This window comes from Providencia heimbachae ATCC 35613 (assembly GCF_001655055.1).
Lineage (GTDB): Bacteria > Pseudomonadota > Gammaproteobacteria > Enterobacterales > Enterobacteriaceae > Providencia > Providencia heimbachae.
Genome location: NZ_LXEW01000015.1, coordinates 173,015 through 220,832 on the forward strand (window position 1 = coordinate 173,015; position 47,818 = coordinate 220,832).

General features: G+C 39.7%; 35 protein-coding genes (1 of these 35 only partly in view). 13 read left to right on the forward strand and 22 right to left on the reverse strand.

Annotated elements, in window-relative coordinates; all coding sequences use genetic code 11:
- From ldtD to cmoM, 6 genes are all read right to left on the reverse strand, one after another.
- A protein-coding gene (ldtD, locus tag M998_RS04685; RefSeq protein WP_068907809.1) for a L,D-transpeptidase LdtD crosses the window boundary here: on the reverse strand, positions 1-1,414 show its 5' portion. The gene continues 347 nt to the left of window position 1, outside the view; only the first 1,414 of its 1,761 coding nucleotides appear in the window; the start codon lies at positions 1,412-1,414; its stop codon lies beyond the left edge, outside the window.
- A 355-nt stretch (positions 1,415-1,769) separates the two neighbouring features.
- Positions 1,770-2,483: an acid phosphatase AphA gene (gene aphA, locus M998_RS04690; RefSeq protein WP_068442227.1), complete on the reverse strand. Its 714-nt coding sequence runs from the start codon at positions 2,481-2,483 to the stop codon at positions 1,770-1,772.
- Positions 2,484-2,734: 251 nt separating this feature from the next.
- Positions 2,735-7,177, reverse strand: a complete 4,443-nt coding sequence (gene mukB / locus M998_RS04695) for a chromosome partition protein MukB (RefSeq protein ID WP_068907811.1) — start codon at positions 7,175-7,177, stop codon at positions 2,735-2,737.
- Positions 7,174-7,902 (reverse strand): chromosome partition protein MukE, encoded by a 729-nt coding sequence (gene mukE / locus M998_RS04700; protein WP_068907813.1) that lies wholly within the window; start codon positions 7,900-7,902, stop codon positions 7,174-7,176. Before mukE ends, mukB begins: the two co-directional genes overlap by 4 nt.
- Entirely contained in the window at positions 7,883-9,208 is a 1,326-nt protein-coding gene (gene mukF / locus M998_RS04705) for a chromosome partition protein MukF (RefSeq protein ID WP_068442220.1), read from the reverse strand. The genes mukE and mukF overlap by 20 nt, the downstream gene beginning before the upstream one ends.
- Positions 9,205-9,993, reverse strand: a complete 789-nt coding sequence (cmoM, locus tag M998_RS04710; RefSeq protein ID WP_068907815.1) for a tRNA uridine 5-oxyacetic acid(34) methyltransferase CmoM — start codon at positions 9,991-9,993, stop codon at positions 9,205-9,207. The genes mukF and cmoM overlap by 4 nt, the downstream gene beginning before the upstream one ends.
- A gap of 342 nt (positions 9,994-10,335) precedes the next feature.
- Between cmoM and elyC the strand changes: the two genes are divergently transcribed.
- The gene (gene elyC / locus M998_RS04715; protein WP_068442214.1) at positions 10,336-11,163 is read left to right on the forward strand and encodes an envelope biogenesis factor ElyC; all 828 of its coding nucleotides are present in this window, start codon (positions 10,336-10,338) and stop codon (positions 11,161-11,163) included.
- A 60-nt stretch (positions 11,164-11,223) separates the two neighbouring features.
- Here elyC and kdsB read toward each other — a convergent pair whose 3' ends face one another.
- The 13 genes from kdsB to seqA all read right to left on the reverse strand — a co-directional run bounded on the left by kdsB (position 11,224) and on the right by seqA (position 26,755).
- On the reverse strand, positions 11,224-11,970 hold the full coding sequence (gene kdsB / locus M998_RS04720; protein ID WP_068907817.1) for a 3-deoxy-manno-octulosonate cytidylyltransferase: 747 nt from the start codon (positions 11,968-11,970) through the stop codon (positions 11,224-11,226).
- Between the two features lie 5 nt (positions 11,971-11,975).
- Positions 11,976-12,155 carry a Trm112 family protein gene (locus M998_RS04725; RefSeq protein WP_068442210.1) on the reverse strand — a complete coding sequence of 60 codons (180 nt, stop codon included), beginning with the start codon at positions 12,153-12,155 and terminating at the stop codon, positions 11,976-11,978.
- A gap of 143 nt (positions 12,156-12,298) precedes the next feature.
- Entirely contained in the window at positions 12,299-12,514 is a 216-nt protein-coding gene (locus M998_RS04730) for a cold-shock protein (RefSeq protein ID WP_068442207.1), read from the reverse strand.
- A gap of 527 nt (positions 12,515-13,041) precedes the next feature.
- On the reverse strand, positions 13,042-14,040 hold the full coding sequence (lpxK, locus tag M998_RS04735) for a tetraacyldisaccharide 4'-kinase (protein WP_068907820.1): 999 nt from the start codon (positions 14,038-14,040) through the stop codon (positions 13,042-13,044).
- Positions 14,037-15,782, reverse strand: a complete 1,746-nt coding sequence (gene msbA / locus M998_RS04740; RefSeq protein ID WP_068907822.1) for a lipid A ABC transporter ATP-binding protein/permease MsbA — start codon at positions 15,780-15,782, stop codon at positions 14,037-14,039. Before msbA ends, lpxK begins: the two co-directional genes overlap by 4 nt.
- A gap of 36 nt (positions 15,783-15,818) precedes the next feature.
- On the reverse strand, positions 15,819-18,167 hold the full coding sequence (locus M998_RS04745; protein ID WP_068907825.1) for a DNA internalization-related competence protein ComEC/Rec2: 2,349 nt from the start codon (positions 18,165-18,167) through the stop codon (positions 15,819-15,821).
- A gap of 333 nt (positions 18,168-18,500) precedes the next feature.
- The gene (ihfB, locus tag M998_RS04750) at positions 18,501-18,788 is read right to left on the reverse strand and encodes an integration host factor subunit beta (RefSeq protein WP_068442196.1); all 288 of its coding nucleotides are present in this window, start codon (positions 18,786-18,788) and stop codon (positions 18,501-18,503) included.
- A 54-nt stretch (positions 18,789-18,842) separates the two neighbouring features.
- Entirely contained in the window at positions 18,843-20,516 is a 1,674-nt protein-coding gene (gene rpsA / locus M998_RS04755) for a 30S ribosomal protein S1 (protein ID WP_068442194.1), read from the reverse strand.
- Positions 20,517-20,690: 174 nt separating this feature from the next.
- On the reverse strand, positions 20,691-21,374 hold the full coding sequence (gene cmk / locus M998_RS04760; protein WP_068442191.1) for a (d)CMP kinase: 684 nt from the start codon (positions 21,372-21,374) through the stop codon (positions 20,691-20,693).
- Between the two features lie 203 nt (positions 21,375-21,577).
- Complete coding sequence (gene aroA / locus M998_RS04765) at positions 21,578-22,852, reverse strand: 3-phosphoshikimate 1-carboxyvinyltransferase (RefSeq protein WP_068907827.1); 1,275 nt, start codon at positions 22,850-22,852, stop codon at positions 21,578-21,580.
- A gap of 132 nt (positions 22,853-22,984) precedes the next feature.
- On the reverse strand, positions 22,985-24,076 hold the full coding sequence (serC, locus tag M998_RS04770) for a 3-phosphoserine/phosphohydroxythreonine transaminase (RefSeq protein ID WP_068442184.1): 1,092 nt from the start codon (positions 24,074-24,076) through the stop codon (positions 22,985-22,987).
- Positions 24,077-24,467: 391 nt separating this feature from the next.
- Positions 24,468-26,102, reverse strand: a complete 1,635-nt coding sequence (pgm, locus tag M998_RS04775) for a phosphoglucomutase (alpha-D-glucose-1,6-bisphosphate-dependent) (RefSeq protein WP_068446425.1) — start codon at positions 26,100-26,102, stop codon at positions 24,468-24,470.
- Between the two features lie 107 nt (positions 26,103-26,209).
- A complete protein-coding gene (seqA, locus tag M998_RS04780; protein WP_068442181.1) occupies positions 26,210-26,755 on the reverse strand; it encodes a replication initiation negative regulator SeqA in 546 nt (181 codons plus the stop codon).
- A gap of 312 nt (positions 26,756-27,067) precedes the next feature.
- Between seqA and ybfF the strand changes: the two genes are divergently transcribed.
- From ybfF to fur, 7 genes are all read left to right on the forward strand, one after another.
- The gene (gene ybfF, locus M998_RS04785; protein ID WP_068907829.1) at positions 27,068-27,844 is read left to right on the forward strand and encodes an esterase; all 777 of its coding nucleotides are present in this window, start codon (positions 27,068-27,070) and stop codon (positions 27,842-27,844) included.
- A gap of 299 nt (positions 27,845-28,143) precedes the next feature.
- Entirely contained in the window at positions 28,144-30,231 is a 2,088-nt protein-coding gene (locus tag M998_RS04790) for a peptidase domain-containing ABC transporter (RefSeq protein ID WP_068907831.1), read from the forward strand.
- A 17-nt stretch (positions 30,232-30,248) separates the two neighbouring features.
- Positions 30,249-31,577 carry an HlyD family type I secretion periplasmic adaptor subunit gene (locus M998_RS04795; protein ID WP_068907851.1) on the forward strand — a complete coding sequence of 443 codons (1,329 nt, stop codon included), beginning with the start codon at positions 30,249-30,251 and terminating at the stop codon, positions 31,575-31,577.
- A gap of 3 nt (positions 31,578-31,580) precedes the next feature.
- Positions 31,581-33,680: a type I secretion system permease/ATPase gene (locus M998_RS04800; RefSeq protein WP_068907833.1), complete on the forward strand. Its 2,100-nt coding sequence runs from the start codon at positions 31,581-31,583 to the stop codon at positions 33,678-33,680.
- Positions 33,681-33,849: 169 nt separating this feature from the next.
- Complete coding sequence (ybfE, locus tag M998_RS04805) at positions 33,850-34,149, forward strand: LexA regulated protein (RefSeq protein WP_068446423.1); 300 nt, start codon at positions 33,850-33,852, stop codon at positions 34,147-34,149.
- 275 nt (positions 34,150-34,424) lie between these two features.
- Positions 34,425-34,952 (forward strand): flavodoxin FldA, encoded by a 528-nt coding sequence (gene fldA, locus M998_RS04810; RefSeq protein ID WP_068442167.1) that lies wholly within the window; start codon positions 34,425-34,427, stop codon positions 34,950-34,952.
- A 309-nt stretch (positions 34,953-35,261) separates the two neighbouring features.
- On the forward strand, positions 35,262-35,714 hold the full coding sequence (gene fur, locus M998_RS04815) for a ferric iron uptake transcriptional regulator (protein ID WP_068446421.1): 453 nt from the start codon (positions 35,262-35,264) through the stop codon (positions 35,712-35,714).
- A gap of 177 nt (positions 35,715-35,891) precedes the next feature.
- Here fur and chiP read toward each other — a convergent pair whose 3' ends face one another.
- Together chiP and M998_RS04825 are read right to left on the reverse strand one after the other, a co-directional pair.
- A complete protein-coding gene (gene chiP, locus M998_RS04820) occupies positions 35,892-37,289 on the reverse strand; it encodes a chitoporin ChiP (RefSeq protein WP_068907835.1) in 1,398 nt (465 codons plus the stop codon).
- 649 nt (positions 37,290-37,938) lie between these two features.
- On the reverse strand, positions 37,939-38,904 hold the full coding sequence (locus M998_RS04825) for an alpha/beta fold hydrolase (protein WP_068907837.1): 966 nt from the start codon (positions 38,902-38,904) through the stop codon (positions 37,939-37,941).
- 218 nt (positions 38,905-39,122) lie between these two features.
- Here M998_RS04825 and M998_RS04830 point away from each other — a divergent pair, with 218 nt between their 5' ends.
- Together M998_RS04830 and M998_RS04835 are read left to right on the forward strand one after the other, a co-directional pair.
- Positions 39,123-39,728 (forward strand): TetR/AcrR family transcriptional regulator, encoded by a 606-nt coding sequence (locus tag M998_RS04830; RefSeq protein WP_068442158.1) that lies wholly within the window; start codon positions 39,123-39,125, stop codon positions 39,726-39,728.
- A gap of 16 nt (positions 39,729-39,744) precedes the next feature.
- Positions 39,745-40,917, forward strand: coding sequence for an SGNH/GDSL hydrolase family protein (locus tag M998_RS04835; protein WP_068907853.1), 1,173 nt, complete (start codon positions 39,745-39,747; stop codon positions 40,915-40,917).
- Between the two features lie 104 nt (positions 40,918-41,021).
- Here M998_RS04835 and ansB read toward each other — a convergent pair whose 3' ends face one another.
- Positions 41,022-42,065, reverse strand: a complete 1,044-nt coding sequence (ansB, locus tag M998_RS04840; RefSeq protein WP_068907839.1) for an L-asparaginase 2 — start codon at positions 42,063-42,065, stop codon at positions 41,022-41,024.
- Between the two features lie 195 nt (positions 42,066-42,260).
- Here ansB and ycaO point away from each other — a divergent pair, with 195 nt between their 5' ends.
- From ycaO to pflB, 3 genes are all read left to right on the forward strand, one after another.
- On the forward strand, positions 42,261-44,015 hold the full coding sequence (ycaO, locus tag M998_RS04845; protein WP_068907841.1) for a 30S ribosomal protein S12 methylthiotransferase accessory factor YcaO: 1,755 nt from the start codon (positions 42,261-42,263) through the stop codon (positions 44,013-44,015).
- A 426-nt stretch (positions 44,016-44,441) separates the two neighbouring features.
- On the forward strand, positions 44,442-45,299 hold the full coding sequence (focA, locus tag M998_RS04850; RefSeq protein WP_068442149.1) for a formate transporter FocA: 858 nt from the start codon (positions 44,442-44,444) through the stop codon (positions 45,297-45,299).
- A gap of 68 nt (positions 45,300-45,367) precedes the next feature.
- Entirely contained in the window at positions 45,368-47,650 is a 2,283-nt protein-coding gene (gene pflB / locus M998_RS04855) for a formate C-acetyltransferase (protein ID WP_068442146.1), read from the forward strand.
- Positions 47,651-47,818 lie beyond the last annotated feature (168 nt).

Below are 47,818 nucleotides of genomic sequence, written 5' to 3' on the forward strand. Positions count from 1 at the left end.
GCATATTGAATTTATAACGTCCTAATGAATTCGTTGGCCCTGGCGCTTGTCTGACACGATAAGGAAAATTCGCAGGTGTGATATTTTCCCAATCAATTGAATAAGGGTCAATTTCAAATGAGTCCTGTCCCCAACCTGAATAAACCGTATAACCTTTACGGCTAAAATAGCTTGGATCTTGTTTGCCTTTCGGTGCGATATCCTTACGCGCCATACTTGTCGGCACACTCCAAGGCGGATTAATCACCACATTATTAAGCGCACTGCTCATTATCGGGGTTTTACGATCTGCACGACCCACAATCACTTTAGAGTCTAAAATGACTTCATCATTTAAATAAAAATTTAATGAGTAACCCGGAATATTCACTAAAATTCCGGTTCCACCACTGGCGGGGATAATGCGTAAGCGTTGAATATTCAATGCCATTAAACCGGCTTTTTGCTTAGGTTTCATGTTTAACCAAACTCGGGTACCTTTCCCCACAACACCATCTGCCTCTAAGCCATATTGCAATTGAAACTTTTTCACTGCATCGACTAACGCTTCATCATATAGACGAGATGCTGTCGTTGTAGTTTCAGCTGCTTGCTCTGTTGCTTGCTCAGCAACTTGGGCAATAGTTTCAGGGGATTCAACCGATAAGCTTTCGCCTTCTAGCAGCCCATCTCGTTGAAGGATCTGGCGTAGTACAATCACATCATCGCTTGATTGGCCCGGCTTTAACGTCTTAGTACCCACAATTTCCAGATCATCTTCTGGCATTGCCAATTGCTTAAGCATTTCTTTATGCATTGGTTGATACATTGGGTGATTAATTGCTTGTGATTTAATCCATTCACCTAGACTATTTTGTGAAACTGAATTTAACCAAGGCTGCATTTGCAGATCAGTTGGCGCAATCATTTTATAAGGGCGACTCGTATACAGCCAATATTGACCGCTCGCTTGAATAGAAGAGAGATATTGTAGATACCCCATCATTGCATCAGATAAAATGACATCTCGGCCTAGCTCACTCAGTTGGCTATTTTCCAGTAATAATAGCCATTCACTGAATTGCGGCTGTACACCAGAAAGTGCCAATTCCGCTAATTGCTGCTGAAATTGTCCAATTGCGGTTTCATCTTGCCACAGCAATTGCATCTGTCTGTCAGCATAAACTTTAGCAAGCTGCTTGGTAAATATCGGTTTCACATCCACAGGGAGCGATGCGGTTATTTTAGCCAAACTTTCGACTGGTGTAATCGTAGCGACTGCGTTTAATTCAACAATAGCGGGTTGCTGTAATTCCGTTGTATTTTGTTGCGTTGTTTGTTGCGTTGTTTCTTGCGCTGAAAATGCAGGAAACTGCAGAGCCATCAGCCCACATATTACGGAGACTTGCAGAGCTTTCACTCTTCTCTTTGCCATACATCCACCTTGAGTTACTACATGGATAACAATAGTTTTTATTATAGTTGCTATTTTATTGTATTTAATTGTAAAAACGAATGTTATAGGAATAGACTAATTTTGTCTTTAAAGAAGATAAAAAGTTATTGGATTGCTGATGATTAAAAAATAGCTATCTGAGAAATAGACTTATTTTCATTTTAAATAACTAAAATGCTATTTTAAATCGTCTTATACTGATGGGTTTGCTTATTTATATACTGGATAAATTTTTCTATACTTTGTTGATAAATTTAACTTAATCTATATTAAATAAATAAAAAAACAGTTAAAGAAAGAATGACTTCCTTTAACTGTTCAGTATTAATAGATTTTAATACTCTGAATTGATAACAACTTCTTCACCAAAACGACCTGCTTTTGGTAATGGTTGGTAAGATGAATTAGCTGCTCTTAAAACACGAATTCCACGAATATTTAATTCATTTGCTGCCGCAATATCTGCATCAGCATCACCATAATAGATAGTCAGTTTATGATCACGCATCCAACTCACTTTATTATTTTGTCCTGGCTCATCACCAGCAAAAATAACAGGATTCATTTTATCCGCAGGAATGGCTAAGCCTTCTTGAACATATTTAGTGACAGTTTCTGTTTTAGTCTGTGTGCGACCGGTAATAAAGTAAACCTTATCACCTCTATCTAAATGCATTTTAACTAAATCAATGCCCACTTTTTTCGGCATACTGAATTTATCCCACTCATTATTCATTTTTTCCCAGAATTGAGGATTTTTCAGATAGCTAAAATCTTTTGGCGAAAATTCAAGTTGTCCACGATAAAAACCAGGACTTGAAAATAAAACAGTATCATCAATATCAAACCCAACCACCGTTGGCGCTTTACCCTCTAAACTTTGTTTGATCTGTTCAATTGACACCCAGTGTACAGGTTGCTGTTGCGCTAATTCAACGACAGTCACACCTGGACTGACTGTTTCTGGCATCGGCATCTTGGCTTGAGATGTTGCTGTGAAGCTCAATGCGAGAGCAATGGCACTTAACGTTAGTGTTATTTTTTTCATACTTAGCCCTTGAGTTGTTTATCGCGGTTTTCTATCGAAACCAAGTGAAATTTGTGATCTTTAATCACAACAAGAGTGATGATATGAGTTTTAATTACATTAAAATGAGACTTATATCTCATTAATGCTCTCAGTTAGTGACTAACGTTATAATTATGTGAGCTAGGCAATTAATTCAGATTAAAAAATAAATAAAAAACCGACATCGTTGCCGAATGCCGGTTTTCAAATCACGAGCAAAATAGAATGTATTACTGGATCTGTGGTACTTGAGAAACAGGATCCTCTTGCCCAAATCCTTTTAGTCCAACAACATGCACATGTTCATTAGTGCCAAATACCTTACGTACCAATTTATAGGTCGTTCCCTTTTCCGGGCTGATATTCTCAGGTGCCGCGATAATTAATTGCATTTCCAGCCTGTCACAGAGCTCAAACAAGGTTGCAATCGATTTAGCATCCAGACGAGCAGCTTCATCTAAGAACAGCAAGCGACATGGAATAATGTCTTTTGCACGTAGCCGACGAGACTCTTCTTCCCAACTTTGTACCACCATAACAAGGATGGACATACCCGTACCAATCGCTTCACCGGTTGATAGCGCACCACTTTCCGCTTTCAGCCAACCATCTGAACCACGATTAACTTCAACATCCATCTCCAGATAGTTTCGATAATCAAGCAGCTCTTCACCAATAGTTTGAGGTAAACGCTGCCCCACATCCACTTGTGGATTCAAACGTTGATACAATTTTGCCATCGCTTCAGAGAAGGTCAAACGCTGACTGGTAAACAAGTCTTGATGCATTTCGCTTTCTTCAGATAGCACACTCAGTAACAGTGCATGGCTTTCACGAATATTCACATTCAGCCTAACACCTTTAACCTGACCAAATGAGACGGCTTGCAACCCTTGGTTAAGCATACGAATACGATTTTGCTCACGTTGGATGGTTTTGCGAATAATATTTGCCACACTTTTCGAACTGATTGCCAATTTTTGTTCACGAGCAGTCAACTCTTCCGTTAAACGCGCTAACTCAATTTCCATTTGTTCAATGGCATCGATTGGGTCATCGGTACGGATAATATCTTGGCGAATACGTTCACGCAGGTGTTGGTACACCGCAATAAAAAATTTAATCTTACGGTCAGGATGTTTGGGATCTTCCGATAAGCGTAGTACATCACGCAAATGTTCATTATCTGAAACCGCTAAACGTAGTGCCCCCAAGGCTTTATCCGACATAGAACGTAAACTATCACCATCAGTATAAGCAAGCTCTCGGCGGTGCAAGCGACGCTCAACACCGTTATCTTTCACTAAGCGCATAACCGCACACCAACCCGCTTTCGCCGAAACGACCTGCTCACGTAACTGGTAATAATCTTTTTCCAACTTACGCAGGCGTTTTTGCAAATTATCCATTTCAGCTTCACATAACGTTAGCTGTTTTTCTAATTGGTTGATGCGAGTACGGTTCGCCATCACAGATTGATGCAATTCATCACGACGGATACGAGCTCGTTCTTGAGCATCAGGATCTGCCTTAACACCAATTTCCTGCATTTCGGCTTGAAGCTCTTTTAACATCTCTTGCTTAGTATCAAATGAGCTACGAAGGGAGGCAAGGACTTGATTATATTGTGAAGCTTGTGACTGATGTTGACGTAATTGTTCACGCGAGCGAGCACGTTCTGCTTCTGCCTGCTCTAAGCGTTGGCGTAATTTTTCATTTAAATCAGAATTTTCACTGACCATGCCAGTGGAATCGCTGTAGCTAAAGTGTGCTCGACGCTGAACAATTTCAACCAATGCAAAGGCTTGTTGTTTGGCACTTTGCTGGCTATGTTTAGCTTGTTCGTAATCTTTACGTAGCTGGTCATGCTGCTCAGGATCGCTCAATAATACCGTAACTATCGGTTCAAGTTTTGCCAGTGCATTACCATGCTTATTCAGGAAGTGCGCAGCTTCTTCTGCTTCTGAGAGCTCTTCATTAATTTCTTCAACGCGATCCGCTAACGTTTCATCCATTAATAAACCCACTTGAGGCAATAAACGGTTAAGTGCTGATAAGCTTTCTTTACCTTGTGCAAACTGCTGGCGCTGTTGCCCAGTTTGCTCTTCAAATTGCGATAACGCGCGTTCAAGCTCAGTACGTCTTTGATTCAAAGTTCGAATTTCAGCTTCGGGATCACTTTCAAAAGCAACAGAAATATGTTGTCCGATAAAACGACTAAAAGCTTGGTGCGAACGCTGAATTTTTTGCACATCAAAAGAAAGGGTCGCATAACGTTCAGCTAATGCATCCCGCTCTAAAGTTAAAGACTCAAGATGACTTTCTCGGGCTGCACGACCAAATAATGGCAATTCTGGATAACGAGAATAACGCCACTGGCGTTCAGATGAGCGAATAAGTACTGCTTTTTCAAATTCTTGTGCATCGAATACACTGTCGTCAAAGGATGATGGATCCCCCTCGATAAAATAAATATCATCAGGGCAATCTTGTAAAGTTTCCAACTGAGTACGTACTGCGGATAAATCTTGGACAACAATACCATGACGAGCAGGACCGTATAATGCAGAGAAATAAGCCGCGTCTTCAATCGGAATATCATCATAAATTTCAGAAAGTAATACGCCGTTGAAACGTTCAGCCAATGCGAGCATACGGTTGTCTTCCGCACCACTTGGTTGGCTTAAACGTTCAATTTGTTTTTCTAGCTCACGCCTTTGCCCAGCAATTTCATCTCGTTCAACGGTGATTTCCCTTTCTTGTTCAAGCAGTTGCTGCATAAATTCAGTAACTGCCGTACTGGTTTCAAAGGTTTCATTCGATTGTTCGTTAAGCTGAGTTAAGGCCTCTTGCGCCATAATCCAAACCGGTGCTTTAGATGAAAGCTGTTGAATACGCTGGCGAATTTGATCTAATTCTTGACGCATCTGCATACGTCTTTCGCCGCTTTCATTAACACCAATATTCAGTTCTTCTTGTTGAGCTTCAAGCTCTGCCATTAAGGCATCTAGCTCATCCGGCTCATAACTCTGACCGTGACGCTTACAGAATTCACTAAGCAGTCTTTCAGCATTACGCTGGCTATCTAAACGTTGTTGTAATTCAGAAAGTTGCATACGTAAAGGCTGTACACGCTCTGCTAAATGCAGCTGTGATGACCAGTCTCGCAACAATGTACGTGCTTGCTGATAGGCTTCACTACGACTGACTTCACCCACCATCGTTTTAACGAGTTGATAAGCTTGTTCAAATTGGCTATGAGCTGCATCTGCTACACTCATTTTTTGCTCTAGCATCAACAAGGCTTCTGTCGCTTGTTGTTCCCGAGCTTCAAATGTTTCCAGCCATTCGTCTGCATTTTCAATTGATAATTCAGGTAGTTGGCATAGTTCGCGAGCCCGGTTAAGCGCATGTAATGCCTGTTGGTACTGAATAGCACGGGTCTGCTGAACATCTAATGCTTGTTGGTAATCTGCTAATTGGTTTTTCAGTTCATCGACTTCAATTTCAGCGGCTTCTGAACGCGCTTCAAATTCTTCTTGGCTTTCTGTCGCCTCTGCGACAACTTCACTTTGCTCTTCAAGGCGATAAGTTAATTCTTCGATATCGGCTTGATAGCGGTCGATTTTTTCCTGTTGGCGCAAAGCGGCTTGAACCAAGTTCAAATGATCGCTCGCGGCTTGATAATCTGCTTCTAAATCAGATGAAGAAACATTTTGTTCATTAAGTTCACGTGCCATTTCAACACTGCGAACTTGCTCAAGTTTAAGCTGTTTACGACTCGCCAGTAATTCATTACGGGCAGCCAAGGCCGCATCTAAATGAATTCGTCGCTCATTTGAGTGACGCATATAATCAGCCGAAACATAATCTGTTGCTTGGCTAATCAAATGTTTAAATAGATCGCGGTCTGACTGAGTAACGCGAATTGCTTCAAGTGTTAAGCGATTTTCACGCAATGCGGCTTCCATATCTTGGAATGCTTTACGTACTCCGCTATTTTCAGGCAATAAATAATCACGCAAAGAACGGGTAATCGCACTGGAAATCCCGCCATATAGGGAGGCTTCAATCAAACGATAATATTTACTGCGATCGCTAGCGGATCGTAAACGCTTTGGTAATACGCCAAGCTCAAATAAGACAGAATGGTAATCTGTAATCGAGTTAAATTGTTTAAACTGAATGCCTTCTTGCTCTTCTAAGCGCTCTTTTAATTCGTTTAAAGGAATGACTTTAGCCTGACGGCCATCAAGTACTTCCGTTAAAATATCAGTAGGCACCGTCGCAATTGGAACCCCTTGAACCATAAAGGGTTTAATATCGACTTTTTTATCGCGACCCGCAACTTGCTGTAAGCGTACCCCGACCATCACACGCTGGTGTTTAGAGTTCAAAACGTCCAAAATGGCATAACAAACACCGGGACGTAATTTTCCGTGTAAACCTTTGTCGCGGGAACCCGATGTCGCCCCAGCCTCCGTCGTATTACGAAAATGAAGCAAGGTCAGATCTGGGATCATCGCCGTAATAAAAGCGGCCATGGTGGTTGATTTACCCGCACCGTTACCTCCGGAAAGAGTGGTAACTAATTCATCAAGGTCAAAGGTACGTGCAAAAAAACCGTTCCAATTCACCAGCGTCAGTGAGCGAAATTTTCCGCGTTCAATCATTGTTGTTCATCCCCATCACTTTCTGCTGTTTCTTGGCCATCTTCAGCTTCATCTTCCTCGCCATCTTGCAACGATAATGCTCCTTCAAGGGAGATAGCTTCACCATCACGGATCATGCGTAGTTGAGCATCTTGTGGATTATCCCCACTGCGTACATCCGCGCCGAAACGAAATACAGATTCGAAAATCACAAATTTACTCGAATCATTTTGCAGAAAATGCACCATACCTAAACGACGTAAACGGTTCAGAGAGGTTCTTAATTTTTCCTGCAATTTTTGTTTATCTAAGTCAGAGCCTGTCGAACGTTGGTTAACAAATTTCAATAATTTACTTTCATCAGCCAGCGATAAAAGTTCTTCAAATAGCTCTTGAGAGGTAAAAATACCTTGATTACTGAGTCGCTCAGGGCTGAGATAGAGGTAACACAGGATTTTACCCACCATCATGTCTAGCTCAGACAGGACTGAGCGAGGAATTAAGGTCGTCGAACGAGGTCGCAAATAGAAAAAACCTTCTGGTGCACGGATCAATTCAACGTTATAACGTGAGTAAAATTGTTCCAAATCTTCCTGAAAATCCATTAAAAATGCGTGATTATCAAGGTCATCAATACTGATATGACGCCCTGAACGCAACTGGCTGTCGAGTTCTGGAAAAATAGGGTTAGCTAATGCTTGAGCCAGCTTTACTGGCATAAATTGTTCAATATTTGTCGATGACATGTGCCTGTACCTTGGCTCCGTGATCATTAATAGCTTGCCATTCTGCCGGTAATCCCGCCAGTTCAGCCTCTGCGATACCTAGTCTTACAGCCTGATCGATAATAATACGTGCGACATCAAAATGACGCTTCTGTGGATACTGTTTTAAATACGCTTGCAGGATACGACCCATATCTAATGGCTGCTGATCCGTTTTATAGAATGCGAGCTCAGATTCAATTAATTCAGCCAATCGGTCATTAACCTCACTAAACTCTTCAAACTCAAGCTCTGGTGGTAATTCACCCGTCACTTCTTCATCATGTAACGAAAGTTCTTCATCACGCATATCAAATAGCCTATCCGCATTGGCATAGGTCAATGCCCAAGGGCTATCGAGGTACTGCTGAACAGATAAACGTAAGCGTTGAGAAAATATGCGATTTTTATCCATATCAATCGCAGTACGGATAAATTTATGCACGTGGCGGTCATAACCAATCCACAAATCAATAGATTGCTGTCCCCAGCTGACAATTCGGTCTAATTTATTTTGTAAATCAAAAATTAATCTATCAACCATATCAGAGAATTGAGGCGCATTCATATTTGCTTCTTGGATGCGTAGCAAATTAGCTTGCAGTTTATCGCCTGCTGCTTCCAGCGTATCTTGCAATTCTCTCAATGTACCTGATGTTTCAGACAATAATTGCTCACAGTTAGCGATAGCCGCTTGCCAATCTTGATTCAACAACGCCGCAATATCTTCTTTAACTGAATTTTGCTGCTCATCCATAATACGCTGTGATAAGTCAATGCTATCGAAGATTTCAGCAACTGAATATTTTAATGGGGCAAAAACATGTCGATGCCAATAATATTCATCACCACCTTCTTCTGCTGATTCCGCAGCTCTTTGCAATTCCCCCGCAACAATCGATAACTGCATCGATAATCGTAATGTTGAAAACTCACGTTGGCGGATGTAGTAATCACTAATCCCAATGCCAAGCGGAGTTAAACGGTAAATTGCATTTCCTTCGATAAAATCACTAGCAAAGCGGTTAAATATCTTTTGGCGAACCATATCATTGATGGCGTTATTCGCTCTGACCGAAAGTGATTCTGTGGTTTGCTCAAAACCTTTACAGACTTCACGAAAGGCATCAATTAGCTCCCCTTCGCTCATTTCACCATTAATCCGTTCGCTGTTTAGTACTGCTACCGCCAGCAAGAATGCTAATCGCTCTGCGGGGAGTGAAATCGCAAAATCATTCTTTCGAGCCCAAGACACAAGTTCGGGGACGGTCTGGGATAACTCACTCATAAATCGTCCTTTTGTTTTTGTTTTCGTGCCATCACATGAACATAACGCCCCATGCTAATATAGGGTTCTTCACGGCAATATTGCTGTTCAAGCGCCAGCAATGCGGGGAAATCTTTTTGTTGTAACTGCCGGCTTTGTAGATAGTCATGAAACACTCTTACGCCACTTTTACCTAAGATATCCATTCCACAAGCCAACAGCCACTCATCAACCTGCTGCGGGAAGAGTGGATTTTGCGGCGACAACGAACGTTTTCGTCTACGTTGAATGTGAGGCGTTGCAAGATGGAAATTACCTAAAATTGCATTACGCATCACTAAGCCATTTGCATTATAGAACATGACAGAAAATATGCCTTCTGGTCTGATTATATCGACCAACTGTTCAATTGCATATTTTTGATCGCTAATCCATTCAAGCACAGCATGAAAGAGTACCAGATCAACCGGTTCATTTAAATGCTGGGCAATATCTTGTACTGCGCTGTTAACAAAGCGTATGTTTTCACTAATCCCTTGTTCTTGCGCAAGTTCACTGGCTCTTTCGAGCATTTCTTCAGATAAATCGCAAAGTATGACTTTATGCCCCATCGCTGCAAGTTTGCGCGAAAAATGGCCTTCACCGCCTCCAGCATCAAGTATGCGTAAAGTTTCACCTTTAAAATGGTTTTCTAATAAGTGATTCAGATCTTGCCAAACAACCGCTTCGCGAATCTTACCTTTTGTCGTTCCATAGATATTTTTTGCGAATTTATCGACAATATCATCAAAGTTGCGGTCTGCCATGTGCCATCCAGTTGCTTATAATTCATCAATATCGTACAACACCAAAATCAGTCAGTTCTTATCTTGAGCTTAATGAAAACCAGTTAATTCGAGCAGATGATCAACATAGTCTGTTGCTTTCATATTTCGTTTAATTGTGTTGGATTTGGGTGATGACGTAATCCCGAATTATAACAGATAATAGCTATATTTTTGCATAGTACTTTATTTTGCTGATTGAATTTCATTTTGGCATCATAGTGTGTGCGCTGAGCTGCAAAATAATTGTGAATTAGGTTCAATTGTATGACAGGATTAATTCAACACAATACGTTATCAATAACCTTCTAAATTAGGCTTACTATGTTATTCCTATTAAAAAAATATATTGGCTCGCTCTTGATGCCATTACCCTTGCTACTGATTATTGGGTTTATCGGCTTAATTTTACTGTGGTTTACTCGCTGGCAAAAAAGTGGGAAAACCTTAGTTACCGCCAGCTTAGTCATCATCATGTTATTAGGGCTACAACCCATCTCTGATACCTTGCTCGCCCCCGTTGAAGGGAAATATAACCAGCGTTATGAACTCATAACCCGTAATCCGCCAGAAAATATCCATTATATTGTTGTTCTCGGTGGTGGTTTTACCTACAACCCTGATTGGAGTCCAAGTGCTAATTTATTAAACAATAGTCTTCCTCGCGTTACCGAAGGGGTGCGCCTGTATCTAAAACATCCAGGTAGCAAGCTTATTTTCACCGGTGGAAAAGCCAACAGCAGCATAAGTAGCGCAGAGGTTGCGGCGCAAGTGGCTCAATCTTTAGGTGTTCCACCTGAAGATACTATCCCCTTGACTGAACCTAAAGACACACAGGAAGAAGCGTTTGAAGTTGAGAAGATTATTGGTAAAGAGCCTTTTTTACTCGTGACATCAGCAAACCATTTACCAAGAGCAATAACCATGTTTACCCGCAGAGGCATGCAGCCATTCCCTGCTCCGGCAAATCAACTGGTTATTACCAGCGGTATCAATCCATGGGAGAAATATATCCCATCATCTAATTACTTTGGTCATAGTGAACGAGCTTGGTATGAACTAATTGGCACCATTTGGTGGCATTTAAAACCGGATAATAGCCAATCTATCGAGCCAATTTTACTGACGCCTGAAAGTGTTACTGCAGAATAAAAACAAAAAAAGGTGTCACTCATCTTAAAGTGTACACCTTTTATTTTAGCGAGACTGTGATTATAAAATAAATTGTTTTCTCACTAACTCAAGATCTTGTGGAGTATCAACCCCTGCTCCCGGCGTTTTTTCAGCCACTGCGACATGGATTTTCTCACCATACCATAGCACTCTAAGTTGCTCGAGCATCTCGATTTTTTCTAGTGGGCTAGCTTCCCATTTAATATAGCGACGAATAAAACCTGCACGGTAAGCATAAATACCAATGTGACGTAAGAAACAGTCACTGATTTTATCCTGACTCACCGCAAAGTTATCTCTATCCCAAGGGATCGTGGCTCGAGAGAAATAGAGAGCATAACCTTCGTTATCCGTCACAACCTTAACCGCATTTGGGTTAAAAGCTTCAGCGGCATCATGGATTGGAACGGCCAAAGTCCCCATGTTAGCCTTACTTCCTTGAAGATTACCAGCAACTTGGCTAATAATTTCAGGTGGAATTAAAGGCTCATCTCCTTGCACATTCACAATGATTTCATCATCTGAAAAACCATAAGTATCGATGACTTCTGCCAATCTTTCTGTGCCTGATTGATGGTCTGGGTTTGTCATGCAAGCTTCACCACCTGCCTGAATAACCGCAGCAGCAACATCTGGGTGGTCAGTCGCGACAATGACTCGACTTGCCCCTGACTTTATCGCTTGTTCCATTACACGTACAACCATCGGTTTGCCATGAATATCGGCCAGTGGCTTACCGGGTAATCGTGTTGATGCATAACGAGCAGGAATGATAACCGTGAACATAATGGTTACTGTCCTTCATCTAATGAAACTTGACGCGCTTCAACTTCTAGCAGAACAGGAATACCATCTCGAATTGGATATGCGAGATGATCAAATTTGCAGATTAATTCGAGGTTGTCTTTGTTGTAACTTAATTTGCCGTGGCAGACAGGACAAGCAATGATTTCAAGTAAACGGTGATCCATGTTTTCTCCCAAATGGAATTAACTCACTTGGAGTCAGGATATCACATGCAGATATCACCGTTAACTTTAATCTTTCTAGATAAGGTCTCCTGCAGAAGATAAGAGGATAATGTGCAGGAGAAATAGTTCTGTTAACTATTTAATTAGTAAGCTATAACATCAGCGGCTGTTATGCCACATGAGCTGCGAGTCACAGAAAACTCGACATTTTGGCCTTCGAACAATGATTTAATTTTAGTACTAGCAATTGATTTACTTGTTACAAACACATCATCACCACCGTTGAATGGTGAAATAAAACCGTAACCTTCTTTTGCGTCAAACCATTTAACTCGACCCATATGTAATTGAAAATTCATATTAAAACTCCTTTTGTTCTAAGAACAATTTTTCTTTTTATCGTTTTATCATTACTCTTTGCTGTCTTCCCATTATGATTTGCCGATTTACCCATCACTCTTCAAGATACTAAGCCATTGTCTATACTCTGTTAATTGGGGTACTTACATTTTTATGTACCCAACTACATTTATTTATTCACGGCTTATCAACTACGTTTTTCTTGAATTATTTTTGGTATACAAACAGTCTAAGAGTAATTAAACCTTTACCAATATTGATGCACTTAATTGTTGTGCACCGTTTATGTACTACGATCCTATAGTGAATTTCAGACACCGAGTATCTACTGTGAAATTAACAGTGTATTTTGACATTATGATGACAAAACGAGTATTAATGTAGATATTGCGAGGATATGAAGACTAACTAAAGAACGGACCGTAAAATTTAAGCTAGTATAAAACCCAGTTACTAATGTATTGCATCCCTATACATAATAAGTGGATCTATATCACAATGGCGATATTATTATCACAGTGATACATTATAGGCAAGTTTTTTTATTATCTGAAATGATGTTTTTTATTTCGCTTAGGATAGTTTGAGAGCCATTTTTCTCTAATTCCACGTTTACCGGCAAGTACCACCAATTAGCTTGAGCAAAAGGTTGGCATTTAACGGCATCTTTTTCTGTCATTAACAAACATTCGTTTGATTTAGTTAATGAAGATAGCTGTTGTTGCTCATACGGTTGATGATCTGAGAAGGCATGCACACTTAACAAGGTTAAGCCTTTACTTTGTAAAGAAGCAAAAAAACGAGGTGGATGCCCAATCCCCGCCATTGCAACCACCGCGCTTAATTGTGTGACGGGGCGTGTTTCTCCGCTAAGAAGATTTATAGCCACATCACCTTCCAGTGACATGGCTATTTCATTATTGTGTGGCTGGCCGCCATTGGTAATCAACGCATTGACACTTTTCAGGCGACACGTTGTTTCACGCATCGGCCCAGCAGGTAACCACCAACCATTACCAAAACGGCGCTGACCGTCAATAACCACAATCTCATAGTCCCGTTGTAGCGCATAGTGCTGCAAGCCATCATCGGTAATAATGACATCTAATTGGTTTTTATCTAATAACGCTTTGATTGCTTCACTACGTTTTGGCGCAACGGCAACAGGAACCTTGGTTCTATGGTAAATCAACACAGGCTCATCACCGGCTAATTCTGTCGTGCTGTTTCCATCAAGAACTAATGGATAGTGATTGGATTTACCGCCATACCCTCGAGAAACAACGCCAACTCGGTAGCCTTCGCTGATTAATGATTCAACCAACCAAATTACGACGGGCGTTTTACCATTACCGCCTGCCGTTAAGTTACCTACAATAACGACAGGAACAGGTGCCTTCCAAGAACGAAATAGCCCGGTTTTATAGCCAATAAGCCTAACCGCCGTTATCAACCCATACAAAATAGACAACGGCAGTAGCAAAATATATAGCCATGATTTACCTGACCAAATTCGCTCAATCATTGCTTAAATTGGATCCTGTGTAATTGGGCATAGGCACCCTCTTTAGCCAGTAAGTCCACATGCGTTCCGCGCTCAATAATGTGCCCATCTTGAACAACCAAGATTTCATCCGCATTTTCGATAGTTGATAGTCGGTGAGCAATAACCAGTGATGTTCTATTCTTTTGTAACTCATCAAGTGCTGCTTGTATTGCGCGCTCAGACTCTGTATCCAAAGCCGATGTTGCTTCATCAAGGATCAAGATAGGTGCATCACGTAGCAGTGCTCGCGCTATTGCTATACGTTGACGTTGACCACCCGATAGCATCACACCATTTTCGCCAATAACTGTATCTAAGCCTTTATCTAACTTGTCAATAAAGTCCATGGCATAAGCCATATGAGCGGCTTTTTCTATCTGTTCACGGCTATAGTTACCATCTGTTGCATATGCAATATTATTCGCAATGGTATCGTTAAACAGGTAAACATGCTGAGAGACTAAAGCAACCTGGCTGCGTAATGATGAAAGAGTGTATTCCCGGATATCATGTCCATCAATACGAATACTGCCTTTATCAATGTCATAAAAACGGGTAATCAAATTAGCAATTGTCGATTTACCTGACCCCGAACGCCCCACTAAAGCAACGGATTTGCCCGCAGGTAACGTAAACGAAACATCTTCTAGTGCAGGATGTTCTTTCGTCGCATAAGTAAAAGTAACATGATCAAATTCGATATCGCCTTTTACTTCTTTAAGAACTTTCGTTCCTTCGTCTTTCTCTTGTTCTGTATCTAATATGACAAATAATGTCTGACAAGCCGCCATACCACGTTGAAATTGTGCATTCACGTTGGTTAATGATTTTAAAGGACGCATTAATGCAAACATTGATGAGAAGACAACGGCAATTGTTCCTGACGTTAATTGGTCACGAATTTCAGGAAAACTGGCCGCAAACAGGACAAAGGCTAATGCAAATGAGGCGATTAGCTGAACGATAGGATCGGAGATTGCCGATGCGGTCACCATTTTCATATTTTGGCGGCGCATATTATTGCTCACTTTGTCGAAACGCTTCGTTTCAACTTTCTGCCCACCAAAAATTAAAACCTCTTTGTGCCCTTTTAGCATTTGTTCAGCGCTCGTCGTAACATGCCCCATACCTGTTTGCATGTTTTTACTGATATTACGAAAACGCTTAGAGACAATTCGAATAGTGATAGACACAATCGGGGCGATCACAATTAAAATAAGGGAAAGTTGCCAGCTGTAATAAAACATCATCACAAACAAACCAGTGATGTAAGCCGTTTCACGAATAATCGTGATTAATGCGCCAGAAGCTGATGAAGCAACTTGTTCCGAATCATAGGTGATCCGTGATAAAAGTGTTCCTGTTGATTGCTGGTCAAAAAAGCTAACAGGCATTCCCATCATATGGCCAAACAGTCTTCGGCGCATATTCATGACCACCTTGCCCGATACCCATGAAACACAGTAGGTAGAAACAAAGCTAGATGAACCACGGACAACCATTAATCCTAATACTGCAAGGGGGAGCCATTTTAAGACGTCATTATCTGCTTTATCAAACCCTTCATCGAGTAAAGGTTTTAATAAAGAAATCATAAACGCATCACCCGCCGCGTTAATGATAAGAGCTATTGCTGCAACAATTAAACCCGCTTTAAACGGTACAATCATCGGCCATAAGCGGCGAAAAGTTTGTTTTGTCGAAAGGTCTTTATCATTCATACTTTTATTTACCAGACTTAATGTAAGCGCACTATTCTACTCGGGAAACAGCGGCAAGCCAAACCACAGATGATACCAGCGGGGACTAATTTCATATCTATATCGCAGGACTTTTACTTTTTCTCTTTTAAACCATAAAGTTACCTGACCATTTTCGGATGTATTTAACCACGTGATCTTATTATTTTTATACCTGAAATAGACTTTATCCGATGGAATTTTCCATGGACTGTACCTCGCTGAAGAAATTAATGCGATTGATGGTTTAATTGTTCTTAAGAATAATGCCGTTGAAGACGTGTTACTACCATGATGTGGAGCGAATAATATATTGGAACGTAACCTTGTTTTGTACAAAGCCGTCATCGCTTTCTCACCTCGCTTTTCTAAGTCCCCTGTCAATAAAATTTTATGGTAGCCATCGGTCAATTGAATAACACATGAATCATCATTGTGTGAAATTTTAGATAACTTTTCAGGCCAAAGAGCCTCAAATGTTAACTTTCCCCACTGCCACTTTTGTCCTTTATAGCAAGGAAGATGTTTGGCTTTAATTCCACTTTGATTTTTTCCCAATCGATATTGGGTACCAAAACTACTACGCATATTGAGCCAAGGATAATGCTTTTTTAGCTCATTAATCCCCCCAGTATGATCCAAATGGTTATGGCTAAAAATTACACTTATTGGTGTTATATTATGGTGTTTCAGAAAAGGAATAATTTGTCTTTTGGCATTACTCTCTCCTTGCCAGCGGTTACCAGTATCAAATAAGACTGCTAAATTATTTTGCTCAATCACAACAGCTAAGCCATGGCCCACATCTAAAATCGTCAAGCTCCATTCTTTATCTAATTGTTTTTTATTGAAAATATCCATTAGCAATAAAATAATGACACAGCCCAATAACCCAATATACTTTTTGTACCAACCAAACAATATAACCCAAGCCCCTAGCCAGCAAAAAAGTAATAAATAAAATGAAATTTCACCTAATTCAACCCAATAATCACTCAGAATGTACAAAGGTTGCAGACCAAATGTAATGACCTTATCGATAAATATTAAGATTATATTTTGAATATATTCAATGGGAACCAAAAACAAACCAAAAATGGATGGGACAACGACCCAAGAGACAAGAGGAACAAACCAAAGGTTAGCAAAAAAACTCATCACATTTACCCCCTTAAATAGCATAATCTGTATGGGGACCAACAAAATGAGCAAACCAATTTGTAAGTGGATTAACGGTAAAATCTTACTCAAAATCTTTCTTTGGCTAAGATTTGGGGGTAATGGAAATACAGTAAACCAGTATAGAATTGCCAATACAGCAAAACTCGACAACCAAAAGCTATCTGATAGAATCGAAAGTGGATCGATTAATAATAGGCAAGCAATACTCCATAAAGCCCATTGCCATGAGAAACAATAAAATGGCTGCTTTCGGATATATACCCACAATAATAAAGCCAAAAGGGCTCTTGTTGCAGGGATCGCAAAATTTGATACCCATGCATAGAGAAAAGCAAATACCAGTCCAACAAGGATTGGCATATTTGTTGTAATCAATCTAGCAGGAAGACCGTATTGTAATAAACGAGCAAGTAAGTAGCCCAATAAATAGGACATTCCGATATGTAAACCCGATATTGCAATAAGATGTGTAAGCCCTGTATTTTGCAATAATAATGAAATTTCAGGTTTTAATAGGCCTCGTTCACCAAACATTAGAGCATAAATAATACCTGAATTATTTAATGGATAAATTTTATCGATAAATTGATTAATTGTTTTTTGCCTATAAGAACATTGGGTATCGAGTACCTCTACTTGTTTACTTTTTAATGTCCCGATAATCCTTTGTGATAATTGATAACGCTGTTGATCAAACCCACCTTCATTGAGAGATGCATGTAACGGGTTTAACTTGGCATTTATTTTCCAGACTTGCCCTGCGCAGATTTCGTCATTCCCATTTACTTTTCCTTTCCAAGTTGCATATAACGGAGGAAATACGACTACCGAGTTAATTTTATTAATTCTCACTTTAAGTTTTTCCTCCTTCTCTTTTAGAGGAATACTCACAATCGCTATTTCTAATTGATGGTGTTTCTTTGACAAGAAATTTATTTTTTCCTGTATATCGACCCCATGCAAACAACTCCATAAAAAAATGATAATTGTTAAGGAAATATATTTCCCTGCTTTATTCGTTTTGCAGAAAAAAAAGAAAAAAAGACAAATTAATATAATAAGATTAGTACTACTTATCGAGGGTAACCTCGGTAAAAAAAGTAATGGTAAGATACCGGCTATGACCGAAATAGCGGCTTCTGTACAGGTAAGTAAAGCTAAATTAGTTATCTTCTTCTTATTCATTTAAGCCACTTTCCTTCGATTACGTGAGGGAAATAACTTAAAATATATTTATTGTTTTTTCAGTACTGATTAATTGAACAAACAAAGCCGTTCCCAGAAATCATTGCCAACAATGAAATACATTCATTTACTTGGGAAGCGCTTCGCAAAACTATTATGAATTTGAAAAATTGATTTTATCATTTAAGAATCGAGGATTAAGAACTGAGATTGGGATGATACGTTGAAAAATGAAGATAGCGACCTGTAAAAAACATAAAAAAAACATAAAAAAAACAGCGTCATGTTAAACATAAACGCTGTTTGGGTGTAATAATTAAGCTTTACAGTCTGTTATTGACCATAAATATTTACGCGGTCGCGTAATTCTTTACCTGGCTTGAAGTGAGGAACGTATTTACCTTCCAACTCCACTTTATCTCCAGTTTTTGGATTACGGCCAACACGTGGAGCACGGTAGTGAAGAGAAAAACTGCCGAATCCACGGACTTCAATACGTTCACCACTTGCTAACGTATCCGCCATATGCTCAAGTATTTCTTTTACAGCTTCCTCTACGGTTTTCGCTGAAAGATGAGATTGCTGGCTAGCCAGTTTCTCAATTAACTCAGACTTGGTCATAGTACCTCCCTAAACTACCGTTACAAAGGGGTAACAAGTTACCCCGATACTTAATTATTCGCCTTTAGCTGCTTTGAAAGCTTCAGCCATAGCACTGTTGCCGAATACAGAATCTTCTTGTTTGTTCACAGTAGCGACAGCATCTTTTTCGTCAGCTTCATCTTTCGCGCGAACAGACAGGTTGATTACACGGTTTTTACGATCAACACCTGTGTATTTAGCTTCAACATCATCACCAACGTTCAGAACTAGAGTTGCATCTTCAACACGGTCACGTGAAGCTTCTGATGCACGCAGGTAACCTTCAACGCCTAGAGTCAGTTCTACAGTTGCACCTTTTGCATCAACTGCGATTACTTTACCAGTTACGATTGCGCCTTTCTTAGTCGCTGCCAGGTAGTTGTTGAATGGATCTTCAGCTAACTGTTTAACGCCCAGAGAGATACGCTCACGTTCTGCGTCGACTTGCAGAACAACAGCTGCGATTTCATCACCTTTTTTGTATTCACGAACTGCTTCTTCGCCTGTAACGTTCCAGGAGATGTCAGACAGGTGAACAAGGCCATCGATGCCGCCGTCCAGTCCGATGAAGATACCGAAGTCAGTGATTGACTTGATTTTACCTTCAACACGGTCGCCTTTGTTGTGAGTTTCTGCAAATTGCTGCCATGGGTTAGATTTGCACTGTTTCAGGCCCAGTGAGATACGACGACGTTCTTCATCGATATCCAGAACCATAACTTCAACAACATCACCAACGTTAACAACTTTAGATGGGTGAATGTTTTTGTTAGTCCAATCCATTTCTGAAACGTGAACCAGACCTTCAACGCCTTCTTCAATTTCAACGAAGCAGCCGTAGTCAGTTAGGTTAGTAACGCGACCAGTCAGTTTAGTACCTTCTGGATAACGTTTAGCGATTGCGACCCAAGGATCTTCGCCCAGTTGTTTCAGACCCAGAGATACACGTGTGCGCTCACGGTCAAATTTCAGAACTTTAACATTGATTTCATCACCAACGTTGACAATTTCGCTTGGGTGTTTAACACGTTTCCAAGCCATGTCAGTGATGTGCAGCAGGCCATCAACACCGCCCAGATCAACGAATGCACCGTAGTCAGTAAGGTTCTTAACGATACCTTTAACTTCCATGCCTTCTTGCAGATTTTCCAGCAGTTGATCGCGCTCAGCGCTGCTTTCAGATTCAATTACAGCACGACGAGAAACAACAACGTTGTTGCGTTTCTGATCCAGCTTGATTACTTTGAACTCAAGCTCTTTGCCTTCCAAGTGAGTAGTATCACGAACTGGGCGTACATCTACCAGTGAACCTGGTAAGAACGCACGAATGCCATTCAGTTCTACAGTGAAACCACCTTTTACTTTACCGTTGATAACACCAGTAACAGTTTCAGCTTCTTCGTAAGCTTTTTCCAGCATCAGCCATGCTTCATGACGTTTAGCTTTCTCACGAGAAAGGATAGTTTCACCGAAACCATCTTCTACTGCATCCAGCGCTACATCGACTTCGTCGCCAACTTGGATTTCAAGCTCACCCTGAGCATTTTTGAATTGTTCTACTGGAATAGCAGATTCTGATTTAAGACCTGCGTCTACCAGAACTACGTCTTTATCGATGGCAACAACAGTACCACGAACGATAGAACCAGGACGAGTTTCAATATTTAACAGGGATTCTTCAAAGAGTTGAGCAAAAGATTCAGTCATATTAATGATCTTCAAGGGTTTCTTATTTAACGTCCACTTAGCATCCCGCCAAATGGGGCTGTTTCACATACCCCACAACGTCCATGTCGTAAGGTTGAAACCATGCAAACAAAATAGTCAACATGGTAGTAAGTGCGTATATTATCTAATTATAAGCTAAAATAAAGCCTATTATCACGATAATTTTAGAATATTTTTTGCATAGGTATGTGCTTTTTCAATGACTTCCTCAATAGACATACTTGTGGAGTCCAGCACTAATGCATCTTTCGCGGCAATAAGGGGCGCTACGGATCGATTACGATCTCGGTAATCACGCTCTTCAATTTCGGTCAAAAGTCGTTCAAAGTTAACATCAAACCCCTTTTCCTGCAACTGCTTCATACGCCGATGAGCACGTTCCTGTGCAGATGCATCAAGAAAAATCTTAACGGGGGCATCAGGAAACACTACGGTTCCCATGTCTCTTCCGTCAGCAATGAGCCCAGGTAAGGTTCTAAAGGCACGCTGGCGTCGCAGTAAGGCTTCCCTTACTCGAGGGAATGTTGCAGCTTGAGACGCTGTATTACCCACCGTCTCTGTTCTAATTTGGTTAGAAACATCTTCCCCTTCAAGAATGACTTTCAACACATTTTCTTCAGGTACAAAACGTACATCTAAGTTTGCCGCTAAAGGAACCAGTGCATCCTCTGATTGAATATCCACATGATGATGCAATGCGGCTAACGCGAGCACACGATAGATTGCACCAGAATCAAGAAGCTGCCATCCAAATTTATTTGCTAATGCTTGGCAAAGTGTACCTTTACCAGCTCCGCTTGGTCCATCAACGGTAATTACAGGGGCAATGGCCGCCATAAAAAATCTCCTTTCATGCACATAGCCATTGCTACCTGCAATTAAAATCTGTGTAGGTATTATACCTACTCACCAATTTTGTGAAATAAGCAGGTTCTGATGAATGAAATAAAATTGATGAAAAGGTGCGGATAAAAGGCAGAAAGGACTGAGTGAGTTGATATTCTCTGTTTCAATACCAACTCACTTAATTCAATAAAGTATTAACTCAAGCGCGCAAGTTGATCAAAATAATCAGGAAACGTTTTCGCTGTACAGCCTGGATCTAAAATTGTGACTGGAGTATTAGATAATGCGACTAATGAGAAACACATAGCAATGCGGTGGTCGTTATAGGTTTCAATCTGCGCATGATTCAGTTTTTTAGGTGGGACAATACGAATATAATCATGCCCCTCTTCCACTTCTGCACCGACTTTACGTAACTCTGTCGCCATCGCGTATAACCGATCCGTTTCTTTAACGCGCCAATTATAGATATTACGAATAACCGTTTCCCCTTCAGCAAAAAGCGCTACGGTTCCGATTGTCATTGCCGCATCAGGGATTGCATTCATATCCATATCAATACCATTGAGCGTACCACGTTCACATTCAACGTAATCATCCCCCCAACGAATAATTGCACCCATTTTTTCGAGTACATTGGCAAACTTGGTATCCCCCTGCAAGCTATTACGCCCAATACCGGTAACCCGTACAATGCCACCTTTAATTGCTGCCGCGGCTAAAAAGTAGGAAGCCGAAGAGGCATCACCTTCCACTAAGTATTCACCCGGTGATTGATATTGCTGTTGGCCTTTAATAATAAAGTGTTGATATTGATGATTTTCAACAGATACGCCAAAACTTTGCATTAGTGCTAATGTAATATCGATATAAGGTTTAGAAACTAATTCGCCTGAAATTGTAATCACTGTATCTTGCGGCGCAAGTGGTGCAGCCATTAATAAAGCGGTTAAAAACTGGCTCGATACCGAACCATCAACTGAAATAGAGCCGCCCTTGAATCCGCCTTTTAAGCGGATAGGTGGGTAATTTTGTTGTTCTAAATAATCAATCGCAGCGCTACCTTCCCTTAAAGCGTCAACTAAGTGCCCAATTGGACGCTCTTTCATACGAGGCTCCCCAGTCAGGACAATATTGTTCTCACTGAGGGATAATGCAGCTGTTAACGGGCGCATTGCTGTACCGGCATTTCCAAGAAAGATCTCTAATTCACCCTGATAAGATAAATTCCCCCCAAGACCTTCCACGCTACAACGCGTTTTATCTTCAGACAACTGATACTTAACACCTAATTGGCTTAACGCATTCAACATATGGCGAATATCATCACTGTCTAATAAATTAGTGAGCACCGTTGTGCCTTTCGCCATCGCTGCTAATAAAAGTGCTCGATTTGATACACTTTTAGACCCTGGCAAGTTGATAGTGCCGTTAACGGTGGATATGGGTTGTAATGTCAGGGATTGCATAGAACGCTATTTCTCCAATGTGATTTGCGACTGCTTTTATTTTTATAAAAATAAGACAAAATTAACCAGCCAAGCGTTCTATCTTGACCGGTTGATTTTAATCAGTGCTTGATACTGATTTTAAATTGAAAATTATTGGGCGTGGCGGCGCTCGAAATCTGCCATAAAGTCAACTAAAGCCTGTACGCCTGCTAATGGCATTGCATTGTAAATAGAAGCGCGCATACCGCCAGAAACCTTGTGACCTTTTAATGACAGTAAGCCTTGCTGCTTGGCTTCTTCAATAAACTTGGCATCCAAAGAAGGGTCTTGCATTTGGAATGGCACATTCATCCAAGAACGATTCTCTACCGCGACACGGTTAATGTAGAACTGGCTATCATCAATCGCTTGATACAGTAACTGGGATTTCTCATAGTTACGTTTCGCCATCTCCTGCAAACCGCCCTGTTCTTTTAGCCATTTAAATACCATGCCGGATAAATACCATGCAAATGTTGGTGGCGTATTAAACATCGAGTTGTATTCAGCCAAGACGGTATAGTCAAATACTGAAGGTGCTTGATTGGATGCTTTCCCCAATAAGTCTTCACGAATAATCACAATCGTCAATCCCGCTGGGCCGATGTTTTTTTGCGCGCCAGCATAAATGACACCATAACGGCTTACATCGATTGGCTTAGATAAAATTGCAGATGAATAATCAGCAATAATAATTTTGTCTTCAGGGAAATCAGGTTCTTCCAGAATGGCTAAACCGCCAATGGTTTCATTTGGGCAATAATGAATATAAGCCGCATCTTTGCTCAATGGCCATTCTTTCATGGGTTTAATACCGATAATACCGTCTTTTTCTTGTTCTACTTGAATAATATTTGGTGTGCAGTATTTTTGAGCTTCTTTTGCCGCAGACTCAGACCAATAGCCACTAACAATATAATCTGCTGTTGTTTTATCACCCAGTAAATTCATTGGGATAGCAGCAAAGTGTGCGCGAGCACCGCCGTGACAGAAGAGTATTTTATAGTTACTTGGTACATTTAATAAGTCGCGTAAATTTTGTTCTGCTTCTTCAGCGACTTCAATAAAGTCTTTTCCGCGATGACTCACTTCCATCACAGAAACACCGAGCCCTTTCCAATTACAAAATTCTTGTTCGGCACGACGCATGACTTCAACAGGCAGCATAGCTGGACCTGCACTGAAATTATAAACCTGACTCATTGACCTCACCCTATCTTCAATATTGTTAGTTAAACTCACTCAGATACCTAAAGTTGTATCATCACGCGCCTTTAGCTGCAACGGTTATTGTGGGCAAGTTTTCAAATTCAGGAAGGATATTTTTTGACATTAAAGCAAACAATTTTGTCAATCACGTCACATTATTAATAACCATAATATGATGGAGAAATTAACAAGACATAAGGGAGAAAAACCCAATTATATACCCGGCATTCTTCAAGTTTCAGGGTTGTTGACTACGCTCAGCCAGCCGAATCACATAGTTATCTATGTTCATCGGCTATCTTTACTTGTCGCCTACCTGCAACTTGAATTATTTTGGGTATAGTAATTTATTTCTAATCGGGGTAAAAAAGTTGAACTACGCTAATTAGCTAATCACTTTACTAACGATTTCAATCGCTTCTTTTTCAATAAGACGAAGATGCTCTTCACCTCGGAAGCTCTCACAGTATATTTTGTAGGCTTCTTCGGTTCCTGATGGCCTCGCGGCAAACCAACCGTAATCGGTCATAATTTTCAACCCACCGATTGCTGCGCCGTTACCTGGAGCTGCCGTTAAACGCTGAGTAATTTTATCACCTGCTAGCGTATCTGCTTCCACCATTTCTGGCGATAATTTGCTAAGTTTCGCTTTTTGCTCATGAGTTGCTTTCGCTTGAATGCGGTTATAAATTGGTGCGCCAAATTTTTCAGCCAGCTTATTATAACGTTGCTGCGGGTTTTCACCGGTTACGGCGGTTATTTCAGCAGCAAGCAAACATAAAATAATCCCGTCTTTGTCTGTTGACCATGGTGTACCATCAAACTTAAGGAATGAAGCGCCCGCGCTTTCTTCTCCGCCAAATCCGAGTTTCCCACTAAATAGGCCATCAACAAACCATTTAAATCCAACAGGAACTTCCACCAGCTCACGTCCGATATCATTAACAACACGGTCAATCATGGCACTTGATACTAATGTTTTTCCTACTGCAACATCTTTCCCCCACTGAGGGCGATGTAGGAATAAATAATCAATCGCAACAGCAAGGTAATGATTAGGATTCATTAAGCCATCAGGGGTGACAATACCATGACGATCGTAATCGGGATCGTTAGCAAAAGCTAAATCGAACCTCTCTTTCATACCTAGCAAGCCGGCCATCGCCCAACTCGATGAGCAATCCATACGGATCACACCATCATGGTCAAGGGGCATAAAGCGGAATGTTTGGTCTAACTGATCATTAACAATTTCGATATCTAACTGATAGTATTCGGCTATTTTCTTCCAATATTCAATGCCAGAACCGCCGAGTGGATCAACACCAATTTTTAGCCCTGATTTCTGAATAGCTTTCATATCAACAACTTCACCGAGTGCTGATACATAAGGCATAATCAAATCTTGCTCAATCACATAGCCACTCGCCATCGCAGCATCAAAGCTTAAACGCTTAACACCAACAAGATGAGTTGCCAGTAATTGGTTTGCTTGTTTTTCAATAACAGACGTTAAATCAGTATCTGCTGGACCACCATTGGCAGGATTATATTTAATCCCACCGTCTTCAGGAGGATTATGGGATGGCGTTATAACGATCCCATCAGCAATATCTTTGTGTGATTTGTTATAGCTTAAAATTGCATGGGAGATAGCCGGCGTTGGCGTAAAGCCATTCGCTTCTTGAACAACAACATTTACCTGATTAGCCGCGAGTACTTCAATTACTGTAATAAATGCAGCTTCAGACAGCGCATGAGTATCTTTACCCACAAAACAAGGTCCTGTAACACCCTGTTTTTTACGCAAATCAGCAATGGCTTGTGCAATTGCCAATATATGGCTCTCATTAAAATTTTTACGCACAGAGCTGCCACGATGCCCAGAGGTTCCAAACTTTACGGCTTGAGATGGGTTATTTGCCTGTGGCTGTTGCGTATAATATTGAGCTGTCAGTTGTGCGACATTTATCAAATCATTTTGAAACGGAAGCTGCCCTGCACGTTCATGTATTGTCACTTGTTCTCTCCCAAAGCACTGATGCATCGTTATATACTGGCTATAATGCAAGTTGCAGGCTGCCTCTTGAATTATTTAGAGTATAAACACCAATGATCTCTCAATTTTTAGATAGTATTGCTAACCTTTTCAATAACATTTGCAGGAAATTGCATCTCCTGCATGATGGCATCGACCATACTACGCTTACGATTTGTATTGGTATTTGTGATAACCCAATATGGTGTACCCGGAATATGGCGTGGCTTGGATTGCTTACCTGCAGCAAGCAATGTTTGCTCATCACCAGCAAAATAGATCCGAGTACGCCCATGCAACGATTCAGTTGCATTTGCAAAGCTATTCGAATCTAAGTTATAGAGTGTGGATAGTATTAGCATAAAGCGGTCAATTGCTTTGCTTTTTTCTGCATAAGCGTCTGATAGCAAAAGCTCTCTGATAACTCTAACAGGATTTTGTGCAGCCGCTGGTGTACTGATAATATGAGTTGCCGATTGCACAGGCGACTCGATGCAGGCATCTTTTGCTGGTACTGGCTGCCCGGGTTTGAAATTTAACATACGGCGCAAAATGTCCGATGCACTTTCACCGATATGCTGTGTGTGACTCGCAATATAGCGGTAAAGCTCTTCATCAACGTCTATCGTTTTCATTATTTCCCAGTACTTTTTTAACTAAAATTTGCGTGGAGATTATAAGACAGATTTAAAAAAAACAAAACAATTAAAATTTCAATAACTTAAAGCAAACATTACACTGAGATTAACGATAATTCAGTGGTTTATCACGTCCGAACTCACTTTAATTATCTTTACAGATTACCCTATTTGCACAATAAAACAGAGTTATCTAGCGTTACTTCAGTTAGGTCAAAAAATATTAAGGTAAAGTGACTCATTTGGATTTTAAACTCAGCCATGCCATGATAAGCCTACCTCTACCGATTATATTCCGATAATTTAACTATGACTGAGTTGCTAAACCATACTATTCATCAACCCGAAAATCCAATTGCCAATACCCCTATTGTTCTGATCCATGGGTTATTTGGCGATCTCAATAATTTAGGTGTTTTGGGCCGTGACTTGCAAAATTACTTTGACACTATTCAAATTGATGTACGTAATCATGGTGATTCATTTCGTGCGACACAGATGGAGTACCAACAAATGGCACAAGATGTCATTCATCTTGTTAAATCATTAGGTTATGAAAGTGCGATCATTATTGGTCATTCGATGGGTGGAAAAATAGCCATGGCTGCCACTGCTATTGCCCCTGACTTTATTGAGAAAATTGTTGTTATTGATATCGCTCCGGTTGCTTATCAAGTTCGTCGACATGATAAAATTTTTGCTGCACTTGATGCAGTAACGCAAGCACAAGTGAAAAGCCGCCAAGAAGCGACTGTTATTATGCAAGAGTATATTAATGAGGATGGCGTTATTCAGTTTTTACTGAAATCATTTCGCCAAGGTGAGTGGAAATTTAATATCCCTGCCCTTAAAAATAATTACGAACAAATTATTGGCTGGGAAACTGTCCCTGCTTGGGATAAACCCGTTTTATTAATACCGGGTGGAAATTCACCTTATGTACAAGCAGAGTATCGCGATCAAATAGCCGCTCAATTTCCAAAAGCAAAAGCTTGGGTTGTGGCAGATACTGGCCATTGGGTGCATGCTGAAAAGCCTGATCATGTATTAAGGGCAATACACCGGTTTTTAGGTCTATCTAAATAATAGTTTCTATAAAATAACGATGGGGCATTGCAATAATATTATAGCTATTTCAATGCCCCAAAAGAAATTATTCATAAAACAAATTAAATATAAAATAAAAACAATAATAAGACTAACTTTAATACTCCCGCCATAATTATCTCTGTATTATCTTATCTGAATAAAAAACCTTATCATCAATCATTATTTAACTAGAACATAATTCCAACTCAATCAATAGATAGCAACATTTTCACTCAATCCAGCTATTGGTGAATTTTATATTTAATGAAATAATAAAAAGGATTTTTAATATAAAGATGGAAAGTGAAAAATCACAATCAACATTATACTTCATAAGTGTTATCGCTAAATTAGCAGGAACCATAGATTCCGATAGTTTAAACAAAACCATTTCCAGCGAAAAAAATTACAATAACACCATTAATTTAATTAAAAAAAATCATAATATTCGTTGTAAAAAAAGGACTCAAAAAAACAAAGATATCACTAAGATATATTCCCCCTCTATTTTATATGATAAAAACGGTATGGCATTTTTACTGGCCAACCACAACAATGAACAGGTACTTATCCAAAAGATGGGTAATATCCCACCTGAAATTTGGAATATAGAAGAACTTAAGCGGCAATGGAATGGGGAGTGGTTACAGGTTAAGTTACAACAAGGTACATTTGACATCACTTGGTTTAAGGTGGAATTTTTAAAGTATAAAAAAATTATTGCATGGGTATTATTGTTTTCATTCATTCTACAAATACTCGCTTTAGTTTCTCCTATAGTGATGCAAGTTATTATGGATAAGGTTTTAATTCATAGTAATTTAATAACCCTTGACGTTTTAATATTTGGGTTAATTATTGCTGCTTTTATCGAAGTCATATTAAAAGGATTTAGAGAGTATATCTATCATCATACGATTAATCGTATTGATATTACTTTAGGCTTAAAATTAGTTAACCACCTATTACACCTACCAATTTCATTTTTTAAAAATAGGCAAATAGGCGCAATAGTGACTCGCGTGAAGGAATTAGAAACTATACGTGAGTTTTTAACCAGTAGTTTTTTTACATTGTGCGTTGATGTTCTTTTCTTATTTGTTTTCATTTATGTAATGAATTTACTTTCACCAACCTTAACATTATTCTTTATATGCTCAATACCCTGCTATTTATTAGTCGCTTGGTGGTTAACACCTAAAATTGAAGCCGCAGCTCAACAACAATTTGCCAATATTGCCATTAACACCTCATTCCTTACCGAAAGCGTAAATGCCATTGAAACAACTAAAAGTTTATCTATTGAGCCTAATTTTACGCGCCGTTGGGATAAACAAACGGCAGATATGAGCCAAACAAACTTTATTTCAGGTCAAATAGGCTCCCGCTCTGAACATATTGTCATGGCAATAGAAAAAATAACCAGCGCAATGATTTTGTGGATTGGTGCATCCGAAGTACTTGCTTTACAAATGACTATCGGCCAATTTATTGCTTTTCATATGATGGTAAGCCATGCCAATCAACCATTAGTTAAACTGGTAAAGCTATGGGGAGATTATATTCGGACAAAAGTCGCTATAGAAAAACTCGCTCAAATAATTAATTTACCCATCGAGCAAGCAAAACAGAGTAACCATAATATTATTAATGGCGATATCCACCTAAACAATATCTCTTTTCGTTATCAACCAAACACGCCTTATATATTAAAGGATTTTGATTTAACCATTAAAGCAGGTGAAACATTAGGTATTGTCGGTACATCTGGCTCCGGTAAAAGTACATTAGCCCGCTTAATTTTACGCCTCTATACGCCAGAGAAAGGGGGAATATATCTCGATGGGGCTCCCTTATCATCCATAAATCTTAATACATTGAGAACCCAAGTTGGTATCGTTCTACAAGAAAACTTTTTATTTAATCAGTCGGTTTTCAATAATATATCCCAAACACTACCGAATGCGTCAATGGACGAAGTGGTTAATGCCGCCAAAATGGCAGGTGCCCATAACTTTATCCTAAAATTACCCATGGGCTACGACACTATTATTGCCGAGGATGGAGCTTCATTATCTGGTGGGCAGCGTCAAAGAATTGCGATCGCTCGAACTTTACTCGCCAACCCTAAAATTATCATCTTTGATGAGGCCACTAGTGCACTAGATGATGAGTCTCAAGCTATTATTCAAGAAAATATGCAAGTGATCGCTAAAGGACGAACCGTAATTACTATCGCACATCGCTTATCCACTATTCGCAATCATCAACGTATCATTGTTATGCAGCAGGGTGAAATTGTTGAACAAGGTAGCCATTCGCTATTGATTGAAAAAGATGGGTTTTATAAGCATTTGTGGACACTCCAACAATCTCTTAAATAATGACATGGATGTTAGATATGAAAAATAAATCAGAGAAAATAAGCTATAACAGCTTTTTACCTTCTCACTTAGCAATACTGAAAACGCCCCCCTCTTATTTGGTCGTGAGCGTCGCTGTTTCAATTAGTATCGGTATCCTCATTGCTATCATATGGTCATATATTGGTAAGCTCGATATTCAAGCAACCGCTCAAGGTAAATTAATTGTTTCAGGCCGAACTCAATTAATTCAAGCATTTGAATTAAGCCGCCTTCAGCATATCCATGTAGCGGATGGTCAAACAGTTAAACAAGGGGATGCATTACTGAGTGTCAAAGTATTAGGTATTGACCAAGATATTCTCAGTTTAAATTACCAACAAAATTTTCAAATTAGTGAAAAACTTATTCATTATGCTTTACTCAATGAACAACCTATAGAAGCTTTGCAATCCTTCGTTCAGCTAAATATCCAAGAAAAAGAGAGAGCGATTCAAAGCTATCAAAGCATAAAAAAAGAATACAACTCATTACGTAATGAAATAGATAATGAAATTGAATTAAATAGGGTTAGTTATCAAGCACGAAAAAGCGAATTAAAGGATATAAATTTTTTAATTATAAATATTAAAAAAAGACTCGATGCCTACCACGCGCTTAATCAAAAACAGATTATTAGCCAGAAAGAATTTTTAGAGCAAGAACGCGAACTATTAATTGCTAAAAAAGAAAAAACCATTAAACAATCTGAATTATCAATTTTAAATAGTCAGCATCATGCTTTAAAAGAAAAAACAAATCGAATTAAAGCGCAAAAATATCAAGAGTGGGATGAGAAATATAAGCAGGCTGAATTCAAACATGTTTCTATTGAGCAAGAATTGCTAAAAAATCAAGAAAGAAATCAACTTGAAATTATTCGGGCTCCTGTCGATGGCACCATTCAACAATTAGCAACCTATACTATTGGCGCGGTATTACAACCGGCACAACAACTCATGGTTATTGTGCCCAATAATAATGTTCAACTTGCTGAAGTCAAGATTTTAAATAAAGACATTGGTTTTATTCAAGAAGGCCAAATAGCCTCCGTTAAAGTTGATGCTTTTCCTTATACTCGTTACGGCACAATAGAAGGTGAAATTTTATCGATATCAAGGGACAGTACACAAGATGAAAACCTCGGTTTAGTCTTTTTAGGCCAGATTGGCTTAGCGAAAAAAGATTTACAAGTGGAAGGTGAAACAATTGAGTTGACCCCCGGCCTCTCTATCGTCGCTGAAATTAAAACAGACAAGCGACGAATTATCGATTATTTACTCAGCCCAATTAACGAATACACCTCAAATGCAATGAGAGAAAAATAATCAATGGAACAGATTAATAATAATGGGCTGGAATCCCTTGTTTGGATGGCGAACCACTTCCAAAAAAATGTCACGGTTGACCAGCTAATGCACGCTATTGGAATGCAAACGAGTTCCCCTTGTGATTGGGAATTACGTGAGTGTGCTCATAGTCTTGGTTATGAAACTCAATCCGTTTTCCTTACTCAACAACAGTTAAATAATATTCCACTTCCTGCACTTATTTACCTAGATGAAGTTTGGTATATTTTAACTAAAAAGTCGGGGCTAATACTCATTAACCCTAAAAACAATACGCATTCTCAGTGGCAAAATGCAAATTTCGCCCCAGAAATTCAATTTCACATTCTGCTCATTAAAGAACAATTAGAGGTTGAGCAAAAAAGGTCTTTTGGTTTTAGCTGGTTTATTCCCTCTATTTTCCGCCAGCGTTTCAAGCTGCGTAATATTTTTATCCTTGCCGCTATTGTTCAACTTTTTGCTTTAATTAGCCCTTTACTATTCCAAAATTTAATTGATAAAGTGCTTGTGGGGCGCAGCTTAACAAATTTACATGTGATCGCACTCGCCATACTTGCCGTTGCTATTGCAGAGCCTATTTATAGTTTTATTCGCGATAAAATTTATAGTCATACCAGCAACCAAATTGGCGCAGAACTATCAGGAAAAATTTATCGTCATTTAATGGCATTGCCACTTAATTATTTCACGTTAAGACCAACAGGTAAAATAATTGCAAGGATCAGGGAGTTAGCGCACATACGCCAATTTCTGACTGGCTCTACATTGATGTTATTTATCGATTTCATCTTTGTTATTTTATTTATCGCTTTGCTTTTTTCCTACAGTACTACGATGACATGGCTACTTGTTGGATCCATGGGGGGCTTTTTTATTCTATGGATGATACTCGGCCCGATTATTCGCCAACAAACTGAAAAGTCCTATCAAGCGGATGAAAATGGCTTAACGTTTTTGACTGAGGCCATTACCGGTATTGAAACCGTCAAAACAACGGCAACTGAAAAATATTTTTATCAGCGCTGGCAAAAACTAATTAGTAAACAATTAGTTCAAAGCTTCAAAGTTTCTATACGTAGCGAAGTCGCTACTCAGTTAATGACGCTCGTCAGTAAAATAACGACGGCGTTATTACTCTGGATTGGCGTCAAAGAGGTTTTAAATGGCGGGATCTCACCTGGTGAGCTAGTTGCTTACAACATGCTAAGTGCCCATGTCACTCAACCCATCTTACGGTTCGCTCAAGTTTGGCAAGATTTCCAGCATACGATTATTTCATTACGTCGTGTAGGCGATATCCTTGATAGCCCGATAGAAAATGAACGTAAAGGCATAGCAACTTCAGCTGCCATTCAAGGCCGAATTGATTTTCAAAATATTCGCTTTCGCTATCAAGCAGAAACGCCTGAAGTTCTTAACAATCTTTCTTTATCCATTAAGGCTGGCGAGTTTATTGGTATTACTGGACCTTCTGGCTCAGGTAAAAGTACATTAACCAAATTATTGCAAAGATTATATATACCACAACATGGGCAAGTGATTGTTGATGGTATGGATTTAGCTGTTGCAGATACGGTTGCACTGCGGCGACGTATGAGCGTGGTATTACAAGAAAGTACGTTATTCGTCGGAACAATTGCAGAAAATATTCGGCTAAGCCATCCACAAGCTAATGACGAAAAAGTTATTCATGCAGCAAAACTCGCCGGCGCTTATGATTTTATAATGTCATTACCGGATAATTTTAATTATCACTTATCTGAGCGTGGATTAAACCTTTCAGGTGGACAACGGCAACGTATAGCTCTTGCTCGGGCTTTACTCACTGAGCCTGATATCTTAATTCTTGATGAAGCGACCTCGGCGTTAGACTATGAATCAGAAGCCGCTATTATGGCGAATATGGCGCTAATTACCAAAGGAAGAACGGTTATTAGTATTGCCCATAGGTTAAACACTATTATGCACGCTGATAGGATTTGTGTGATCCGCGACGGTGAAGTTACCGAAATGGATACCCACTCAAATTTACTTAAATCAAATGGGATATATGCGAGTTTATGGCATCAACAAACGCGTTGATATGATTAAAAAAGCATCACCAATATAGTAAGTGATGCTTTTTTATCGAAAGTGCGTTTTTTTTAATCTATCAAACACGTTAGCCTATCAGGCAACTATGGTACTCGCGAATCAGCTAGGGTATCATTGCGCGCTGAATTATTGGCACACCCCTTTAGCAATTATAGATATGGCAAAAGAACAAACTGATCGCACTACACTAGATTTGTTCGCCGAGGAACGTAGGCCTGGGCGACCTAAAACAAGCCCGTTATCGCGGGATGAACAGTTAAGGATCAACAAGCGCAATCAACTTAGGCGCGATAAAGTCAAAGGACTGCGTAGAGTTGAATTAAAATTAAATGAAGAGGCTGTTGCGATTTTAAATCAGTTAGCTGAAGAAAAAAACATCAGTCGCAGTGAATTAATAGAAGAAATTTTGATGTCTCAACTAGAATTAGAACAAGACGACGAGATAGTAAGTAAATAATTTCAATTACTTAAAGTAATTCGAGTTACAGGTAGGCGAAAAAAGATAAGCCAAATAGCAACGATAAGCACGATGATTCTAGTCGCTGAGTATCGTCAGCAGCCCTGCAATTTGAAGTATCGTGGGTATATTAATAAATCACACAAATTTGACAGACTTATCAATATTTTTTCGCCAGAATAAGGCATAAATTCTACTTATTTTCGTTTTAATTTAGTTCTAGTAGATGAGCATAATCGTCTAGTCTTCTAGAAAAACAAGAGGTTAATCACTTTATGGCAGTCATCGGCATTTTCTTCGGAAGTGATACAGGTAACACAGAAAATATTGCCAAAATGATCCAAAAGCAATTAGGCAAAGATGTTGCAGAAGTTCATGATATTGCAAAGTGCAGCAAAGAAGACATCGAAGCTTTTGATATCTTACTGCTTGGCATCCCGACTTGGTATTATGGCGAAGCTCAATGTGATTGGGATGATTTTTTCCCAACTCTCGAAGAAATTGATTTTGAAGGTAAACTTGTTGCTTTGTTCGGTTGCGGAGACCAAGAAGATTACGCGGAGTACTTCTGTGATGCAATGGGAACCATTCGCGACATAATTGAACCTCGTGGTGCCGTCATCGTGGGTCATTGGCCTACCGAAGGATACCATTTTGAAGCATCAAAAGGCATGGCAGATGACAACCATTTTATTGGCCTTGCCATCGATGAAGACAGACAACCAGAGTTGACGGACGAGCGTGTTGATGCTTGGGTTAAACAGATCTCTGAAGAAATGTCTTTGGCTGAAATTCTTGGCTAATACTCAATTTTAAACCTTATCTGATTAGGTATAATTACCGTAATTAATTTTGGATGTAGGTAAGACTAAAAGCTAGGGTAGATGCGGGTCGTATAATGACTTTACATATACCCTTAGCGCGAAATAACAAATAAAAATAGCATAATGGGATGGGCTGTTAGGACATTATCATAATAATGAGACAATACATGGTTTCTATTTTTGTGTTCCATGCCTATAATTGTAAATCAGTTTAGAAGACAACTGGATTTATGTTAAAAATGTCTCATTATTGTTAAATTCATGATTCAAGATACAGGACAAGCCCGCATGACAGACAACAATAAAGCATTGAAAAATGCTGGACTCAAAGTCACTCTTCCACGATTAAAGATTTTGGAAGTACTTCAGGAGCCTGAGTGCCATCACGTCAGTGCGGAAGATCTCTATAAAAAGCTGATTGATATCGGTGAAGAGATCGGGTTAGCCACGGTTTACCGTGTATTAAACCAATTTGATGATGCAGGTATTGTAACCCGTCATAATTTTGAGGGTGGAAAATCTGTATTCGAATTAACTCAGCAACATCACCATGACCACTTGATCTGTTTGGATTGTGGAAAAGTGATTGAGTTTTCTGACGAATCCATTGAAACCCGCCAGAAAAACATCGCCGCTCGTCATGGTATTAAGCTATCTAACCACAGCTTATATCTTTATGGCCATTGCTCAGATGGTAATGACTGCCGTAATAATGCTCAAGCGCACGAAGCAAAAGAGTAATTTCCTACTCTGCTGCATAAATAACGCACATAATACAAAAAGAAAGGAACATACAATGTTCCTTTCTTTTTTACTTTTACATCCATTTTATTTTGAAGTTACTTAAACCTATTCAGTTGTTGATGACTGCCATAATGTTTATTGTGATAACTTCTGTTTTATCATTGAATTACAGCATTAAAAAATAGTGAATGGCATCATAACCATAAACTTAATATCTTTCTCATCTTGGAAAATATTCCCGTAACCGCCCGTATAACTCGGAATATCGGTATGATTATCATACTTAGTAAAATGTAGTTTGAACAAAGTATCTTTAGCTCGCCCTGTTTGAACGGTATAAAGTATATCGAAGTTCCAGGCACTCTCTTTTAGTTTTACATCTTGTGCATATTGGGAGTTCGTACTGGGTTTCGCATCCCATCCATAAATATACGATGTTCCAACTTTCCAACCCGCTAAATCCCAATTTTTTAAGTCATACATCACACCAGCGTATACGGCTTTTTCATTATTCGCATTCCAGTCAGATCGGCCATCCCACCAGATATCCATACGCCCGTTCGATGTCGCCCAGCCTGGCGTCATACGCTGTAAAAAGTAACCTTGGTTACCCTCTGCTTTGACATAAGTCCCCTCAAGTTTAAAGTCAAACTGATCATAGGTATAGCCAAGAGTCATGGCTTGCAACCACGCTAAACCATCATAAACATCATTGACACCACCATCAGAGACTTTATCTTTAGAACCATAAAACTGATAAGACATACGCAAATCACGGTCTGCAATAGGTACTGCATAAGATGCTTTTGCAAAATACTGATCCATATAATCTTTAGCCTGACCATATGAACCTTCTAATACTAACGAATTTTTGAAATCATATTTAAAACCGACCGCTTGTAGGTAGCTAATTCCCGTCTTACCATCTGCTTCACGGAAGTTGTACATATCGCGATACCAAGGCGCTTTGTAGCGGTCAGTCCACATGTATGACATGCTTAATTCACCACTTTGTTCAAAATCAAAAACGCCACCGACTTCTAAACCACGATACGTTCCCGGCATGTAGCTCCAGTGGGAGGCTAACAGCGTTTGTCCCGTCGGCTGAATATAACCCCCTCTTCCCCAGAAAGGGCCATATTTCATTTTAGCGGCGGCTTTATAAATACTGACGCCACTGCGATCCCCTGTGTATTTCTCATCCCAGCGAGATTTTGCATCACTGAAACCAATTTCATTGGGGGCTGCGGGGCCACTGTTTGATAGCTCAATGGCAGTAAATGCGGCTAAATCTAGACCGATAACATCTTGAAAATAGCCGGATGAAAAATCAAGGCTAGCATTGAATGTCGAATGTTTAAGATTATCTGTATATTTCTTATATTTATCACTATTTGGATCTAAATCTTTGCGTGAGCGATCTCTTTGCCAATAATATAGCCCACCCTTTAAGGTTGAATCTTCAAGGAATTGCTCTGCATGCATGATAGGTTGATAACCAATAGGAAGCATAGCTATCGCTATTTTTAGCGCGAGCAACTTCCTGCCAGTATTGACATTTTTGTTAACCATTCTTGTATTCCTCTAATATTTTTATAATGTTATTTTTCGGCCGAAATACGATTTAATTTTCCGTTTAAATCTAATTATTCACAATAACTTATGTTATTCGTGATGTGTTTAGCCTATTTTTTGCGACGCGAATTATCAACACAGATACCAGCTTTGTTGTTAAAACATGATCAACAACACATTAATTATTATTAGCAATAGAGGTTACTAATGGTGAGAAATAAATTAAATAATTTTAACTACATGATATGAAACACAAAAATACAATTTAAAATATAGGACTGGCCTGTTTTAATTTTATCTAATCATTAGAAATAAAGATAAAAAATGGCTATTTATCCACTTAACTTTCTTAATTCTTGATATTTTTTTAAGTAATATCACCCCATTGACCTAATTAAGCCAAAATACATGAGTAGAATACGTATATTTAGAGCATAAATAGAATTTCAAATACAATATTGAAAAATATAGGTAGGCTAAATTTAATAAAGTGTAGAAAAGTATGTGCATCAACAAAGTAAAATTAGATAAAGACAATTCGTCAGCATACTGCCAGCAAGGTAACTCAAAAAGTACCATTTAAGTCTGAGTTAATCCGTAGTTCGAAGAGAAACAGCTTACTGTCTCTCCTCGATGATTAATATCTCTATTGATTTAAGAAGGGTAATAACGCCGACATCAACTGTTCTGGACACTCTTCAGTGACGAAATGGCCACATTCACTGAGCATCACACCTTTTAAATTTGTCGCCCTACCCTGTAAAGTCAATTGTGGTGCATCACGAGTGGCTTGATCTGCGCCAATAGCCATGACTGGCATCGTTAGTTTTTTATTCGCGCGCTGTTTATTTTGCAATATAGTTTGTGGAATAGCGCGATAATAAGCAAATCCCGCTCGTAGCCCTCCCGGTGAGGTATAGGCAGCAATATAGGTTTCTGCAGCGACCCTATCACGTCGATAAGACCAATTATCAAAAATGAAATTGAGATATTCTTTTTCTTTTCCAGCCGTTAACATTTCAGGTAAATCATGTACCTGATTAAACATAAAATGCCAAAGAAAGATGTTTTCATTAGGATCAACAAAGATACTTGGCGCAGGTGCTAGCCCCGGTATCACCGCTTCCGTCAAGGCTATTTTCGTTATCGATGCTGGATAATCACTCGCCATTGCATAGCCAACCCACATACCAATATCATGACCAACAACAGCATACTTATCATAGCCTAATTGAGTCATCATGCTATGTAAGGTCGTGGCCACTGCACCTGTATCATATCCACTATCCGGTCGATCCGAGTAACCAGTACCAGGGGGATCAACTGCTATCGCCATATACCCGTTATTGGCAAGCTCGGTCATCACATACCGCCATGTATACCAAGTTTGTGGCCAGCCTGGTATCAATAAAACCGGCTTTCCTTGACCCGCAGTTACATAATGAATCCGATGTCCTGATACTTTTACATAATGATGTTGAAAATTTTCCTCATCTACCTGAATAGATGCCATTACTGTACTTTTATCACTTTTTTCAGCTAAAGAAACCGTACTGTGCAAAGTAAGAACCATGGCTGTCGCCAATAGCACCTTATTAAATAATAAATTCATCTTGATTCCATAAAATTAATATCAAATTGTTGTTGATGGATTCGAATTCCGCCAGCTCATCCTTTCACTGTCAGCTATCTCGTCCAATTACTTGTCGATCGACAAACAATAGAGTAATCGGTTATTTAATTCTTTGTCAATCATTAAAGAATAATTCTTTGTCAATCCACAAAGAAGTGATAGTATTTATCAAACGCTATTCAAGAGGAAAATGAATAATGGCAGGCAGACCAAGAGAATTTGACCGTGAGACCGCATTACGTAAAGCTAAATTGGTATTTTGGCAACGTGGCTATGAAGGAACGTCTATATCTGATTTAGTCACAGCACTGGGTATTGCTTCTGCACGCATTTATGCGGCCTTTGGCTCAAAGGAAAATCTTTTTCGTGAAGCTGTTGCACTGTATTTATCGGAAGAAGGTGCCTTTGCTGATACCGCAATGCATGAACCTAATACGTACTTAGCTATTGAAAAACTACTGACCAATGCCGTTAAAACTTACACTCAACAAAACCAACCTCGTGGTTGTATGGTGGTCTTATCATTAACAAACTACAGCAGTGAAAATGAAGAGATCATGTTTTGGTTAGCTAACTATCGTTTAGCGCGAACTGCATCAATCATTCAGCGCCTGAAAAAAGGCATTGAGTCAGGTGACTTACCTGAAAAAACCGATGCACAAGCCCTAGGTGATTACTTTGCAACACTTTTGCACGGGATATCCATTCAGGCTCGAGATGGTATTAGCCGTGAACACTTACTTGCAATGGTCGCCATTGCAATGCGTACTTTTGATGTCATTATTGCCCAAAATCGAATCTAGCGTGGAAAACAACCGTATGTCACCTTCAGACCTTGCAGTACATAACGACTGGATATGTACATGGCTTTCAACATCGCAACCAACATGTGGTAAAGCATTTCCTTTTCCACTGGAAATACCGTTAATACTCAATGATCAAACATTGTGGCAAACATTACGTATCAGTTTAGGCGGAAGTAAACTACGTTTAGTTTTTTCAAATCGTTATGGGACACAACCTTTAGTATTGGGGGATAGCGACCTTTCTATAAATGGGCAGCCTGACTTAATCCGTATCACATTTAAAGGGCACACCCACACCACGATCCCTGCGGGGGAAATTATTTATAGTGATGAAATATCCCTACGCATTCCATCATTGTCAGTTATCAATTTACGGAGTTATTTACCAGAACCAATGCATGTAGATACATTTCATTGGGATGCACGCCATTTTTCTCTGTTAGAGACCGGTAATCAAACCCTCAAAAAAAACGACCAATACAGCCAAAAAATAAGCTCTCGCTTATTATTAGAAGGCGTAGAAATTCAGCCTGAATCAACCAGTAAAACCATCTGCGTTATCGGTGACTCGATGGTTGATGGTAATGGCGTAGAAATGGATACTTATCATCGTTGGACTGATTTGTTAGCTGAGCGCTTGGTTTCAAAATCAGTCGCAGTAATTAATGCAGGGCAATCGGGCTCTCGTTTATTAAAAGATGGTATTGGTATCAGCACATTGTCACGTTTTGAGCGCGATGTGCTCAATCAATATGGAACAACGACGTGTATCGTACAAATTGGATTAAACGATCTTGGATTAGCGGGTACAGCACTCGATCCTGAAGGCACTATACCAACAGCAAATCAATTAGTAAGCGCTTATCGACAGTTACTCCACATTGCCAAGGAAAAGAACATTCGCATGGTCGGTGTAACTCTAGTTCCTCTACGCAGTCATGAAGAATATGGGTTAGAAAGTTTCTATCAACCTGAAAAAGAAGCTATTCGCCAACAAATTAACCAATGGATGCGTACCAGTGGTGAGTTTGATGCCATTATTGATAGCGATATGCGAGTCCGTGATCCTAATTGCCCCCAACAGCTCAATGTGCAGTATGACTCGGGTGACCACCTTCACCTTAACGATGAAGGACACCAACTGATTGCCTCATCAATTCCCCTCGAAGATATCTTATCTTATTAGAATTCAATAAAAAAAGCCCGCGATCCAATTTGGATACGGGCCATATAACAATTTAGTGCCAATAACTAACCTGAGATCGGTTTAATTCAGCTAATTATAATTAATTAGTATTTTTCAAACAATGTTTGGATTTTTTTAGGATCTTGTGTTTCTGTTAATGCTAATTGTAATAAAACACGCGCTTTTTGTGGGTTCAGTCTTTCTGAGGCAACAAAGCCGTATAAGTTATCATCAACCTCTGCATTACGCGTTGTATAGCCTGTCGGTACACGGCTAGCACGAACAACTACAACATCTTCTTTTGCGGCTTTAGCCAAGGCATCCAACACTGTTTTATACATATTGCCATTTCCAACTCCCGCACTGACAATGCCTTCAACGCCCTCTTCTCGCAGTGCCTTAACGGGACCTGCTGATGCATTCGCATAATTATACACAATGCCAACGGCAGGTAATTTTTCGAGTTTTGATACGTCAAAAGCCGCTTTATCACTTCGTGGTGGCGCCACTTGATAATAAGTGACGGTTCCATCATGAATAAACCCTTCCGCACCTGCATTTACTGCATCAAATGCTTGTACTTCAGTAGTATTCATTTTTACCACATTACGACCTTGAATAACCTTGTCATTCATCACCATAAGTACACCTCGCTCGCCCGCAGATTTGTCGCTAGCGAGTACAACCGCATTATAAAGATTTAAAGGGCCATCCGCGCCTAATGCTGTTGAAGGACGCATAGCACCCACTAATACAATCGGTTTTTTACATGCCGTCGTTAAATCGAGAAAAAATGCTGTTTCTTCTAAAGTATCAGTCCCATGAGTGATAACAAAACCGTCGGTCTTATCACAATCTTGGTTAATTTTTTTTGCCAGTGTTAGCCACACTTGGTCATTCATATCTTGGGAACCAATGTTAACGAGTTGCTCCCCACTTAAATTAGCGATTTTTTTCGTTTCAGGAACTGCATTAATTAACGCATCAATTCCCACCTTGCCTGCTTGATAACTCGAAGAAGTCGCAGAATCCCCACCTCCCGCAATCGTTCCACCTGTTGCCAATACCGTAATGTTAGGTTGAGCAAATGCAGAAACAGCAAATAGCGAGACGAGAGTAGCAAGCAATGTCTTATGACTGGTTTTCATCCTAATATCCTTTAAGTAAATAAACTTCAGTTATTATGTGGATTTAAGCTGTTCATGTTGTGACCTATATAATCATTCTAGTAAAAATAATGAACATTAATATCATTTTTTAAGGAACGAATAAAAAGGATGAGAGCTGAAGCAAAAATCCGTATCATAGGCCGTCTGAAACACTCTATTCACAAGTGACTGATAATGAGCCAAACATTTATACCCGGCAAAGATGCCGCTCTTGAAGATTCCATCGCGGCATTTCAAACCAAATTACAAAAATTGGGATTTGATATTGAAGAAGCGTCTTGGTTAAACCCTGTACCAAACGTTTGGTCAGTACATATTCGCGATAAAGAGTGCCCTCTTTGTTTTACCAATGGTAAAGGCGCAAGCAAAAAAGCGGCGTTAGCCTCTGCCCTTGGTGAGTATTTCGAGCGTTTATCAACTAATTACTTCTTTGCGGATTTTTATTTAGGTAAATCCATCGCAGAAGGGGATTTTGTTCATTATCCAAATGAAAAATGGTTCCCGTTAACTGAAGATGACAGCTTACCAGAAGGTATCCTTGATACTCGTCTGCTTAAATTTTATGACCCAGATGATGCATTAGCCGCTAGCCAGCTAATTGATTTACAATCTGGCAATGAAGAACGTGGAATTTGTGCACTTCCATTTACACGTCAATCAGATGATGCGACGGTTTATATTCCAATGAATATCATTGGAAACCTGTATGTATCTAATGGGATGTCCGCAGGAAATACCGCAAATGAAGCTCGAGTTCAGGGGCTCTCTGAAGTTTTTGAACGTTTTGTAAAAAACCGCATTATTGCTGAAAGTATTAGCCTACCGACGATCCCTGAAGATGTCATGGCACGTTACCCAAGCGTTGTTGAAGCGATTGAAACCCTTGAAAAAGAAGGTTTCCCAATCTTCTGCTATGACGCTTCTCTTGGTGGCGAATTCCCAGTTATTTGCGTGGTATTATTTAATCCACAAAATGGGACTTGCTTTGCTTCTTTTGGCGCTCACCCTGACTTTGGTGTCGCTTTGGAGCGCACAGTAACCGAATTATTACAAGGTCGTGGGCTAAAAGATCTCGATGTTTTCAATGCACCAACCTTCGATGATGAAGAAGTTGCAGAACATACAAACTTAGAAACTCACTTTATCGATTCAAGCGGTTTGATTAGCTGGGATCTGTTTAAAGACGATGCCGATTATCCGTTTGTCGATTGGAGTTTTAAAGGTACAACACAAGAAGAGTTTTCAACATTGATCAGCATCTTCAATAAATTAGATGCGGAAGTGTATATTGCTGACTATAACCACTTAGGCGTTTATGCTTGTCGTATTTTAGTCCCAGGAATGTCTGATATCTACCCAGTTGAAGACCTTCACATTGCGAATAATACAATGGGGGCTTGTTTACGCGATACCATTATGAGTCTGCCGGACAGTCAATTGAAAAAAGAAGATTATTTGGCACTCATCGAGCAATTAGACGATCACGGCTTAGATGATTTCACCCGTGTTCGCGAATTACTCGGTTTAGCTGTCGGTAAAGATAACGGCTGGAGCAACCTGCGTATTGGCGAATTAAAATCGATGTTAGCCCTTGCTGGCGGCGATCTTGACCAAGCCCTTGCTTGGGTAGAATGGACGCAAGATTTTAATAGTTCAGTGCTCACACCGCAACGCGCTAACTATTATCGCTGTCTGCAAACTTTGTTGTTGCTCTCTCAAGAAGATGAACGCGCCCCGCAACAATATTACAATGCATTCATTCGTATGTATGGTGAGGAAACGGTTGATGCAGCATCCGCAGCTATTGCAGGTGAAACGTGTTTCTATGGCTTGTGGTCAATCGATGACGAATTAAAGGCCTTACCAGCTCACCAAGCCCTGCTTGCTGCTTATGAAAAACTGCAAAAAGCAAAACGCGCGAACGCCTAATATAATTTAAGCGATATATAGCAAGTTATGAGGCTATCCCGATATCCATTGTGTCGTAATTTGGATAGCTGATCTTAATCAACGTGTATCTTAAAAGATAATGGATAGGTAAAAGCTTCTAGGCTTTTATCTATCCATAAACTAAATTTCATTTCAAAGTCATCATAATCATCTTATTTCATTAACATTTAGACCCTTTCATTTACTTAAAAACCCCTCCACCAATGACTTTTTAAAAATTTTTTATAAATTTTAAAATTTATTTTTATATTTATTATCAATAAGATAGTGATAACTTTAACTAAATATTAACATTAATGTATCCATTCTCAATGAAGAACATGATCCATATCAAATTTATCATTTATCCCGTTTGTTACTATAATTGCGTGCTATAATTAATCAACTTTGTAAGAGAGTGTTAGTATGAAAGCTGACAACCCTTTTAATTTATTACCACCCGCTGTGATGGCTCAAATCGCAGATGATGCTGGGGTTTATAAAACCAATAAGCATCCTGCAATTACTTACTTGTCAGCATTTACTGCCGGTATATTTATTTCTATCGCTTTTGTTTTCTATATCACGGCAACAACAGGCGCCGCAGATGCACCGTTTGGTTTTACTAAACTGATTGGTGGAATTTGTTTCTCCCTTGGACTAATGTTAGTTGTTGTATGTGGTGCCGACCTATTTACTTCCACTGTTCTCACTATTGTTTCTAAAGCAACAGGTAAAATTACTTGGGGCCAAATGTTGTTAAATTGGTTCAATGTCTATATTGGTAACCTGATTGGCGCGCTGTTTTTTGTTGCACTTATTTGGTTTGCGGGTCAATACACCGCAGCAAATGGTCAATGGGGACTGAATGTTCTGCAAACAACGAGTCACAAACTCCACCATACATTTATTGAAGCTGTTGCACTCGGAATTTTAGCAAATTTAATGGTTTGTTTAGCTGTTTGGATGAGTTATGCAGGCCGTAGCTTAACAGACAAACTGCTGGTTTTGGTGCTTCCTATCGCCATGTTTGTTGCCAGTGGATTTGAACATAGCATCGCAAATATGTTTATGATCCCTCTGGGTATCATGATTAAAGAATTTGCCCCGACTGAATATTGGACTCAAATTAATATGTCTCCCGATCAGTTTTCTCATCTGACGGTCAGCAATTTTATTACAGAAAACCTTATTCCTGTCACTATCGGAAATATTATTGGCGGCGCTTTATTAGTCGGCCTAGTTTATTGGGTAATGCATTTACGTAGTGGCCAAAAACATTAATGGTCACGCACACACACAAAAGATTTATTAAGATTTCTTAAAGATCCATTGTTAAAAGGTAAAGTATCATGTCCGAATTAAATGAAAAATTCGCTTTAGCATGGCAAGGTTTTAACCAAGGTGACTGGCAAAGTAACGTCAATGTGCGTGACTTCATCCAGAAGAACTACACACCATATGAAGGTGATGAATCTTTCTTAGCAGGCTCTACTCCAGCAACTGATTCGCTGTGGGATAAAGTCATGGAAGGTATCAAAATTGAAAACCGCACTCACGCGCCGGTAGATTTTGATACAGATGTTGCTTCAACTGTCACTTCCCATGATGCAGGTTACATTAGCAAAGAATTAGAACAAATCGTTGGTCTTCAAACTGATAAACCTCTGAAACGTGGTCTTATCCCGTTCGGTGGTATTAAAATGGTTGAAAGCTCATGCAAAGCTTATGACCGTACATTAGATCCAGAAATCAAAAAAATCTTCACTGAATACCGCAAAACCCACAACCAAGGTGTTTTTGATGTCTATACTCCAGACATCCTGAAATGCCGTAAATCAGGTATCTTAACTGGCTTACCTGATGCATATGGCCGTGGCCGTATCATCGGTGACTACCGTCGCGTTGCGCTATACGGTATTGATTACCTGATGAAAGACAAATTTAATCAATTCACCTCTTTGCAAGAAAGATTAGAGAAAGGTGAAGATCTACAACTGACTATCCAACTGCGCGAAGAAATTGCTGAACAGCACCGTGCATTGGCTCAAATGAAAGAAATGGCTGCGAAATATGGTTATGATATTTCAGCGCCTGCAACTAATGCACAAGAAGCTGTTCAGTGGACTTACTTCGGTTATTTAGCAGCTGTTAAGTCTCAAAATGGTGCAGCAATGTCATTTGGTCGTGTATCAACGTTCTTAGACGTTTACATCCAACGTGACCTTCAATCAGGCAAACTGACCGAACAACAAGCGCAAGAATTGATTGACCATTTGGTCATGAAACTACGTATGGTTCGTTTCTTACGTACGCCTGAATACGATGAGCTGTTCTCTGGTGACCCAATTTGGGCAACAGAATCATTAGCAGGTATGGGTCTTGATGGCCGTACTCTTGTCACTAAGAGTACTTTCCGCTTCCTGAACACACTGTATACTATGGGCCCATCTCCAGAGCCTAATATGACTATTCTGTGGTCAGAAAAACTGCCATTAAACTTCAAAAAATATGCAGCGAAAGTGTCAATCGACACTTCATCAGTTCAGTATGAAAATGATGACCTGATGCGTCCAGATTTCGACAACGATGACTACGCTATCGCATGTTGCGTCAGCCCAATGATTGTTGGTAAACAAATGCAGTTCTTTGGTGCTCGCGCTAACTTAGCGAAAACCATGCTGTATACCATCAATGGCGGTATTGATGAAAAACTAAAAATGCAAGTTGGTCCTAAACATGCGCCAATCATGGATGAAATCTTAGATTTCGATACTGTGATGAACCAAATGGACCACTTTATGGATTGGTTAGCAACGCAGTATGTCACCGCACTAAACTGCATCCACTTCATGCATGATAAATACAGCTATGAAGCCTCTCTGATGGCTCTTCATGATCGTGATGTTTATCGCACAATGGCATGTGGTATCGCAGGTCTGTCTGTTGCAGCTGACTCACTGTCTGCTATCAAATATGCCAAAGTTAAACCAATTCGTGATGAAGATGGCATTGCCGTAGACTTCGAAATTGAAGGCGAATATCCACAGTTTGGTAACAATGACTCACGTGTTGATGATATCGCTTGTGACTTAGTTGAACGTTTCATGAAGAAAATTCAGAAACTGCCAACTTACCGTAATGCAGTACCAACACAGTCAATCCTGACCATCACTTCTAACGTTGTGTATGGTAAGAAAACAGGTAATACACCAGATGGTCGTCGTGCTGGTGCACCATTCGGACCAGGTGCAAACCCAATGCACGGTCGTGACCAAAAAGGTGCTGTAGCTTCACTAACCTCTGTTGCTAAACTACCATTTGCTTATGCGAAAGACGGTATTTCTTATACTTTCTCTATCGTGCCAAATGCGTTAGGTAAAGATGACGATGTTCGTAAAACCAACTTAGCGGGTCTGATGGATGGTTACTTCCACCACGAATCCTCTATCGAGGGCGGTCAGCACTTGAACGTTAACGTGATGAACCGTGAAATGCTGTTAGAAGCGATGGAAGATCCAGAAAAATATCCACAGCTGACTATCCGTGTTTCGGGTTACGCTGTACGTTTTAACTCGCTGACAAAAGAACAGCAGCAAGACGTTATTACTCGTACTTTCACCAGTTCAATGTAATAATTAGCTTATTAAAATAAAGCATATTAAAGGCCCCTTTATTTGGGGCCTTTCTATCTTTGACAACAACGAGAAACTGCAACTCGGAAAATTAATGAGCCATATCCTAAATAATCCGAGCTGTAGGTAGGTTTATGTGACCCAAGTAGCTAAATGTAGCTAACCCCC

Excerpts from the sequence above, each read along its gene's own strand:
- cmoM (WP_068907815.1), bottom strand. The coding sequence starts at position 9,993 with ATGGCAGACCGCAACTTTGATGATATTGTCGATAAATTCGCAAAAAAT.
- rpsA (WP_068442194.1), bottom strand. The coding sequence starts at position 20,516 with ATGACTGAATCTTTTGCTCAACTCTTTGAAGAATCCCTGTTAAATATT.
- ihfB (WP_068442196.1), bottom strand. The coding sequence starts at position 18,788 with ATGACCAAGTCTGAGTTAATTGAGAAACTGGCTAGCCAGCAATCTCAT.
- ybfF (WP_068907829.1), top strand. The coding sequence starts at position 27,068 with ATGACTGAGTTGCTAAACCATACTATTCATCAACCCGAAAATCCAATT.
- mukE (WP_068907813.1), bottom strand. The coding sequence starts at position 7,902 with ATGTCATCGACAAATATTGAACAATTTATGCCAGTAAAGCTGGCTCAA.
- aphA (WP_068442227.1), bottom strand. The coding sequence starts at position 2,483 with ATGAAAAAAATAACACTAACGTTAAGTGCCATTGCTCTCGCATTGAGC.
- ansB (WP_068907839.1), bottom strand. The coding sequence starts at position 42,065 with ATGAAAACCAGTCATAAGACATTGCTTGCTACTCTCGTCTCGCTATTT.
- M998_RS04795 (WP_068907851.1), top strand. The coding sequence starts at position 30,249 with ATGAAAAATAAATCAGAGAAAATAAGCTATAACAGCTTTTTACCTTCT.
- elyC (WP_068442214.1), top strand. The coding sequence starts at position 10,336 with ATGTTATTCCTATTAAAAAAATATATTGGCTCGCTCTTGATGCCATTA.
- M998_RS04730 (WP_068442207.1), bottom strand. The coding sequence starts at position 12,514 with ATGAATTTTCAATTACATATGGGTCGAGTTAAATGGTTTGACGCAAAA.
- fldA (WP_068442167.1), top strand. The coding sequence starts at position 34,425 with ATGGCAGTCATCGGCATTTTCTTCGGAAGTGATACAGGTAACACAGAA.
- fur (WP_068446421.1), top strand. The coding sequence starts at position 35,262 with ATGACAGACAACAATAAAGCATTGAAAAATGCTGGACTCAAAGTCACT.
- kdsB (WP_068907817.1), bottom strand. The coding sequence starts at position 11,970 with ATGTTCACGGTTATCATTCCTGCTCGTTATGCATCAACACGATTACCC.
- serC (WP_068442184.1), bottom strand. The coding sequence starts at position 24,076 with ATGAGTCAGGTTTATAATTTCAGTGCAGGTCCAGCTATGCTGCCTGTT.
- aroA (WP_068907827.1), bottom strand. The coding sequence starts at position 22,852 with ATGCAATCCCTGACATTACAACCCATATCCACCGTTAACGGCACTATC.
- M998_RS04790 (WP_068907831.1), top strand. The coding sequence starts at position 28,144 with ATGGAAAGTGAAAAATCACAATCAACATTATACTTCATAAGTGTTATC.
- mukF (WP_068442220.1), bottom strand. The coding sequence starts at position 9,208 with ATGAGTGAGTTATCCCAGACCGTCCCCGAACTTGTGTCTTGGGCTCGA.
- mukB (WP_068907811.1), bottom strand. The coding sequence starts at position 7,177 with ATGATTGAACGCGGAAAATTTCGCTCACTGACGCTGGTGAATTGGAAC.
- ybfE (WP_068446423.1), top strand. The coding sequence starts at position 33,850 with ATGGCAAAAGAACAAACTGATCGCACTACACTAGATTTGTTCGCCGAG.
- pflB (WP_068442146.1), top strand. The coding sequence starts at position 45,368 with ATGTCCGAATTAAATGAAAAATTCGCTTTAGCATGGCAAGGTTTTAAC.
- seqA (WP_068442181.1), bottom strand. The coding sequence starts at position 26,755 with ATGAAAACGATAGACGTTGATGAAGAGCTTTACCGCTATATTGCGAGT.
- M998_RS04830 (WP_068442158.1), top strand. The coding sequence starts at position 39,123 with ATGGCAGGCAGACCAAGAGAATTTGACCGTGAGACCGCATTACGTAAA.
- M998_RS04800 (WP_068907833.1), top strand. The coding sequence starts at position 31,581 with ATGGAACAGATTAATAATAATGGGCTGGAATCCCTTGTTTGGATGGCG.
- msbA (WP_068907822.1), bottom strand. The coding sequence starts at position 15,782 with ATGAATGATAAAGACCTTTCGACAAAACAAACTTTTCGCCGCTTATGG.
- lpxK (WP_068907820.1), bottom strand. The coding sequence starts at position 14,040 with ATGATTGAGCGAATTTGGTCAGGTAAATCATGGCTATATATTTTGCTA.
- chiP (WP_068907835.1), bottom strand. The coding sequence starts at position 37,289 with ATGGTTAACAAAAATGTCAATACTGGCAGGAAGTTGCTCGCGCTAAAA.
- M998_RS04725 (WP_068442210.1), bottom strand. The coding sequence starts at position 12,155 with ATGGATCACCGTTTACTTGAAATCATTGCTTGTCCTGTCTGCCACGGC.
- focA (WP_068442149.1), top strand. The coding sequence starts at position 44,442 with ATGAAAGCTGACAACCCTTTTAATTTATTACCACCCGCTGTGATGGCT.
- M998_RS04745 (WP_068907825.1), bottom strand. The coding sequence starts at position 18,167 with ATGAATAAGAAGAAGATAACTAATTTAGCTTTACTTACCTGTACAGAA.
- ycaO (WP_068907841.1), top strand. The coding sequence starts at position 42,261 with ATGAGCCAAACATTTATACCCGGCAAAGATGCCGCTCTTGAAGATTCC.
- M998_RS04835 (WP_068907853.1), top strand. The coding sequence starts at position 39,745 with ATGTCACCTTCAGACCTTGCAGTACATAACGACTGGATATGTACATGG.
- M998_RS04825 (WP_068907837.1), bottom strand. The coding sequence starts at position 38,904 with ATGAATTTATTATTTAATAAGGTGCTATTGGCGACAGCCATGGTTCTT.
- cmk (WP_068442191.1), bottom strand. The coding sequence starts at position 21,374 with ATGGCGGCCATTGCCCCTGTAATTACCGTTGATGGACCAAGCGGAGCT.